62 protein-coding genes (2 of these 62 only partly in view) are annotated in these 53,468 nt (G+C 70.5%); 22 read left to right on the plus strand and 40 right to left on the minus strand.

From position 1 onward, the window contains the following. The 6 genes from MQC88_RS12465 to MQC88_RS12490 all read right to left on the minus strand — a co-directional run. Positions 1-24: the 5' end (the start) of an arginine deiminase-related protein gene (locus MQC88_RS12465; RefSeq protein ID WP_243322566.1), read on the minus strand. The gene continues 888 nt to the left of window position 1, outside the view; the window shows 24 of its 912 coding nt (coding positions 1-24); its start codon is at positions 22-24; its stop codon lies off the left edge, out of view. A gap of 16 nt (positions 25-40) precedes the next feature. Continuing rightward, on the minus strand, positions 41-1,069 hold the full coding sequence (dusA, locus tag MQC88_RS12470) for a tRNA dihydrouridine(20/20a) synthase DusA (RefSeq protein ID WP_243322568.1): 1,029 nt from the start codon (positions 1,067-1,069) through the stop codon (positions 41-43). A gap of 49 nt (positions 1,070-1,118) precedes the next feature. Continuing rightward, positions 1,119-1,628, minus strand: coding sequence for a GNAT family N-acetyltransferase (locus MQC88_RS12475; protein WP_243322571.1), 510 nt, complete (start codon positions 1,626-1,628; stop codon positions 1,119-1,121). 7 nt (positions 1,629-1,635) lie between these two features. Continuing rightward, positions 1,636-2,061 carry a GFA family protein gene (locus MQC88_RS12480; protein ID WP_243322574.1) on the minus strand — a complete coding sequence of 142 codons (426 nt, stop codon included), beginning with the start codon at positions 2,059-2,061 and terminating at the stop codon, positions 1,636-1,638. 13 nt (positions 2,062-2,074) lie between these two features. Beyond that, positions 2,075-2,812, minus strand: a complete 738-nt coding sequence (locus MQC88_RS12485; protein WP_243322577.1) for a hypothetical protein — start codon at positions 2,810-2,812, stop codon at positions 2,075-2,077. A gap of 138 nt (positions 2,813-2,950) precedes the next feature. Continuing rightward, complete coding sequence (locus MQC88_RS12490; protein WP_243322579.1) at positions 2,951-3,382, minus strand: copper resistance protein NlpE N-terminal domain-containing protein; 432 nt, start codon at positions 3,380-3,382, stop codon at positions 2,951-2,953. A gap of 63 nt (positions 3,383-3,445) precedes the next feature. Here MQC88_RS12490 and MQC88_RS12495 point away from each other — a divergent pair, with 63 nt between their 5' ends. Beyond that, entirely contained in the window at positions 3,446-3,670 is a 225-nt protein-coding gene (locus MQC88_RS12495) for a hypothetical protein (RefSeq protein WP_243322581.1), read from the plus strand. Positions 3,671-3,820: 150 nt separating this feature from the next. Here the strand turns inward: MQC88_RS12495 and MQC88_RS12500 are convergent, their stop codons facing one another. The 7 genes from MQC88_RS12500 to MQC88_RS12530 form a co-directional block, all read right to left on the minus strand. Further along, entirely contained in the window at positions 3,821-4,264 is a 444-nt protein-coding gene (locus MQC88_RS12500; protein WP_425491631.1) for a hypothetical protein, read from the minus strand. A 187-nt stretch (positions 4,265-4,451) separates the two neighbouring features. Further along, entirely contained in the window at positions 4,452-4,895 is a 444-nt protein-coding gene (locus MQC88_RS12505) for a hypothetical protein (protein ID WP_243322582.1), read from the minus strand. Between the two features lie 128 nt (positions 4,896-5,023). Next, positions 5,024-5,734, minus strand: a complete 711-nt coding sequence (locus MQC88_RS12510) for an HAD family hydrolase (protein ID WP_243322584.1) — start codon at positions 5,732-5,734, stop codon at positions 5,024-5,026. Between the two features lie 188 nt (positions 5,735-5,922). Continuing rightward, a complete protein-coding gene (locus MQC88_RS12515; RefSeq protein ID WP_243322586.1) occupies positions 5,923-6,327 on the minus strand; it encodes an EF-hand domain-containing protein in 405 nt (134 codons plus the stop codon). Positions 6,328-6,594: 267 nt separating this feature from the next. Then, on the minus strand, positions 6,595-6,780 hold the full coding sequence (locus tag MQC88_RS12520) for a CPXCG motif-containing cysteine-rich protein (protein WP_243322589.1): 186 nt from the start codon (positions 6,778-6,780) through the stop codon (positions 6,595-6,597). A gap of 134 nt (positions 6,781-6,914) precedes the next feature. Next, a complete protein-coding gene (locus MQC88_RS12525) occupies positions 6,915-7,652 on the minus strand; it encodes an EF-hand domain-containing protein (RefSeq protein WP_243322591.1) in 738 nt (245 codons plus the stop codon). Positions 7,653-7,835: 183 nt separating this feature from the next. After that, on the minus strand, positions 7,836-8,633 hold the full coding sequence (locus MQC88_RS12530; protein ID WP_243322593.1) for a lytic transglycosylase domain-containing protein: 798 nt from the start codon (positions 8,631-8,633) through the stop codon (positions 7,836-7,838). A 182-nt stretch (positions 8,634-8,815) separates the two neighbouring features. Here MQC88_RS12530 and MQC88_RS12535 point away from each other — a divergent pair, with 182 nt between their 5' ends. Beyond that, a complete protein-coding gene (locus MQC88_RS12535; RefSeq protein WP_243322595.1) occupies positions 8,816-9,334 on the plus strand; it encodes an adenine phosphoribosyltransferase in 519 nt (172 codons plus the stop codon). A gap of 157 nt (positions 9,335-9,491) precedes the next feature. Here the strand turns inward: MQC88_RS12535 and MQC88_RS12540 are convergent, their stop codons facing one another. Next, positions 9,492-9,893 carry an EF-hand domain-containing protein gene (locus MQC88_RS12540; protein WP_243322597.1) on the minus strand — a complete coding sequence of 134 codons (402 nt, stop codon included), beginning with the start codon at positions 9,891-9,893 and terminating at the stop codon, positions 9,492-9,494. A gap of 146 nt (positions 9,894-10,039) precedes the next feature. Further along, on the minus strand, positions 10,040-10,522 hold the full coding sequence (locus MQC88_RS12545; protein WP_243322598.1) for a hypothetical protein: 483 nt from the start codon (positions 10,520-10,522) through the stop codon (positions 10,040-10,042). A gap of 172 nt (positions 10,523-10,694) precedes the next feature. Here MQC88_RS12545 and MQC88_RS12550 point away from each other — a divergent pair, with 172 nt between their 5' ends. Further along, entirely contained in the window at positions 10,695-10,997 is a 303-nt protein-coding gene (locus MQC88_RS12550) for a hypothetical protein (protein ID WP_243322600.1), read from the plus strand. 71 nt (positions 10,998-11,068) lie between these two features. Here the strand turns inward: MQC88_RS12550 and MQC88_RS12555 are convergent, their stop codons facing one another. From MQC88_RS12555 to MQC88_RS12575, 5 genes are all read right to left on the minus strand, one after another. Continuing rightward, positions 11,069-11,440 (minus strand): hypothetical protein, encoded by a 372-nt coding sequence (locus tag MQC88_RS12555; RefSeq protein WP_243322602.1) that lies wholly within the window; start codon positions 11,438-11,440, stop codon positions 11,069-11,071. Positions 11,441-11,583: 143 nt separating this feature from the next. Further along, the gene (locus tag MQC88_RS12560) at positions 11,584-13,089 is read right to left on the minus strand and encodes an L-aspartate oxidase (RefSeq protein WP_243322604.1); all 1,506 of its coding nucleotides are present in this window, start codon (positions 13,087-13,089) and stop codon (positions 11,584-11,586) included. Beyond that, positions 13,089-14,117, minus strand: a complete 1,029-nt coding sequence (gene nadA / locus MQC88_RS12565) for a quinolinate synthase NadA (protein ID WP_243322605.1) — start codon at positions 14,115-14,117, stop codon at positions 13,089-13,091. Before nadA ends, MQC88_RS12560 begins: the two co-directional genes overlap by 1 nt. A gap of 61 nt (positions 14,118-14,178) precedes the next feature. Continuing rightward, a complete protein-coding gene (locus tag MQC88_RS12570; protein ID WP_315857113.1) occupies positions 14,179-14,565 on the minus strand; it encodes a putative zinc-binding protein in 387 nt (128 codons plus the stop codon). Then, positions 14,562-14,714: a hypothetical protein gene (locus tag MQC88_RS12575; RefSeq protein WP_243322608.1), complete on the minus strand. Its 153-nt coding sequence runs from the start codon at positions 14,712-14,714 to the stop codon at positions 14,562-14,564. Before MQC88_RS12575 ends, MQC88_RS12570 begins: the two co-directional genes overlap by 4 nt. A 231-nt stretch (positions 14,715-14,945) precedes the next feature. On the opposite strand from MQC88_RS12575, the gene MQC88_RS12580 reads away from it, so the two are divergent. The 4 genes from MQC88_RS12580 to MQC88_RS12595 all read left to right on the plus strand — a co-directional run bounded on the left by MQC88_RS12580 (position 14,946) and on the right by MQC88_RS12595 (position 18,041). Continuing rightward, on the plus strand, positions 14,946-15,782 hold the full coding sequence (locus MQC88_RS12580) for a universal stress protein (RefSeq protein WP_243322610.1): 837 nt from the start codon (positions 14,946-14,948) through the stop codon (positions 15,780-15,782). Positions 15,783-15,899: 117 nt separating this feature from the next. Then, positions 15,900-16,976: a diguanylate cyclase domain-containing protein gene (locus MQC88_RS12585; protein ID WP_243322613.1), complete on the plus strand. Its 1,077-nt coding sequence runs from the start codon at positions 15,900-15,902 to the stop codon at positions 16,974-16,976. Between the two features lie 159 nt (positions 16,977-17,135). Further along, positions 17,136-17,615, plus strand: coding sequence for a hypothetical protein (locus tag MQC88_RS12590; RefSeq protein WP_243322615.1), 480 nt, complete (start codon positions 17,136-17,138; stop codon positions 17,613-17,615). Between the two features lie 99 nt (positions 17,616-17,714). Beyond that, on the plus strand, positions 17,715-18,041 hold the full coding sequence (locus MQC88_RS12595; RefSeq protein WP_243322616.1) for a thioredoxin family protein: 327 nt from the start codon (positions 17,715-17,717) through the stop codon (positions 18,039-18,041). Positions 18,042-18,175: 134 nt separating this feature from the next. On the opposite strand, the gene MQC88_RS12600 is transcribed toward MQC88_RS12595, so the two are convergent. The 6 genes from MQC88_RS12600 to MQC88_RS12625 form a co-directional block, all read right to left on the minus strand. Further along, on the minus strand, positions 18,176-18,382 hold the full coding sequence (locus MQC88_RS12600) for a hypothetical protein (RefSeq protein ID WP_243322619.1): 207 nt from the start codon (positions 18,380-18,382) through the stop codon (positions 18,176-18,178). Between the two features lie 71 nt (positions 18,383-18,453). Further along, the gene (locus MQC88_RS12605) at positions 18,454-19,248 is read right to left on the minus strand and encodes a potassium channel family protein (RefSeq protein WP_243322621.1); all 795 of its coding nucleotides are present in this window, start codon (positions 19,246-19,248) and stop codon (positions 18,454-18,456) included. A 270-nt stretch (positions 19,249-19,518) separates the two neighbouring features. Beyond that, complete coding sequence (locus MQC88_RS12610) at positions 19,519-20,307, minus strand: TSCPD domain-containing protein (RefSeq protein WP_243322623.1); 789 nt, start codon at positions 20,305-20,307, stop codon at positions 19,519-19,521. 155 nt (positions 20,308-20,462) lie between these two features. Beyond that, entirely contained in the window at positions 20,463-21,056 is a 594-nt protein-coding gene (locus tag MQC88_RS13145) for a hypothetical protein (protein WP_425491632.1), read from the minus strand. A 284-nt stretch (positions 21,057-21,340) separates the two neighbouring features. Continuing rightward, a complete protein-coding gene (locus MQC88_RS12620) occupies positions 21,341-23,524 on the minus strand; it encodes an adenosylcobalamin-dependent ribonucleoside-diphosphate reductase (protein WP_243322625.1) in 2,184 nt (727 codons plus the stop codon). Between the two features lie 426 nt (positions 23,525-23,950). Next, positions 23,951-25,861, minus strand: a complete 1,911-nt coding sequence (locus tag MQC88_RS12625) for a winged helix-turn-helix domain-containing protein (RefSeq protein ID WP_243322626.1) — start codon at positions 25,859-25,861, stop codon at positions 23,951-23,953. Between the two features lie 119 nt (positions 25,862-25,980). Here MQC88_RS12625 and MQC88_RS12630 point away from each other — a divergent pair, with 119 nt between their 5' ends. From MQC88_RS12630 to MQC88_RS12665, 8 genes are all read left to right on the plus strand, one after another. Further along, positions 25,981-26,496, plus strand: a complete 516-nt coding sequence (locus MQC88_RS12630) for a hypothetical protein (RefSeq protein ID WP_243322628.1) — start codon at positions 25,981-25,983, stop codon at positions 26,494-26,496. Between the two features lie 292 nt (positions 26,497-26,788). Next, on the plus strand, positions 26,789-28,228 hold the full coding sequence (locus MQC88_RS12635; RefSeq protein ID WP_243322630.1) for a Do family serine endopeptidase: 1,440 nt from the start codon (positions 26,789-26,791) through the stop codon (positions 28,226-28,228). Positions 28,229-28,292: 64 nt separating this feature from the next. Continuing rightward, the gene (locus MQC88_RS12640; protein WP_243322632.1) at positions 28,293-28,655 is read left to right on the plus strand and encodes a hypothetical protein; all 363 of its coding nucleotides are present in this window, start codon (positions 28,293-28,295) and stop codon (positions 28,653-28,655) included. Positions 28,656-28,664: 9 nt separating this feature from the next. Then, positions 28,665-29,240, plus strand: coding sequence for a phage holin family protein (locus MQC88_RS12645; protein ID WP_243322633.1), 576 nt, complete (start codon positions 28,665-28,667; stop codon positions 29,238-29,240). Position 29,241: 1 nt separating this feature from the next. Continuing rightward, entirely contained in the window at positions 29,242-29,694 is a 453-nt protein-coding gene (locus MQC88_RS12650) for a hypothetical protein (protein ID WP_243322636.1), read from the plus strand. Positions 29,695-29,753: 59 nt separating this feature from the next. Then, positions 29,754-30,872, plus strand: a complete 1,119-nt coding sequence (locus MQC88_RS12655) for an AI-2E family transporter (RefSeq protein WP_243322755.1) — start codon at positions 29,754-29,756, stop codon at positions 30,870-30,872. A gap of 106 nt (positions 30,873-30,978) precedes the next feature. Continuing rightward, positions 30,979-31,710 carry an HAD family hydrolase gene (locus MQC88_RS12660; protein WP_243322638.1) on the plus strand — a complete coding sequence of 244 codons (732 nt, stop codon included), beginning with the start codon at positions 30,979-30,981 and terminating at the stop codon, positions 31,708-31,710. Then, complete coding sequence (locus MQC88_RS12665) at positions 31,707-33,119, plus strand: leucyl aminopeptidase family protein (protein WP_243322640.1); 1,413 nt, start codon at positions 31,707-31,709, stop codon at positions 33,117-33,119. Before MQC88_RS12660 ends, MQC88_RS12665 begins: the two co-directional genes overlap by 4 nt. A 116-nt stretch (positions 33,120-33,235) precedes the next feature. On the opposite strand, the gene MQC88_RS12670 is transcribed toward MQC88_RS12665, so the two are convergent. Together MQC88_RS12670 and MQC88_RS12675 are read right to left on the minus strand one after the other, a co-directional pair. Next, entirely contained in the window at positions 33,236-33,988 is a 753-nt protein-coding gene (locus MQC88_RS12670; protein ID WP_243322642.1) for an ABC transporter permease, read from the minus strand. 55 nt (positions 33,989-34,043) lie between these two features. Continuing rightward, positions 34,044-34,964: an ABC transporter ATP-binding protein gene (locus MQC88_RS12675; protein ID WP_243322644.1), complete on the minus strand. Its 921-nt coding sequence runs from the start codon at positions 34,962-34,964 to the stop codon at positions 34,044-34,046. A gap of 122 nt (positions 34,965-35,086) precedes the next feature. Here MQC88_RS12675 and MQC88_RS12680 point away from each other — a divergent pair, with 122 nt between their 5' ends. Both MQC88_RS12680 and MQC88_RS12685 read left to right on the plus strand, forming a co-directional pair. Further along, entirely contained in the window at positions 35,087-35,584 is a 498-nt protein-coding gene (locus MQC88_RS12680) for a DUF2975 domain-containing protein (RefSeq protein WP_243322646.1), read from the plus strand. Then, positions 35,584-35,820, plus strand: coding sequence for a helix-turn-helix domain-containing protein (locus MQC88_RS12685; RefSeq protein WP_243322648.1), 237 nt, complete (start codon positions 35,584-35,586; stop codon positions 35,818-35,820). The genes MQC88_RS12680 and MQC88_RS12685 overlap by 1 nt, the downstream gene beginning before the upstream one ends. A gap of 58 nt (positions 35,821-35,878) precedes the next feature. Here the strand turns inward: MQC88_RS12685 and MQC88_RS12690 are convergent, their stop codons facing one another. Genes MQC88_RS12690 through MQC88_RS12705 form a run of 4 tightly spaced genes read right to left on the minus strand, consistent with a single transcriptional unit; the run spans position 35,879 to position 39,416 of the window. Then, complete coding sequence (locus tag MQC88_RS12690) at positions 35,879-36,481, minus strand: response regulator transcription factor (protein WP_243322650.1); 603 nt, start codon at positions 36,479-36,481, stop codon at positions 35,879-35,881. Continuing rightward, a complete protein-coding gene (locus tag MQC88_RS12695) occupies positions 36,478-37,677 on the minus strand; it encodes a sensor histidine kinase (protein ID WP_243322652.1) in 1,200 nt (399 codons plus the stop codon). Before MQC88_RS12695 ends, MQC88_RS12690 begins: the two co-directional genes overlap by 4 nt. Before the next feature lie 36 nt (positions 37,678-37,713). Then, complete coding sequence (locus tag MQC88_RS12700) at positions 37,714-38,496, minus strand: ABC transporter permease (protein ID WP_243322654.1); 783 nt, start codon at positions 38,494-38,496, stop codon at positions 37,714-37,716. Then, entirely contained in the window at positions 38,496-39,416 is a 921-nt protein-coding gene (locus MQC88_RS12705) for an ABC transporter ATP-binding protein (RefSeq protein ID WP_243322656.1), read from the minus strand. Before MQC88_RS12705 ends, MQC88_RS12700 begins: the two co-directional genes overlap by 1 nt. A gap of 263 nt (positions 39,417-39,679) precedes the next feature. Here MQC88_RS12705 and MQC88_RS12710 point away from each other — a divergent pair, with 263 nt between their 5' ends. The 4 genes from MQC88_RS12710 to MQC88_RS12725 all read left to right on the plus strand — a co-directional run bounded on the left by MQC88_RS12710 (position 39,680) and on the right by MQC88_RS12725 (position 44,168). Beyond that, entirely contained in the window at positions 39,680-40,921 is a 1,242-nt protein-coding gene (locus MQC88_RS12710; RefSeq protein ID WP_243322658.1) for an efflux RND transporter periplasmic adaptor subunit, read from the plus strand. A gap of 30 nt (positions 40,922-40,951) precedes the next feature. Further along, positions 40,952-41,644: an ABC transporter ATP-binding protein gene (locus MQC88_RS12715; protein ID WP_243322660.1), complete on the plus strand. Its 693-nt coding sequence runs from the start codon at positions 40,952-40,954 to the stop codon at positions 41,642-41,644. A gap of 10 nt (positions 41,645-41,654) precedes the next feature. Next, the gene (locus MQC88_RS12720; protein ID WP_243322663.1) at positions 41,655-42,812 is read left to right on the plus strand and encodes an ABC transporter permease; all 1,158 of its coding nucleotides are present in this window, start codon (positions 41,655-41,657) and stop codon (positions 42,810-42,812) included. 114 nt (positions 42,813-42,926) lie between these two features. Further along, positions 42,927-44,168: an ABC transporter permease gene (locus MQC88_RS12725; RefSeq protein WP_425491635.1), complete on the plus strand. Its 1,242-nt coding sequence runs from the start codon at positions 42,927-42,929 to the stop codon at positions 44,166-44,168. 4 nt (positions 44,169-44,172) lie between these two features. Here the strand turns inward: MQC88_RS12725 and rarD are convergent, their stop codons facing one another. The 7 genes from rarD to MQC88_RS12760 all read right to left on the minus strand — a co-directional run bounded on the left by rarD (position 44,173) and on the right by MQC88_RS12760 (position 52,012). Beyond that, positions 44,173-45,102, minus strand: coding sequence for an EamA family transporter RarD (gene rarD / locus MQC88_RS12730; protein ID WP_243322667.1), 930 nt, complete (start codon positions 45,100-45,102; stop codon positions 44,173-44,175). A 2-nt stretch (positions 45,103-45,104) separates the two neighbouring features. After that, positions 45,105-46,058, minus strand: coding sequence for a drug/metabolite exporter YedA (yedA, locus tag MQC88_RS12735; RefSeq protein ID WP_243322668.1), 954 nt, complete (start codon positions 46,056-46,058; stop codon positions 45,105-45,107). 85 nt (positions 46,059-46,143) lie between these two features. Beyond that, positions 46,144-47,025, minus strand: coding sequence for a methylated-DNA--[protein]-cysteine S-methyltransferase (locus MQC88_RS12740; protein WP_243322670.1), 882 nt, complete (start codon positions 47,023-47,025; stop codon positions 46,144-46,146). 168 nt (positions 47,026-47,193) lie between these two features. Further along, positions 47,194-49,377: a carboxy terminal-processing peptidase gene (locus tag MQC88_RS12745; protein ID WP_243322672.1), complete on the minus strand. Its 2,184-nt coding sequence runs from the start codon at positions 49,375-49,377 to the stop codon at positions 47,194-47,196. A gap of 474 nt (positions 49,378-49,851) precedes the next feature. Further along, on the minus strand, positions 49,852-50,958 hold the full coding sequence (gene lipA, locus MQC88_RS12750) for a lipoyl synthase (RefSeq protein ID WP_243322673.1): 1,107 nt from the start codon (positions 50,956-50,958) through the stop codon (positions 49,852-49,854). Continuing rightward, positions 50,955-51,620 (minus strand): lipoyl(octanoyl) transferase LipB, encoded by a 666-nt coding sequence (lipB, locus tag MQC88_RS12755; protein WP_243322676.1) that lies wholly within the window; start codon positions 51,618-51,620, stop codon positions 50,955-50,957. The genes lipA and lipB overlap by 4 nt, the downstream gene beginning before the upstream one ends. Positions 51,621-51,733: 113 nt before the next feature. Next, complete coding sequence (locus MQC88_RS12760) at positions 51,734-52,012, minus strand: DUF493 family protein (protein ID WP_243322679.1); 279 nt, start codon at positions 52,010-52,012, stop codon at positions 51,734-51,736. A 225-nt stretch (positions 52,013-52,237) separates the two neighbouring features. On the opposite strand from MQC88_RS12760, the gene MQC88_RS12765 reads away from it, so the two are divergent. Continuing rightward, the gene (locus MQC88_RS12765; protein ID WP_243322681.1) at positions 52,238-52,435 is read left to right on the plus strand and encodes a hypothetical protein; all 198 of its coding nucleotides are present in this window, start codon (positions 52,238-52,240) and stop codon (positions 52,433-52,435) included. Positions 52,436-52,611: 176 nt separating this feature from the next. Here the strand turns inward: MQC88_RS12765 and MQC88_RS12770 are convergent, their stop codons facing one another. Then, positions 52,612-53,468, minus strand: partial view of a D-alanyl-D-alanine carboxypeptidase family protein gene (locus tag MQC88_RS12770; protein ID WP_243322682.1) — the 3' portion only. 364 nt of this gene lie beyond the right edge of the window; the window shows 857 of its 1,221 coding nt (coding positions 365-1,221); its start codon lies off the right edge, out of view — the gene reads right to left on this strand; the stop codon is at positions 52,612-52,614.

The following is a 53,468-nucleotide window of genomic DNA, read 5'->3' on the forward strand; positions in this document are numbered from 1 at the left end:
GGCGACGCAGTCGCGGGTGATCATCATTGGGCTCGACGGATCAGGCCGCGGACGCGGCCCCGACGGTGGCGAAGGCGCCGGTGGCGGCGAGTGCGCGCTCGACCAGCCCCCAGTCGGCACCGGGTTTGTGCGCGCCTTCGCTCAGTACCTGGCGGAACGCGCGGCCGCCGCGCTCGCCATTGAACAGGCCCAGCAGGTGGCGGGTGACATGCTTGAGCGCGACGCCCTGCGCCAGCCAGGCTTCGACCCGCGGGCGCAGCGCGCGCAAGAGCTCGGCGCGGGTCTGCAACGTGCCGCCGAACCACGCCACGTCGAGCCGGTGCAGCAGGTAGGGATCATGGTAGGCGGCGCGGCCCAGCATGGCGCCATCGACGTGCTGCAGGTGCGCGGTGGCTTCTTCGGCCGTCGCGATGCCGCCGTTGACCACCACCTGCAACCGCGGGCGCTCGCGCTTGAGGCGGTAGGCCCAGTCGTAGCGCAGCGGCGGCACCGTGCGGTTCTCCTTCGGCGACAGGCCCTTGAGCCAGGCGTTGCGCGCATGCACCACGAACGTGCGGCAGCCGGCCTCGGCGACGTGGTCGATGAAGGCGGCAAACACCTCGTAGCGTTCGTCGTCGTCGAGGCCCAGCCGGCACTTCACCGTGACCGGGACCGGCCGTGGCAGGTCCGCCAGCGCCGCGATCATCGCGCCGACCGCATCGGCCACCAGCGCCGGCTCGCGCATGAGGCAGGCGCCGAAGCGCCCGGCCTGGACCCGGTCGGAGGGGCAGCCGCAGTTGAGGTTGATCTCGTCGAAGCCGGCCAGCGCGCCGATCCTCGCCGCCTGCGCCAGCAACGCCGGTTCGCTGCCACCGAGTTGCAGCGCAACCGGATGCTCCACCGGATCCAGCGCCAGCAGCTTGGCGCGGTCCCCGTGCGTCACCGCGTTGGCATGCACCATCTCGGTGTACAGGCGCGCATGCGGCGCGAGGATGCGGTGGAACACCCGGCAATGGGTATCCGTCCAGTCCATCATCGGGGCGACGGACAGGCGCAGGTCATCCATGGCGATGGCGGCGGAAGCGGGCATGCGCCGCGCATTGTAAGCGGCCGCCCGGTGCGGGCCGTCAGCGTCGCGCTCAGGCCGGCGGCGGTTGCCAGATCATGTGCACGTCGGCGCGTGCGTAATGCGAGCCAGGCCGCGGCGCCGGGTGGTGGACGAACCCGGCGCTTTCGTACAGCGCGAGCGCGGGCGCCAGGAAGCTGCTGGATTCCAGGTACAGCTCACGGCCACCAAGCTCCACATGGGCCTGGATTGCCGCCAGCAGGAGGGCGCGACCGATGCCCGCGCCGCGCAGGTCCGGCTGCACCGCCATCTTGGTCAGTTCGTGGACGCCGTCGCCGTCGTTGCGCAGCGCCACCGTGCCCACGGCGCGTTGCGCATCGCCCTCGCCCAGCAGCGCGAACAGCACCTGCCCGCCGCCAGCCAGCAAATGTGTTTCCGGGTCGTGCAGCACCTGTTCGTCGATCGGCTCGACCACGAACCAGCGGCGCAGCCATTCCAGGTTGAGGCGGGCGAAATCCTCGCGCCAGCGGGATGAGAACTCGACGATGCGCACGCCCGGCGCGGCAGCGTGGTAGATCGTCATGGCATTGTCATCCGCGCGCCAGGTGGGCGATCGCAGCGGTCGCGGCCTCGCGGTCGCCGTCGTCGAAAGGCACGATCTCCAGCGACGCGACCGTGCCCGGATCCAGGCAGCGCGCGTTGACGTCGATGCCGTCGGGATGGCTGCGCGGCACGTAGAACGCCTTGATGCCGCAACGGCGGCAGAAGCGGTGCTTCGCCGCGCCGGTATTGAAGGTGTATTCGGCCAGGTCCTCGGCGCCGGACAGCAGCCGGAAGCGTGCCGTCGGCACGATCAGGTGCCAGAAGCCGGCCATGCGGCAGATCGAGCAGTTGCAATCCAGCACCTGCAAGGCTGCAGGCGCATCGACTTCGAAACGCACGCGCCGGCAATGGCATCCGCCCCGGTGCGTGACCAGGGCGGGAGCGGCGCTGTCGGGCTGGAGGGGGGCGTCCACCCGCCCAGTTTAATCAACCTTTGCCGTGGCCCTTGCCCTTGTCGGAGTTGCCCTTGCCCGGTTTGGATTTTCCGGAATTGCCCTTGCCGGAATTGCCATGGTCGGACTTTCCGGAGTTGCCCTTGCCGGAATTGCCGCGGACGCCGGAGTCGCCGCGATCGGACTTGCCCGAATTGCCCTTGCCGGAGTTGCCGTGCCCCCCCGACTTTCCGGCATTGCCGTTGCCCGGATGTTCGAACACGGCGATGCCGTCGGGGCCGCGGCCGCGATCCGGGAATTCGATCCGCAGGCTGTCGTCGATCCGGATCGGGCGCGCCCAGCGATCGTAGGTCGGCACGAAGCCCTTCTTCAGTCGATGGAACTCGGGCGAACCCGGCTTGATCCCCAGGCGCTGCGCGAGCACGCCCCACCCCTGGCCATGGTCCTGCTGCCATTGGTCGGCGACGTAGCGGCACGGTTGGCCGATCACCTGCGCGATTGCGCAGGCGTAATACACGTCGCCCGGCGCCCAGCGCTGGTTGACCAGCAGGTCGGTCACCAGGTCGCGCGGCGCGCCGTAATAGCGCGCCATCTCGTCGACGAACGGCTCGCGGTAGCGATAGCCGTACTGGTTGATGTCATTGAGGGTGTTGTCGACCCAGACATCGCCGGTACGCGGGTTCCAGCCGAACACGAAATCCTGCGCGGCGACGCCGCCGGCTGCGGTCGAAAGCGCTGCGGCCAGCGCCAGTGCCTTGAACGTGCGGTGCATGCGGGTGTCTCCGATCCGGGAAGGGGTGTCGCGGCAAGTTCGCGCGATGCTGCGTGCCGTTATCCGCAGGACGATTGCACATCTTCCAGCGCGCCGCTGAATCCTGCGCCAATGATGCCGAGCGGTCGCCACGGGGGTTCACGGTGCGGTCGTTGCCGTGACTGGTACGAGAAAATCCGCGGCACCCGACGCCAGCGACCGGCCGTGCCGGTCGCGCGGCTGCAGCCGCCCGTCGGGCAGCAGGCCATACGTGCGGCGGCTGCCGGTATCGGCGTGCAAGCGCAACAACGCACGCTCCTGGCGCCACTGCCCGGTCTCCACGAAACGCGCGCCGCCGTCAGCCGCCTGGAAGGCCTCGGTCAACGTGTAGCGCCGCGCCGCGCCATCGCGTCGCAACAACAGTTTGGTGTCGATGGCTTCGCAGTCGGCGCACGGCAGGCGACCCTGCCACTGGATGCTGCCGCCGCCGGCGTCGAGGGCCGGGGCGCGGGGGCCGGAAGGCGGCGGCGCATCGCAGCCCGCCAGCGCAATGCACAGCAGCAGGACGGGCGCTGGAAGGAGCCGTGGCATGCCTCGATTGTGCCGCAGCGCCCTGCACGTCGCCATGACGCCGGGCTGCCTACGCTGCGCGCCATGGCCCTGCACCCGCACGCACTCCAAGACCAGGCGCTCGGCGACGAGGCCGCCCGCAGCGCGAAGCAGCGCCGCTTCTGGTGGGCGGCACTGGTGGTCGCGATCGTGCTCGGTGCATATGCCGGCGCGCTCGCCTGGGTCACCAAGCGCGTCGAGGCTGGCGTCGAACGCAGCATCCAGCCCTTGCCAATGATGATGCAGGACCGCCCGCCCGACGGCGGCTAGCCGGCCGGCATTGCGCAAACCGGCGTCTCGCAGCCAGCTGCATTTCGACAATCCGCCTCCGCGGAACCTCCGTGCCCCATGCCGAACCGGAACCGAGCCTTCGCGCCGCGCGGCGGCTGCGGCTGTTTCGATCGTCCGTGTCCGCCGCGCCTAGCGGGCTTCGAGCACGAACTTGCCGAACGCCACCCCGATGTCCCAGCCCTGCCCGGTCCCGGCCAGCGCCAGCGAGACGTCGCCCTTGGTCATCGCCTGTGCCTTGCTCGACTTGACCGCGCCGGCATGCGCTTCGGCGGTGGCATAGGTACCCAGCACGTCGCGGATGTCGTGCACGCCCGAGAATTCGCCGGTGCCGTTTTCGATCCGCGACTTGCCGAAGCTGAGGCCGCCGCCCTTGGCGCTGATCCGCACCGCCATGCGCTGGCCGTTGTCGCAACTGACGGTGCCCTCGCCGGAGGCGGTCTTGTAGAACACCGACCAGCCGGCGAGGTCGAAAGTGAGCTTGCAGTCGACTTCACCGGCGGCGCGCGCGGGGGCGGCAGCCAGCAGCAAGGCGAACGCGGCAGGCAGCAGGAGCAGCGTGGCAGGCCTGGACATGGCAACCTCATGGAAGCGGACGGAGGCGCGAGCGTAGCGCGCCGGCGGTCCCGGCGGCGACAAGGGACAGCGGCCCGCGAGCGAAACGCAAGCGGCGCCGGTCATCGACCGGCGCCGCGGGGGTTGGGCAACCAGGCGTCTGGGGTCAGGCGTGGCCGGGATCCCGGCGATGCCGGACCCGCCATGCTCAGTCGTCGTCGTGCCAGCGGCGGTCGTAGCGATCGTACCTGTCGTAGCGGTCGCGGTCATAGCGCGCGTCGTAGTACTGCACCTTGCACTTGCCGTGCTTGTTGCACTTCATGTCGCGGCTGCCAGGACCGTTGCGGTAATAGCCATAGGCGTTGCCGTACGGAGGGCCGCTGCGATGGCCGCTGCGGTAGTCGTAGCCGCGCGGGACCATGCGGTAGTAGACCAGGCGGCCGTAGCGGTCGCGGCTGGCAACCAGGCGGTCGTTGTAACCGTAATCGCCGTAACGGTAATACGGTACGCCGCTGCGCAGCACGACATCGGCGACGTCGACCAGCACCCGTGTCAGGCTGTCCTGGGCCTGCACCGGCGCCGGCGCCATTGCGCCGAAGCCAAGCCCGGCGGCCAGGACGGCAGGGGCGAACCAGTGGGACAGCTTGTTCATGGCTTCCTCCTTGCGGGTCCGCGACGGTTTCGCGGACTCGGGGAACACCATGCGACGGCCACGGTGAACCGGTTTTTAACCGCGCCAGCGGCAGTCAGGCGGCATTGGGAAACGCGCGGCGCGCATGCTCAGGCGGCGATGGCGCGCACCGCGGCCGGCAAATCCGCGGGCGTGGCGGCATGGCGCACGCGTGCGGCCATGCCCGCGCCCAGCTCCGCCTCGGCCTCGTGCGCCCAGGTCACGTGGTAGGGCATGTGCACGCCCCACCCGCCCAGTTCGACCACCGGCACGATGTCCGAGCGCAGCGAGTTGCCGATCATCACGAACTGCGACGGCGCCAAGCCGAATTCGCCCAGTACCCGGGCATAGGTCGCGGCATCCTTCTCGCTGACGATCTCGATCCGCGGGAACAGGTCGGCCAGTCCCGATTCGCGCACCTTGGCCTCCTGGTGGAACAGGTCGCCCTTGGTGACCAGCACCACCTGGTGTTCGCCGGCGATCTGCGCGACCGCCTCGCGGATCCCCGGCAGCAGCTCGACCGGATGCCGCAGCAACGACTTTCCCAGTTCGACGATGCGCTGCAGGTCGACGGCGGCAATGCGCGCCGAAGTAATCTCGATCGCCGCCTCCAGCATCGACAGGGTCATGCCCTTGGCGCCGTAGCCGAACAGGGCCAGGTTGCGCTTTTCGACCGCGTACATGCGATGTTGCACGTCCCCCAGGTCGACGTAGGCGGCGACGATGCGTTCGAACTGCGCCTGCGCATCGCGGTAGTAGTCCTCGCTGCGCCACAGCGTGTCGTCGCCGTCGAAGCCCACGAGGCGGATGTCGTTCTGCATCGGCGCAGTGTAGGACGCGCGATGGCGCACGTCACCGCCAGCGCGCAAAAAGGGAGGGCGGTTCGCACCGCCCTCCCTGCCACAACCTTGTTGTCGTTATGCGGCTGCCCCTGCAGCGGCAAGCCGATCGGGGGGCGCCTCACGGCGTGCCGCGGCTGTCCTGCCGGCGGCCATCGCCGGCGTCTGCATCAGCTGCCGGAGTGGCCGCCGCCCTTGCCGTTGGCGGCGAGGTAGGCCTTGTACTCGTCGGTGGTCAACGCACCGTCCTTGTCGGCATCGGCGGCGTCGAACGACTGGCTCAGGGTGTCGATGGGCGCGGCTTCGGTCTTGGTGAGCTTGCCGTCCTTGTCGGCGTCCAGGTCCGACCAGGTCACCTTCCTGGCATCGGCTGCCGGCTGCGCAGGCGTCGCCGGCGTGGCCGCGGTGCCGGCCTGCGGATCGGCAGGTGTCGCGGGCGTTGCCGGAGTCGCCGGCTGTACCCGGGCATTCTCGTGGGCGGTGGTGCTGGCGTTGGCGTCCTGTGCAAAGGCCAGCGGCGCGGACGCGGCCGCGGCGATGGCGAGGCCCAGGGACAGGAGATGGCGGGAAGTCATGAAGGTGTCGCTCCGTGGAAAGGGGGATTGGAGGTGCGGTCTGCGCCGCGCCGACACGTTGCAACCGCGTCGATGAACCGCAACGCGCGCTGAATCGTTAACACAACGTTCGCTTAACCCCATCGCGGCGCCGATGCGCTAGCGCGGCCGGCGCCGCGCGGTCGCAACACGCCGCAGCCCCGCGCGGCAAGTCGATGCGCGCCGCGTGTCCCGGTGTTGGGGAGGGCGCTGTCAGCCTGAATACAACACAACCTTCACGCCGATGGCTCAGGCGTCGCCTTCCGAGCGCGCTTCCACTCGCCACTGGTCGTCGTCGACGGCCAACGTGATCGAGATCGGCCGGCAACAGACCTGGCAATCCTCGATGTAGTGCTGGTTGCCGGCGGACCCGTCGACCAGGATCTCGATCGACTCGCCGCAATACGGGCACTGGATGATGGCGCTGGGCAACATGGAGAGACTCCGGTCAATAGCGGCACGCTGGCCGCGGTGTCGTCGCCACTGCGCCAATCAACAGCCCCATCGAGCGACGCAAGAAAGTGGGCGCCCGAACGGCGCCCGCTTGGTTGCCGCGATTGCGTGCCGTGTTACGGCTGCGCCGGCACGTCGGCCTTGGCGTAGGTGCGGTATTCGGCGTCGGTGACGAAGCCGTCGCCGTCACCGTCCATGGCCGCGAACTCCAGGCTGGTGTCGGCTTCGGCCTCGGTGGCGCTGATCTTGCCGTCGCCATCGGCATCGAGGCGGCCGAATACATCGCGCGTGACCACCGCCGAATGCGCCTGGGCATGCGCGACGCCCTGCGAGGTGTCCATCGCGCCCTTGGCCGATGCGCGGTACTCGGCGTCGCTGACGAGGCCGTCTCCGTCGGCATCCATGGCCGCGAAATCGAAGTCGGCATCGGCTTCAGCTTCGGTTGCGCTGATGCTGCCGTCGCCGTCGACATCGAGCGTGGCGAAGACACCACGCGTGGCGACCGCCGAATGCGCCTGCGCGTGCGTCGCGCCCTGCGCCTTGGCCTCGCCCGCGACCTGCGCATCGACCGCGACCTGCGACGGCTGCGTGGTCTGCACATCACCGGCCGGCGGCGGAATCTCGTGCTGCATTGCGGCCGAGACCGCGGCCTCTGCACGCGGGCTGGCCTGCGTCGGCAGGGTCGGTGCCTGCGGCATGGCAGGTGCCGGCAGCGTCGCCGGGGCGGTCGGCAGCTGGGCCTGGGCATGGCCGGCGCCGTTCAGCGCCCCCTGTACGCTCTGCGCCAGCGCCAGCGGGGAAAAGACGGCGGCGGCCAGTGCCACCGCGAGCATGTTTCGGTTGCGTGCGTGCATGGTGTTCTCTCCTATCGGGGGGACTCGCGACGCCAGGCATCGCGGAGTGCGCACCTTCGTCCCTCGGCGATGTACGGGCGGTGAGCCATGGGCTGAATGCAGCGGCGTTTAACGCACTGCGAAGATCGCGTTAGCGCGGCAGCCGACAAGTTGAAGGGCGCGTGAGGATGCTGCGGCGAAGCGCTACCGGCTCGCGCCCGCGCGGCCGCCCAATGCGGCGCGATAGGCGGCATGCAATGCCTGCACGCGCGCGACGTAGGCCTGGGTTTCGGCATACGGCGGCACCCCGCCGTACCGCGCCACCGCACCGACCCCGGCGTTGTAGGCCGCGGCCACCAGCGACAGGTCGTCGTGGTAGCGGCGCTGGAGCTGCTGCAGGTGGCGTGCACCGGCACCGATCGACTGATGCGCCGAATACGGGTCGTGGACGCCGTATGCGCGCGCGACCGACGGCAACAGCTGCATCACCCCCTGCGCGCCCTTGGGCGACAGGGCATGCGCGTCGAAACCGCTCTCGGCGTGCGCGATCGCGCGCAGCCAGGCGTCATCGACACCGGTCGCCCTGGCCGCGGCGCGGAACTGCGCTGCGTAGACATCCGTGCGCGGCTTGCCGGGCGTGCCCATGCCCGCATGCGCGGGCGAACCTGGTGGCGTGCGCACCGTGATGCCGAGCACCCTCGTCGAACCCGGCAGCTTGCGCGTGCCGTACACCGTGCGGCCATCCTGCTGCCGCTCGTACAACGTGCCTTGCACCACGCCCAGCGCGCCCCACAGGTTGGGCACGACGGCGGCATCGTCGGCGATCGCATGCGCCTTGCAGCGGGATCCGGGTTCCGGCGCGGTGGCCAGGCTGACCGTGCCGTCGCGCACGCAGCGATACACGGTGCGCGCCTGCGCGACCGGCACGATCGCGGCCAAAAGCAGCACCGCCGGCAACAGCCAGCGGACGCCGGAGGCCATGCCTGGGCCGGTATCGTCCATGCACGCAGTCTGGGGGCGCGTTCGGGTCCGTCCAAGGGCGGATGGTTGGCTGACTTCCGGCCTGCTTGGGGAGTTGGCGACGCTGCGCTTCGCGCGACGGCATCCGGGTCGGCGCGCCACGCCGCTGCAGGCGCCGAGGGATCCGCGATAGCATCGCCTCCGGTTCCGGGGAGAAGAGCGCAATGGCCGGCTGGCAGGACCTGATCCGCGACGTTGTCGATTTCCCGAAGCCCGGCGTGGTGTTCAAGGACATCACCCCGCTGCTCGCCGACGCCGATGGCTTCAATGCCGCGATCGACGTGCTCGCCGCGCCGTGGCGCGGACTGGCGCTGGATGCGGTGTTCGCCATCGAGTCGCGCGGCTTCATCCTCGGCGCCGCGGTGTCGCGGGTGCTGGGCACGGGCTTCGTGCCGCTGCGCAAGGCCGGCCGGCTGCCGGCGCCCATCCACGCGCAGGAATACGCGCTGGAATACGGCAGCGACCGCCTGGAGGTCCATGCCGACGCCGTGGCGCCGGGCGCACGCGTGCTGATCGTCGATGACGTCCTGGCCACCGGCGGCACCCTGCAGGGGGCGCTGGCGCTGGCGCGGATGCAGGGCGCGCAGGTCGCCGGTGCGTCTGTGCTGATCGAACTGGCCGCCCTGCATGGCCGTGAGCGCTGGGACCGGCAATTGCCGCTGGAAGCGGCGATCGTCTGCTGATCGCGTCAGCGCGGTCGTCGCGGACGCGGCGAACCGACCTTCAGCACGCGCCGGCGGTCAACCGCAGCGACACACCCGCCATCGCGCCACCGCCCCACCGCAGTGCGAAGATCGCGCGACGCCGGACCGGCAGCGCGACGATCGTGCCGTTCGGCGGCTATTGGCCCGCCGCGGCCATGTTGGCGCGATGGGTGACGATTTCGTCGGCGGACAGCTGGCCATTGCCATCGGCATCGGCCGCGGCGAAGTGCTCGTAGAGCATTTCGGTCGCCGACAGTTCATCCGGCGTGATGCCGCCGTCGTGGTTCTTGTCCATCTGCTCGAAGGTCAGGCCGGCGCTGGTGTCGTTGCCGTCGGCGCTTGCAGCCGGGGCGGGGACGTCGGCGTTCGGCGCGGGCGTGGTCGCGTACGGATCCTGCGTGGGCGTGGTCGCCGCGGCCGGTGCGGTGTCCGCTGCCGGCTTGGCCGCGTCTTCGTCGGGCACGCTGCGGTTGCAGCCCGTCAGCACCGCGAACGCGGACAGCAGCAGGATCGGCAGGACGATGGGGGTAGGCTTCATGGGCAGGCTCCGGGTTGGCCGGACGCCAGGGCGACATGCCCGCGCGTCCTGTGCGGTGGCGGCAAGCTCGCAAGCAACGCGTTAAGGCGAAGCGACGATCGCATCAGGATGCCCCCGCGCACGCATTAACACCCGCCCGCACCGGGTCACTGCAATTGTGGCAGCGGCAGCTCCGGCGCGGCGGTCATCTCGATCATCACCGCGCCACCGGGGTTGTTGCTGCGGATGGTGAAGCGGTTGTCCTGCAGCAACACGATGTCCACCGGATAGGTGATGCTTTCCTCGGTCATCGTCAGCTGGCCATCGGCGTAGTGCCATTGACCGCTTGCCGGGGTGCCGCCGGGCGTTTCCATCAGCAACGTGCCATCGCCCAGGAACGCGTAGGTGCTTCCGGCTGCGACGGCGGAACTGCTGGTCACGCGCCACACGCGGTCGACGAACGCCGGCCTGCCTGCATCGGCCGGCGGCGGCCCGGCGGTGGCGCCAGTCGCCGACGGCACGGGCGTGGCCGGGGTCGGCGCGGCCGCGGTTTCCCGCGGTGTCGTCGCTTCCCCGGGTCCGGCCGGTGGCGGATTCGCGTTGCAGGCAGCCAACGCCACGAGGCTCGTGGCCAGTATCAGCTTGCGCATGGAAGGTCCTTTTGCTCGATCGAGGCAGGCAGCTTAGGCCGGCGGCATGCGAATGCCGCGTCAGCGATCCGGGACACGTTGGTCATTCCACGTTCACGCTCCCGATCCGCGCTCACGCCGCGTGCACCCGGCTTGCTCGACCGTGCGGGCACTGCCCGCCCAGGAATGCCACATGGATGGCACCGGTCCGCAACCTGCCAGCCCCGCCGAACTCGAGGCAATGCTGCAAGCGCTCGACGCCGATCTGCCGCGGCTGCAGCAGGGCAGCGGTGGCGTGTTCAGGCTCGCCAACGCCTGGGCCGAGCGCCACGACGCCATCCTGGCGCAGGCGCCACCGGCATTGCGCGACTCGATCGCGGCGCGACTGGAACGGATCGGCATCCGCTGGGGCCTGGTGCCGGGGGCGCGCGTCACCCGTGAGTTCCCGGCCCTGCAACCGCTGCCGCTGTTGCGGCGGCGCATCGCGCAGCGCTAGGGGCCACCGTCAGGCGTATTCGCGCCTACGGACGTTGCGCGCCGGCGCGCGCAAGCGCGCCGGATTCGCCGTCATTCCGCATCAGCCTCGATCTTCACGCCGCGCACGCTGTTCTCGACGATGGTAACGACGAAGTCGCGCTCGCCGTCATGCTTCTTCACCAGCACGTCCTCGCCATCGTCGACCTCGATGTCGTAGCGCGATCCCGCCTGTGCCTGCAGGGCATCGCGCACCGCGCGCGCCACCCCGTTCTCGGAGCGGCCGTTGGCGACGTCGACGGTGGCGCGGATCGGTTCGCCCACCGCTGGCGCCAGCTCCAGCACGATGCGGCCGGCCGATTCGGCGTTGCCGCTGAACTCCAGCCGCCACTTGTTCTCGACGCCGTCGGCGAGCGCGGCCGACGCCACCAGCCCCACGCACAGCCCGAAGATCCACTTGCGCATGACTTGCTCCTTTGCGGGATTGCGCGGGCAGCAATAGCCATGGCGTGGTTAACCGACGGTGAGAGATTCCGAAAATCGCCGCAAAGGCCTTCGGCTGCGCGGTAGCGGGTGACCTGCCCGCGGCCAGACGCCACGCATCCACATCATTGCGCGGAAATGCGACGTTGGCCGTCGGCGGCGACATGGGCATCGACGGATGCAACACCATCGTCGCGCCAATGCGCGCCCAGGTTGCCGGGACGGCGCCGCGCGGCGTCGAGTAGCGCCGCCGCCAGTCGTGCCTGCCAGCCTTCGGCGGCCAGCGCCTGCAGTTCGTCCTGCGCCTGCAGTTCGTCCTGCGCCTGCCGCATCGACTCGACGCTGCGCACGGGACCGGCGGCGCTCCACAGCAACCGGCGCAGGGCGGCGCGGTCGGCGGCGTCCAGGCCGGGCCCGCGCCGCAGCAGGCGGGTGCTTGCGCCAGGTCGCGTGGGCATGCACGTCCGTTGCGCGGCCACTTCCCCGGTGCGGCGACCGCACACCACGCCTTCCAGCAACGAATTGCTGGCCAGGCGGTTGCCGCCATGCACGCCACTGCAGGCGACCTCCCCGACCGCATACAGGCCCGGCAGCGAACTGGCCCCGTCCGCATCCACGGCGATTCCGCCCATGTGGAAATGCGCCGCCGGCGTGACCGGGATCGGCATGCAGCGCGGATCGATGCCCTGCGCCACGCACGCCGCCAGTACCGTCGGGAAGGCGGCCTCCCAGCCTTGAGGCAGCGATGTGGCATCCAGCGACACCGGACCCGCGCGCTGCGCCTGCCAGACCGTGCGCGCGACGATGTCGCGCGGCGCCAGGTCGGCCATCGGGTGGAAGTCCATCAGCAGGCGGCCGCGGTGGTCGCGCAGGCGCGCGCCCGCGCCGCGCAGCGCTTCGGTGACCAGCGGCAGCGTCGCGCCGCCGGTGGCCAGCGCAGTGGGATGGAACTGCACGAACTCCAGGTCGCGCATGCGCGCACCCGCGGCCTGCGCCAGCGCCAGTCCCGAGCCGGTGCAACCGGCTGGATTGGTGCTGTGCGCGTACAGCGCCCCGAGTCCGCCGGTGGCCAGCACCACCGCCGCGGCCTCCACCACCTCGCTGCAGCCTGCGGCGTCGCGCAGGCGCACGCCCACGACCGCACCATCGCGCAGCAGCAGGGCGTCGGCGTCGACCTGCTCGCGCCATTGGATGTGCGCCGCGGCGCGCGCGCGCGCCAGCAGCGCCGCCGTCACCCGCGCACCGGTGCGGTCGCCGCCGGCATGCACGATCCGCGCCACGCCGTGCCCGCCCTCGCGCCCGAGCGCGAGACCGGCCTGGTCGCGGTCGAACGCGACGCCCTGCGCCTGCAGCCAGGCGATCGCCGCCGGCGCCGCCGCGGTCAGCCGCAGCACCATGCGGATGTCGTTGTGCCAGGCGCCGGCGGCGGCGGTATCGCGTGCGTGCGCCCAGGCGCTGTCGCCGGGCGCCAGCGCCGCGGCGATCCCCCCTTGCGCCAGCAGGCTCGAACCGCCTTCGCCGCTGCGTGCGCGGTTGACCAGCAGCACCGGCGCCGGCGCCGCGGCCAGCGCGGCGCTGAGCCCGGCGATGCCGTGCCCGACCACCACCAAGGGCTGCCGCGGCGCGGCCACTACACCGTTTCCCTGCGTCCCACCGCCAGCATCCGCTCGAGCGCGGCGCGCGCACGCGCGGCGACGTCGGGCGCTATCACGATCTCGTTTTCGAGGTCGCGCAGGCAGTCGAAGATCTTCGGCAGCGTGATCTTCTGCATGTGCGGGCACAGGTTGCAGGGCTTGATGAATTCCGTCTCCGGGAAGCGCACTCGCAGGTTGTCGGCCATCGAACATTCGGTGACCAGCGCCACCCGCGCCGGGCGCTCGCGTTCCAGCCAGCGGGTCATGCCGCTGGTGGAGCCGACGAAGTCGGCCTCGGCCAGCACCCCCGGGCCGCATTCCGGGTGCGCCAGCACCACCGCGCCGAAGCGCTCGCGCGTATGCCGCGCCTGCTGCGCGGTGAACTGCTCGTGCACCTCGCAGGTGCCATGCCACAGCACCAGTTCAACGCGGGTGCGCCCGGCGACCCACTGCCCCAGGTAGTTGTCGGGCAGGAAGATCACCTTGTCGGCGCCCATCGATTCCACCACCTGCACGGCGTTGGCCGAGGTGCAGCAGGCGTCGGATTCGGCCTTCACCTCCGCCGAGGTGTTGACGTAGCTGACCACCGGCGCGCCGGGATGCCGCGCGCGCAGCGCGCGCACGTCCGCGGCGGTGATCGAGGATGCCAGCGAGCAGCCGGCCTCGCGGTCCGGGATCAGCACGGTGCGATGCGGCGCCAGGATCTTGGCGCTCTCGGCCATGAAGTGCACCCCGCACAGCACGATCAGGTCGCTGTCGCAGTCGGCCGCGGCCTGCGCCAGCGCCAGCGAGTCACCGGTGATGTCGGCCACGCCGTGGAAGATTTCCGGCGACTGGTAGGTGTGGGCCAGCACCAGCGCCCCGCGCTCGCGCTTGAGCGCGCGGATGGCGTCGATCCACGGCAGGTGCAGCGGCACTTCCAGGCAGGGCATCACCCGCTCCAGGGTGGCGCGCAGCTCCGCATGGTCGTCAAGCAGCGTGTCGCGCCATTGCGGTGCCGCCACGGCGGTGTCGGTGCCTGGCATGTCGGTCTCTCGGGGACGTGGGGGAATGGCGTTGATCGCCGGTGGCAGGCGGCGCCCGGGCTCAGGGATCATCGGCGGCGTTGCGGGGGCGCAGTGCCTGCGCCGCCGGCAGCACGACCTGCGCATACACGCCGGCGGCCTGCGCCGGGTCGAAGTCCGCGTGCTTGCGCTTGCGCACGCCGTGCTCGGACAGCAGCACGTGGTGGTCGGCGACCACGCCGGCATTGGCCAGGCAGGCCGACACGCACTTCAGCATGCAACCGTCCAGCGCCAGGATCGGACGCCCGGCCTGCGCGGTGCGCACCAGCCCGGTGACGCCGCCGCCGACGCCGGCGATGCACGACATCTCGGCCACGCCATCACGATCGAGCCGCAGCGCCAGGTGGTTGGCCATCTGCGCCGCGCTGGAACACCCCGAGCACGAGTACACCAGCGGCAACGCACTCACGGCGCGGGCGTTTGCGCAGCGTCGGCGCCGGCGCTGTCGTCGGCGTGCGTGTCGCGCGCCGGCAGCTGCCCGTCCAGGCCGGCGGCCTGCCGGAACTCGGCCACGCCGTTCCAGCACTGCAGCGCGTATTCGAAGGCAAGCTCGGGCATCGCGGCACCCCGCGGGATTGGGGTTGCCAGCTTGCCGCTGGCGCCCGCGCGCGGCCCTGACATGGGTCAAGCGCGGGCCGGGCCTGGTCGATCAGCCGGTCTGTTCGCGCGAGGCCCGCCCAATCCCGGGCCAGGGCTGCATTGAACTGCCCCGCCAGCCCCGTTGATCGGGGTCAAGCTGCAGCCGCGCCGCTTGCGGGATACTGGGCCATCGCACACGGGAGCGTCGCCATGGTGCCCAGGGACCTGGTCGTGTTTCTCGAAGAGCGCCAGCCATGGTCCGGACGGCTCGCGTTCGCGGCCAGCCTGGCGCGCCACTGGCAGGCGCACCTGATCGCCACCTACGTCGCCCATCCGCTGGCGCTGGATCCGCATGCCGGATTCGCCATCGGCCCGGCGCTGGCGCAAGTCATCGCCGACCGCGATGCCGCCTCCGCGGCGGCGCAGGAAGACGCACGCGCTGCCTTCGCCGGCCTCACCGAGCGCCGCAGCTTCAGCGCCGAATGGCGGGTGGCGCGCGACGACACCGGCGAAGCGTTGATGCTGCACGCGCGCCACGCCGCGCTGGCGATCATGGGGCCGCCGTATCGCCAGCGTCCTGAACCCTCGGCGCTGGGCATGGCCGAGCAGATGATCCTGGCCTGCGGCCGCCCTTGCCTGCTGCTGCCGGACGCCTGGCCCGGCGATCGCCTGCCGCGGCGCATCGTCGCCGGCTGGAACGGCAGCCGCGAAGCCACCCGTGCCATCGCCGATGCGATGCCGCTGCTGGCCGAAGCCGGGTCCGTGCACCTGGTGGTCGTGCCCGAAGCCGGAACCGTGGTGCCGCACGGCGCCGAACCCGGCGCCGACATGGCCACCCACCTGGCGCGCCACGGCGTGCCGGTCACGCTCGAGCAATGCCGCGGCGACGACGCCGGCGCGGCGCTGCTGGCGCGCTGCGCCGCGCTGGACGCCGACCTGCTGGTGATGGGCGCGAAGGGCCGCTCGCGGATCAGCGAAGTCGTGTTCGGCGGGGCCACCCGCACGGTGCTGGCGCAGGTGTCGCTGCCGGTGCTGCTGTCGAGCTGAGCGAGGCGGTCGCGCCAGCGCCGCGCCGCCCTGCAGGCCGGGCAGGCAGGAGGCACGACCGCACGCATCGTTGCGGATTCACCCCGGCTTGCCGCCCGGTCCGCGATCCTCGTGCCGATGACCAGCCCCGGCTCTTCCAGTTTCCGGGCTTCCGACGAAGCCACGATCGATGACCAGGCCGAGCTGGGGCTCCTGAAGGCGGAGCTTGCCGCGGTGCAGGCCGAGCTGCGCGCGTCCCGCGAGGCGCAGGAACGCAACCACAGTGCCTTGTGCGCGATCGCCGACGGCATCGCCATCGTGGATACCGCCGGATGCGTCACTTGCCTCAATCCGGTGGCGTCCCACCTCACCGGTTGGCGGGAAGAGGCCTGTCTGGGCCGGCCGCTGGGCAACGTGGTGCAGTTCACCGACCACCACGGCCGCTCGATCGACGTGTTGGCCGAGGGTTTCTCCAGCGACCTGGAGGCCAGCGTGTCCCTGGTCCGCCGCGACGGCCATTGCATCCTGGTCGACGGCGCGGTGTCGCCGGTGGAGGGCCGCGACAAGCGCCCGCTCGGGGCGGTGGTCACGTTCCGCAACGTGACCGCCTCCACCCGCATGGCGCGCGAACTGGCCTACCACGCCAACCACGACCCCCTGACCGGGTTGCAGAACCGGCGCGCCTTCCGCGCGCAGCTGCAGCGCGCGATCGGCAACGCCGGCAAGTTCCACAATGGCAATGCCCTGCTGTACCTGGACCTGGACCGGTTCAAGGCGGTCAACGATGGCGGCGGCCACCGCGCCGGCGACGAGTTGCTGCGGCGGCTGGCCGTGCTCGTGCGCAAGCAGCTGCGCGAGCACGACACCGTCGCCCGCCTGGGCGGCGACGAGTTCGCCGTCCTGCTTGAGAACTGCACCGCGAAGGGCGCCGCCCACGTGGCGGGGAAGATCCGCGACGCGGTGGCCGCGCTGGCCTTTTCCTGGGGCGGGCGCGAATTCCGCATCGGCGCCAGCATCGGCCTGGTCACGTTCGACGACGGCAACCGGACCGTCGAGCAACTCATGGCGACCGCCGACAGCTTGTGTTACGCCGCCAAGGATGCCGGACGCGACCGCGTGGCCATCCACGACCCGGCAGGCCCGCGTACCCTGCCGGGCGCGCACGCGGCGTCCAGCCGCCGCGACGGCCGCAGGCAGGACGTCGCGGGCGCCTGAGTGCGGCGACGGCGCGCGCGCCGGTGCCACCGGCGATGCTCGCGCTTGCGGCGGGCATCGTCGGCCACCGCCCGACGCGGTTCCACTTCCACATCCACCATCCGCGCGGGCGCATTGCGGTTGCATGCCCTTCACGCGCGATCGCATGGAATCGACTGCATGCGCAACGCCCTGCCGATCCTGATCGTGCTCGCGCTCGCCAGCTGCGCGCAGCCGGTGCGTACCCCGCCGCCCTCGGCGCAGGCGCCCGTCACCGACACCACGCCCTTGCGCTTCACCGTCCAGGCGAGCAGGAACGACGCCTGGAACGCCATCGGCCAGATCCTGGTGCGCACGCCCGGCGTCCGCTACGACGGCCGCGCGCAGATGCTCGGCCTCAACGCAGTCCGCTATCGCGGCGAAGCGCTGATGCTGCTGGCGCGGGCGCTGCCGTTGTCGCACACCATCAAGACGCTCACCACCGAGGTGAGCGTCACCACCACCCACGGCAAGCCGATGCACAGCGACAATGCGGCGGAGTTGCTGGCGTTGCTTGCACGGCAATTGCCGGCGGAGATCGAAAGTGTCAAGGCAGGCCTGGCCGCGCAGCAGAAGACGAAACAGAAGACCGGCACGGGAAAGAAGGAGCGCAAGATGTGACGCTGCCTGCGCTGGTCGTCCTAACGCTCGGCCCTGGCGTCCACGCGAAGGCAGCGCAACCTGCACGCTCGATCCCGCCCGCGACACCGAAGGAGCCCGATGAGCCAGCACGATGCGTCCTACCAGGCAGCAGCACCGGAGCCGGCGGCGGTGGCCGCGAGGCCCGGCTTGCTCCTGCTCGATTTCGGCACCGACTGGTGCGGCCACTGCATGGCCGCGCGCGCGGCGGTCGACGACTGGGTCCATGCCCATGCCGGCATCGACCACCTGCGCGTGGAGGATGGCCGCGGTCGCCCGCTCGGACGTGCCTACCGGGTCAAACTGTGGCCGACGCTGGTGCTGCTGCGCGACGGCGAAGAGATCGCGCGCGCGGTGCGGCCGCGCGCGGCGCCCGACTTCGAGCCGCTGGACGCGGCATTGCGCTAGCAGCACGGCCTCCGCCAGTGCGCAGGACTTCCGCCGCGTGAATGCGATTCCCGGCCACGGCAGCGTGCGGATTGCGATTGCGCGTTAGTTGCCGCCGCCGCCCTTGGCTTGGCCCGGCGATGGCTGCACCACGTTCAAGGCCTGGGTGCGTTCAACCAGGTCGGCGAGGAAGCGGCGTGCGCGCGCCATGCTGGCTGCGGCTCGTCTTCCACCAGGTAGGCATTGAGCATCAGCAGCTTGCCGTTGAGCAGCAGCGCGGCGCCGGCGCAATCCACCACAAGCTGCACCGGCGGGCCGTTGATGACGCCCGTGATCGGCAGGCGGACGGCGAAGCGGACCACGCCGCCATCCTGCGAATTCAAGGGTGGTGAACCTCACCCCGCTTTTTCCTGCATCCTTCAGGAATGCCTGCTTAGTTGGCGTCCGCGCCTGCTGCCGCCGCCCCGGCCCCCGCTTTCGCCTCCAGCGAGGTGCGCAATTGGGAGATTTCATCGGCAAGCCGCGCGACTTCATTCGCGCGCAGCTGACCGGTCTCGACGTCGCGCCCGACGAAAAAGCTCGCGAGAAGCGCGGTGACGTAGCCGAACACGGCAAAGGCATACAGGGAAAGCAGGATGCACAGCACGCGGCCTGCAGCGGTCTCCGGCCAGTAGGCGGACCCCATGGTGGTCATGATCATCCCCGTCCACCACAGCGCATCGGCAAACCCGTCGAAGCCCCGCTCGCCCGCGGGGTCGTTTTCGAATGCATACATGCCCGCCGCACCCGCCACCGTCACCAGCAGGGTCAGCACCACGACGTACGGCGCGCCGCGCCGGCCCAGCGTGTGTCCCAGCGCGCGCATCCCGCGATTCAAGGAACTGACGATCCGCACCACTCGAGCCCCGCGAGCCAGCCGCGCGGCGCGGGCCAGGCGCAGTACGCGCACCATGCGCAGCATGCGTAGCGCCGGTGCCAGCAGGGCGACAGCCTTCAACCAGTTCCTGCGGACATAGCTCCATTTGCGTGGTGCAAGCACGTAACCCACCACGAACTCGACGACGAAAGCCGCCCAGATCGCCGAGCCTGCAATCTCCATCCAGCGCCGGCCGCCCCAGACCGCTTCCACGATGAAAAGCGCCAGCCAGACAAAGGCCAGCACGATCATCGGCAATTCAAGGCGCGCCTGGAAACGCAGCAGGGTGGTATAGCGACCACGCGTGTTCACGCGGCGACTTCCTCAGGTGTCGGAGATGCGGCCGCCCGCGCCGTGGGCATGCGGACCGGGACGTCGGCGGTTGAAGTCCCGATGTCCGGATCCGCTCTTGCTCTTGGGGGCAAGACTACCCTACGACGTCGTGCGTCGATGGAGCGTCATCTTTCAAACGGAACTGCCTTCTGGTCCATTTCCTGGACCCGATGGGATTCGCCCGGGGATGCGCACGGGCGCACGGGGATGATCAGTTGCCGGTCGTGGAGCGTTCGCCGGGCAGCGATGTCACCCGCACTTCGAATACCCGCAATTCAAGCAGGTAGCGCACCCGTCCATGATCACCACCGCCTTGTTGCTGCACTTGTGGCACATGGTGGCGCTGGGCGGGAACGACGCGCCGTCGCCGGTGACCTCGATGTCTTCCTCGTGCGCGGGGGCGACCAGGGCGCCGCCCATCTCGCCGGCGACGCTTATTTCAGCGTTTTTTTTTGAGCGTTCCTCGAACGCGCGGCGCTTCTCGGCGATCAGCGCGCGGCGCTCCGGGCTCATCTCCGGGTCGTGGATCATGCCGATCGACTTGAGGTGGTCCTCGACGATCATGCCCAGCTCGGCCACCAGCGAGGGCATGTACACGCCGCCGGCCTTGAAGTAGCCGCCCTTGGGGTCGAACACGGCCTTCATCTCCTCCACCAGGAAGGTGACGTCGCCGCCCTTGCGGAACACCGCGGACATGATCCGGGTGAGCGCGACGATCCACTGGAAGTGGTCCATCGACTTGGAATTGATGAAGATCTCGAACGGGCGCCGCTGCTCGTGCTCGCTGCCGGCGTTGAGCACGATGTCGTTGATGGTCACGTACATGGCGTGCTCCACCAGCGGCGACTTGATCTTGTAGGTGCTGCCGATCAGCACTTCCGGGCGCTCGATGCGCTCGTGCATCTGGATCACGTCGGCGGTGGGCAGTTCGGCCTCCGCCACGGCACGCGGGACCGCGTCCGCCTGCACGGCTTTTGCCTTGTCTTCGGGGGTGACGACGGCGTAGCCCTTGATTTTCTTGTCGATCTTGACGGCCATGAGTGTTCCTGGAAACGGTTGTCGCGCAAGTGGTGCCAGTGGTTTCGGTGTTGCGGGCTTGCCGGTGGGCGCGGGGATGACGGCCTGCCCCGTACCCTGCTTCGCCGTGCGAAGCGGCCCCTCGCCCCGCGTCGGCGGGGCGAGGGGATAGCGCCTTACCTCTTCTTTGCGGCCTTGCGCGCGGTCTTCTTCGCCGGGCGCTTGGCTGCGGACTTCTTGGCGGCCTTGCGGGCCGGTGCCTTTTTGGCCGCCTTCCTGGCCGGCGCCTTCTTCGTGGCCTTGCGGGCCGGCGACTTCCGCGCCGTCGCCTTCTTCGCCGCGGTCTTCTTCGCCGGGCGCTTGGCGGTGGTCTTGCGGACGGCCTTCTTCGCCTTCGCCGCCGTCTTCCTGGTGGCCTTCCTGGCAGCGGCCTTCTTCGCGGTCGCCTTCCTGGCGGCCTTCTTCACCGCCTTCTTGGCGGACTTCTTCTTGCCGACGCCCTTGCGCTTGAGCGCGGCGGCTTCCTTCTTGGCGCTGGCGCTGGCCGAGGCGAGTTTCTTCTTCGCCGCGCCGACCGCCTTGCCTGCCGCCTTCTTCGCCTTGCTCACGGTCTTCTTGGCGGCCTTCTCAGCCTTCTGCGCGGACTTCTTCACCGACTTGACCGCGGCGCCTGCCTTCTTCGCGACCGCGCTGCCGATACCCGATGCCGTCTCGGCCACCGCTTCGGCTGCGTTGGAAAGGGTCGCCGTCACCCCGTTGCCGTTGCTCATTTGCCTTCCTCGTCAGTAATCGTGGGCTTGCTCGTGGACCACGCACGCGGGACGTCCGTGGAACACGCCGATCCTATACCTGCCACGTGCGTGAGTGGAACGTGTGCGCACGTGGCCGGGGCCGGCGAGGTTGGCGCCGCGGGTGTCGATGCAAGCCCGGCCCGGATCGCATCCGGAGGCGATGACGGCGCCTCCCGCCGTTGTCGTCCCGGGGCGCCGGCCGCGACCGCTTTCCATTCGCCATCGCGGCCGGAAAGCGGACGCCCCGTTGCGTCCGGGACCAGTCAGAACTTGCCGTAATAGCCCTCTTTGAGCGCGTCGAACAGGTTGGCGGCGGTGTGCATCTCGCCGTCGTACTCGATCTGCTCGTTGCCCTTGACCTCGACCACGCTGCCGTCGTCCAGCTCGAACCGGTACAGGGTGTTTTCCAGGTCCGCCTCCTTGACCAGCACGCCCTGGAAGGCGGCCGGGTTGAAGCGGAACGTGGTGCAGCCCTTCAGGCCCTGCTGGTGGGCGTAGCGGTAGATGTCCTTGAAGTCCTCGTACGGGTAGTCCGTCGGCACGTTGGCGGTCTTGGAGATCGAGGAGTCCACCCACTTCTGCGCGGCGGCCTGGACGTCGACGTGCTCGGTCGGGCTGATGTCGTCGGCGGAGATGAAGTAGTCCGGCAGCCTGGCTTCGGGTCCTTCCGCGAACGGCATCGCCTTCGGGTTGACCAGCTCGCGGTAGGCCAGCAGCTCGTAGGACCAGACGTCGACCTTTTCCTTGGTCTTCTTGCCTTCGCGGATGACGTTGCGGCTGTAGTGGTGGGCGAACGACGGCTCGATGCCGTTGCTGGCGTTGTTGGCCAGCGACAGCGAGATCGTGCCGGTGGGCGCGATCGAGCTGTGGTGGGTGAAGCGGGCGCCGACCTCGGCCAGCGCGTCGACCAGCTCCGGCGCGACCTCGGCCACGCGCTGCATGTAGCGGCTGTAGCGCGCGTGCAGCACCTTGCCCTCGATCTCCTGGCCGACCTTCCAGCCGTCGCGCGCCATTTCCGGGCGCTTGCGCAGCATCTCGGCGGTGACCGCGAAACGCTCCTCCATGATCGGCGCCGGGCCCTTCTCCTGCGCCAGCGCCAGGCCCGTTTCCCAGCCGGCCACGGCCATCTCGCGGGCGATGCGCTCGGTGAACTCGCACGATTCCTTCGAACCGTACTTCATCTTCAGCATGGTCACGGTGCTGCCCAGGCCCAGGAAGCCCATGCCGTGGCGGCGCTTGCGCATGATCTCGTCGCGCTGCTGCTGCAACGGCAGGCCGTTGACCTCGACCACGTTGTCGAGCATGCGGGTGAACACGCGCACGACTTCCTTGTATTCCTCCCAGTCGAAGCTGGCCTGGTCGGTGAAGGGCCGGTGCACGAACTTGGTGAGGTTGACCGAGCCCAGCAGGCAGGCGCCGTAGGGCGGCAGCGGCTGCTCGCCGCAGGGGTTGGTGGCGCGGATCGTCTCGCACCACCAGTTGTTGTTCATCTCGTTGACGCGGTCGATCAGGATGAAGCCCGGCTCGGCGTAGTCGTACGTCGAGACCATGATCATGTCCCACAGGTGGCGGGCGCGGATGTGGCCGTAGACCTTGCAGGCGACCATGCCGTCGTCGCGGGCGATGTAGTTCTTGTGCGTCGGCCAGTCGCGCCAGACCACGCTGGCGGCATCGTCCAGGTCGATGTCGCCGCGCTCCTTGGCGTTGATCGGGAACACCAGCGGCCAGTCGCCGTCGCTGGCGACCGCGTCCATGAAACCGTCGGTGATCAGCAGCGAGAGGTTGAACTGGCGCAGGCGCCCGTCCTCGCGCTTGGCGCGGATGAAGTCCTTCACGTCCGGGTGCGATACGTCGAAGGTACCCATCTGCGCGCCGCGGCGGCCACCGGCTGAGGACACGGTGAAGCACATCTTGTCGTAGATATCCATGAACGACATCGGGCCCGACGTGTAGGCGCCGGCGCCGGCGACGAACGCCCCGCGCGGGCGCAGGGTCGAGAACTCGTAGCCGATGCCGCAGCCGGCCTTGAGCGTCAGCCCGGCCTCGTGGACCTTGTCGAGGATGCCGTCCATCGAATCCTCGATGGTGCCGCTGACGGTGCAGTTGATGGTGCTGGTGGCCGGCTTGTGCTCCAGCGCGCCGGCGTTGCTGGTGATGCGGCCGGCGGGGATCGCGCCGCGGCGCAGCGCCCAGACGAAGCGCTCGTTCCAGTACTGGCGCAGCTCGGCGGTCGGCTCGGCGTCGGCCAGGGCGCGGGCGACGCGCTGGTAGGTGCCGTCGATGTCGGCGTCCACGGCCTCGCCGGCCTTGGTCTTGAGGCGGTACTTCTTGTCCCAGATGTCGGCCGACGCCGGCTGCATCGGGATCTCGCGGTCGGCCGCGGCCTGCTCCTCGCCCGTGTTCACTGCCATGCCGGTGTTCACCGCCTCCAGCCGCACTGTGCTCATCCGTCCCTTCTCCTCGTCCTTGCGCGCGGCTGCTGCCGCGTCGTTGTTGTTGTCTGCCGGGCCGCTCGGGCGGGCACGGCCGGGTATGTCTGACACCGGGACGGGGATGCGTCGGCGCCAGCATGCGCGCCGCCCCGTGTCTGCGTCGTGGTGTCGATCGGGCCGCACGTGGCCCTGGCATTTGCACGCATCCGCCCACCCCCGTCGCGTGTTGCCAAGCGCCCGGCAAGCGGTTCGGACGGCAAGGCTGCCTGCCCGGCGCCAACCCCAGTGCTTGGGCCCTGGCCGCCCCGCACACCCCAAGATGTTGTGGCGGGACAGGGAGCCAAGCTATCCGGGGCCCGGGCCGGTGTCAACCGGATCGAGCAGGTCCCACGGCGCGGCCACGATTGCGACGCGGCGCCCCCGGGGGAACACCGGCGGGGCTCAATAGCGTCCGCGGGCCGGGCCCTCCGGCAACCGCAAACGCCTGCTCAACGCGCGGAACCGGGGCTCGCTGCGCAGCGCGTTCCAGCGTGCGTCGACGCCGATGAAGCCGATGCGGATGTCGTGCTCGCGATAGCCGCGCTCCAGCTCGTCGAGCGCGGCATCGCGCTGCCCCAGTGCGAGGTGCACCGCTGCCAGGCTGGTGGGGGCGATGTAGCCGGTGCGGGCGCGGCCCCGCAATTCGTCCAGGATCGCCGCGGCGCCGGCGCGGTCGCCCGCGGCCACGTCGGCCAGCGCCAGCATCGCCAGCGCCTGGCTGGCCCGCCGCGAATTGGCGGCCGACTGCGCGTAATCAGCCACCGCGGCCGCGGCATCACCGCGATCCAGCGCCAGGCCGCCGCGCACCAGCAGGCCGATCCAGAACCCCGGCTCGATCTCCAGCGTGCGCGCCACCTGGCCCGCGGCGGCCTGCGGCTGGCCGGCGGCGGTGAAAAAGCCGGCGTCGAGCGCATTGATCAGCGGCGACAGCGGATCGAGCTCGCGCGCCTGGCGCGCCTCTGCCAGGCCTTCGTCGAACCGGCCGGTATTGACCAGCAGGTGCGCCAGGCCGAAATGGGCGTCGGCCAGGCTGGGGTTGATGGCGATGGCGCGACGCATCGCGGCTTCGGATTCGCCCCAGTTCCATTCGTGCAGTTGCAGGTAGCGGGCGCGGGCGAGCTGGGCCTCCGCAGATCGCGGGTCGATCTGCAACGCGCGGATGGCGGCGGCGTTGGCGCGTGCGAACACGTCGACGGGTGGCCGGTCGTTATGGGCCATGGAGATGTACGCCAGCGCCAGCCCGGCATGGCCTCGCGCGCAGGCGGGATCGAGTCGCAGCGCATCCTGGAACGCGGCGATGGTGTCGGGTGCGCGCCGCTGCAGCTGGAACTGCGCGCGCAGCAGGGCACGGTAGGCATCAGGATCGCCGCCCTCGCAGGCGGCGGGCGCAAGCGCCGGCCGCACCGGCTGTACCCGCAAAGCGGCGGTCAACGCGTCGCTGATGTCGTCCTGCAGGGTGAACACCTTGCCGATGCTGGCGTCGAAGGTGTTCGACCACACCGGCTGCCCGCGCGCCACCGACAGCAGGCGGGCGCTGACACGCACCTGGTCGCCGATGCGCTGGGTCGATCCTTCGACCACGTAGGTGGCGCCGAGCAGGCGGCCGATCGCCAGCGGGTCGGATTCGTGCCGCTGCAGCCGCTGCACCGACGCCAGCGAACGCACCCGCAGGGCATGCGAGCGCTCCAGCCGGGTCGACAGGGTCTCGGCCATCCCCAGTTCCAGCAGTTCATCGCGCGGCCCGGCCGTCAACGAGCGGAACGGCAGCACCGCCAGTGTCGCCTGCACCGCAGCCGAAGTCGGCGCGGGCGGCCATTCGCGCGCACGCCAGGCGGCCATCGCCAGTACCAGTCCAGCCAGCACGACGGCCAGTGCGAACGCGTGCCGCGCCAACCCGGGCGCGCCGATGCCGGCGGCCGCCCCGTGACCGTCATCGCCCGCCAACGCCGGCGCCGGCGCCAGTGACGACATCGCCCCCGCCGGTTCCTCGCGTGCTTCGGCCACGAAGCGGTAGCCGCGGCCGGGCACCGTCAGCAGGTAGCGGTGCTCGCCGGCGCTGGTGCCCAGCGCCCGGCGCACCGCCGACACCGCCTGGGTCAGGTTGTTTTCCTCAACCACCCGGCCGCTCCAGACCGCGGCCAGCAGTTCGTCCTTGCCGACCACCCGGTCGCGGTGCAGCAGCAGGTAGTGCAGGGTGTCGAAGGCCTTGGCGGTCAAGGCGACGCAGCGGCCGTCGGCATCGCGCAGTTCACGCGAGCGCGTGTCCAGTCGCCAGGACTCGAACAGGAAGATGCTGTAGTCGGATCCGTCCATGGCGTTCATGACTTTTCAGATTTATTCAGCGTTTTTTGCTCGATTTTTCGGCCAGCGCGGGCGGAGGCTGGCGTTGGAGGCGCATGGGATTCCCCCAACGCCAACAAAGGAGCACAGCCATGAAACCGCATCTTTCCCTGCTTGCCGCCGCCCTGGTCACCCTGGCCGCCGGCCCGGCCCCTGCCGGCAACCCGGCCACCGATGGTGCCCTGGCAACGCGTGCCAATCGCATCGTCGGCCTCTGGGACAACTATGCCTACGTGGGTCCCTGCGACGGTACGCCCGGGCCGGCGCAGCGGCAGTTGCTGATGTACATGACCGGCGGCACGTTCCTCGACAATTCCCGCTTCCCGCCGCAGGGCATGCCCAACCTCGCCGGCATTCCCGGCATCCACCAGCGCAGCATCGGCGTCGGTACCTGGAGCTACTCGCCGCAGGCCGGGAGCTACACCCTCGACCAGCGCTTCGACTGGTATGTCGACAACGTCTACAACGGCTACCAGGTCGTGCACCGCACGATCCTGCTCAGCAACGACGGCAACTCGGCGGAGGGTCCGGTCACGACCACCCGGTACGCGGCCGATGGCAGCGTGATCGTCGAGCTTTGCGGCAGCGCTTCGTCCACCCGGATCTGATCCGACCCTTGGTGCCGGTGCGCGCCCGGGCGGTTGCCCGGCCCAGGCGCCAACCAGCGGGCCGGCGAATCCGTTCGACATCGGCCACGACAGCGAGCCTCCGCCGTTGGCTGGGCACGCAAAGGACTGCAAACCGCGGCCCGCGGCGACCTCCGGTCCCGCGGGCCGCTTCATTTCGGGTTTAAGCTGGCGGGCCAACACTTCCCGATTGGACCAGGTGCGTTGACACAGCGCCGCGCCGGCTGAGCCCGGACCTCAAACGCCCTATCCCGGACCCGAAAGAATGAATGCGATGCGTTCCCTCCCCGCCCTGCTTGCCCTGGTTGCCGCCGCCGCTTTCGGCGGCTTCGCCGCGATCGCGATGCAGCAGTCGCTGCAGCAGCCGGCGCGGGCCGAGCCGCAGGCCGCGGCCGCGGTGCCGGCCGCCGCCGCGCTGCCCAGCGCGGTCGCCGGCACGCCGCTGCCGTCGCTGGCGCCGATGCTCAAGCGGGTGCTGCCGGCGGTGGTCAGCGTGCACAGCCAGCAGCGGGTGCGGATCAACAACCCGTTCGTCGACGATCCCTTCTTCCGGCGGATGTTCCCCAACGTGCCGCAGGAGCGGATCAACCAGTCGCTGGGATCGGGCGTGATCGTCAACGCGCAGCAGGGCCTGATCCTGACCAACCACCACGTGATCGAGGGCGCCGACCAGGTCTCGGTGACGCTGGCCGACGGCCGCACCATGCAGGCGCAGTTCGTCGGCAGCGACCCGGACACCGACATCGCGCTGATGCGGATCCCGGTGCCCAAGGATGCGCCGCTATCGGCGATCCCGCTGGCCGACAGCGCGCGCCTGCAGGTCGGCGACTTCGTGGTCGCGGTCGGCAATCCGTTCGGCATCGGCCAGACGGTGACCTCGGGCATCGTCTCGGCGGTCGGGCGCAGCGGCCTGCAGGGGCTGGGCTACCAGAACTTCATCCAGACCGACGCCTCGATCAATCCCGGAAACTCGGGCGGCGCACTGGTCAACCTCGACGGCCAGCTGGTCGGCATCAACACCGCCAGCTTCAACCCGCGCGGCTCGATGGCCGGCAATATCGGCCTGGGCTTCGCGATCCCCTCCAACCTGGCCGGCGATGTCATGCGCCAGCTGGTCGCCACCGGCGAGGTGCATCGGGGCAGCCTGGGCATCGACACCCAGGACGTGGATGCGCGGATCGCCGGTGGCCTCGGCCTGGCCGATGCGCGCGGCGCGGTGGTGACCCGGGTATACCCGGGGTCGGCCGCGGCCGCCGCCGGCCTTCAGGTCGGCGACGTGGTGCTGGCGGCCAACGGCCAGCGCATCGACGACCGCGACACGCTGCGCAATTTCGAGGGCCTGCAGGCCGTCGGCAGCAAGGTCGTGCTCGACCTGCGCCGCGACGGCAAGCCGCTGCAACTGACCGCCACCCTGCGCGAGCAGCCGCGCTCGCTGCCCGGGGCGACGCTCGACCCGCGCCTGGCCGGCGCCACCTTCGCCGAGCTCCCGGCCAGCCTGCGCCAGTCCGGCGTCGACGGCGTGCTGGTGGAATCGGTGGCCCGCGGCAGCCGCGCCGAGGGCAACGGACTGCGCCAGGGCGACGTCGTGGTCGCCGCCAACAGCGGCCGCTTCGACGACCTGCCCAGCTTCCGCCTGAGCTTCGGCCAGCGGCCGGCGCAGCTGGCGCTGCGGATCGTGCGCGGCAGCGAGCAGGGCGTGCTACCGATGCGTTGACGCCACCATCGCCGCCGGACACGCACGCTGGCGCCCGTGGATCCCACTTCAGCAGGAGAGTCCGATGACCCCGACCGCCACCGACAGCATGAAATCCAACCTCGGCGAAGCCGGCAGCCACCTCAAGCAGGCCGCCGGGCACGCCGGCGACGCGCTCAAGGGCGCGGCCGGCGCCGCCGGCGAAGAGATGCGCCTGGGCAAGGCGCAGATGAAGTCCGAACTGGCCGACGGCGCGCTCGCCGGGCTGGCCGCGGTCGAGCAGGCCGGTGCCGCCAGCCGCGAGCAGGTCGATGCACTGATGGACAAGGGCCGCGACCTGATCGAAAGCGCCTCGGACCTGATCCGCGAGCGCCCGCTGGCCTCGTTCGGCATGGCCTTCGCCGCCGGCTGGATCATCGCCAAGCTGGCGCGCAGCGGCGACAAGTAAGCCGTCACGATGAGCGCCAAGGGGGACGCGCGCAGCGACGACAACGACGGTCGCGGGGACACCCGCGACGCCGGTGTCGACGCCGCCTGCATCGACGAGGCGCTGCGCGCACTCGGCCAGACCGGGCGCGCGACCCTCGGCGCCGGCCGCGATGCCGGCAAGGCGTTCCGGATCCTGCTGGCCGCCGACATTTCGCTGGCGCGCAGCGCGTTCGGGCGCACGCTGGCGCTGACCGGGGTCGCGATCGCGTTCGGCGCGTCGGCGTGGCTGTTGCTGATGGCGACGCTGATCGTGTGGCTGAGCCGCGGCCTGGGCTGGGCGTGGTCGCTGTCGCTGCTGCTGACCGCTGGCCTGAGCATCGCCGTCACCGCCGCGGCGGCCTGGATGGCGATGCGCTACTTCGAGCACACGCGGCTGCAGGCCACGCGCCGGCAGCTGGCGCGGCTGGGCGTCGGCGAGCTGGCGGGGCTGATGCCCGACGCCGGTTCCGGTGCCTCGACCGAAGCGGCCGCCGAGCGCGTCGCCGACGCCAGCGGCGGCGAGCCGCTGAAGAAGGGCCTGGGCGTGGACATCACCCCGCCATGAAATGGACATCGGCAAGGAACACGGGCAGGACATGAGCTTTGACGCGCTGCTGCAGAAGGTGAAGCAGGCCGAGGCCGCGCTCGAGGCGAACGAGCGCCAGGCCGCGGCCGACTGGCGCCAGTTGAAAGCCTCCTGGCGGGAACTGTGGACGCCGGGGCGGATCGTGATCGTCGGGTTGCTGTCGGGCTTCCTGGTCGGCCGCGCGGAGCCGCTCAAGCGTGCAACCGGCGGCGGCACGCTGCAGCTGGTCAGCGCGCTGGCCGGGCTGTTCGCCGGTGGCAGCGCGCAGGCGGCGGCGGGTGCGGCCGACGAGGCCGCGGACACCGCGCAGCAGACCGCGGCGGCGGTGGCGCCGACCGCGGCCATGGCCCAGGCGGCCGCCGCGCCGCAAGCGCCGCCCGGGGTCTCGCCCGAGACCCGGCAACGCATCCTGCGACAAGCCGGATTGCCGTGACCCAGGTCCCGGCCCCTCCCGCCGACGGCCACGCGCCCGCGCCACCGCGCCCGCCGCCGATGCCCGTCGTGCCCGACCCCGACGAACCCGTTCGGGCCGGGCCGGCCGGCCCGGCCGTCGCACCACCGCCGCGGCGGCGGCCACGCGCCTCCACCGCGCTGGTGGTGCTGGCCGCGCTGGCCGTCGGCTACACGATGTGGGCGGCGCGCGGCCTGCTGCTGCCGGTGCTGCTGGCGATGTTCTTCGCCCTCGTGGGCAATCCGATCATCCGCGTGCTGCAGCGCATCTACGTGCCGCGCTTCGTCAGCGCGCTGCTGGTGCTGTCGCTCGGCATTGCCGGCACCGTCGCGCTGGGCCAGCAACTGGTGGTGCCGGCCGGCGAATGGGTGCGCCAGGTGCCGCGCGAGATGCGCGACCTCGCGCCGAAGCTGCGCAACCTGGTCAAGCCGGTGCAGGAAGCCAACAAGGCCGCCGAGAACATCGCCCGCGCCGCCGGCGGCGAGAACACCGCCAAGCCGGTGGCGGTGGTGAAGACCGAGGTCAACGATCCCTACAAGGCGTTGACCGCGACACCGCGCATGGTTGCTTCGGTGCTGGCGGTGGTGCTGCTGACGTTCTTCTTCATGGTCTACGGGCAAAGCCTGCAGCGCAACGCGATCGCGCTGCTGCCCGGGCGCCAGCAGAAGCGGCTGACGGTGGAGATCCTGCAATCGATCGAGCACGAGATCTCGCGCTACGTGCTGACCATCAGCATCATCAACGCACTGGTCGGGCTGGCGTTCGCCGGCGCGCTGTTCTGGCTGGGCGTGCCGATGGACGAGGCGCTGCTGTGGGGCACGATGGCGGCCCTGCTCAACTTCGCGCCCTACGTCGGTCCGCTGCTCGGCATGCTGATCATGCTGCTGATGGGATTCGTCGCCTACGACGACACCTGGCAATCGCTGCTGCCGGCGCTGATCTACCTCGGCCTGCATACGCTGGAAGGCCAGATCGTGACCCCGATCGTGCTCGGCGCGCGGATGGCGTTGTCACCGCTGGTGCTGATCCTGGCGCTGATGCTGTTCGGCTGGCTGTGGGGGATCGTCGGCCTGCTGCTGGCGGTGCCGCTGCTGGTCTGCACCAAGATCGTGCTGTCCAAGATCGAAGGACTGGAAGGCTGGGCGAAGCTGCTGGAGTGACCGCCACCGGCGTTTTTCCTGCCCCGCGGTTCGGGGGCGCACATCGACAGGCCCGCGGCAGGCTCCCTCCGGCAAGCGGAGGCAGGGAAAGCCCTAGAATGGCGTGGTGAGCTTCCCAGTCCGCGCCATCACCCTGGACCTCGACGACACCATCTGGCCGATCGCGCCGGTGATCGTGCGCGCCGAGAGCGCGCTGGGCGCCTGGCTGCGCGAGCACGCGCCACGCACCGCAGCGCGCTGGCCGCTGGCGGCGATGCGCGCGCTGCGCGACGAGGTCGCCGCCAGCCACCCGCAACTGGCGCACGACTTCACCCGCCAGCGCCTGATCACGCTGGAACGGATGCTGCGCGAGGCCGGCGACGACGTCGCGCTGGTGCAGCCGGCGTTCGATGCGTTCTTCGCCGCGCGCTGCGAGGTCGAACATTACGACGACAGCCTCGATGCGCTCGACCGCCTCGCCGCCAGGGTGCCGCTGGCGGCGCTGTCCAATGGCAATGCCGACCTGCAGCGGATCGGGCTGATGCACGTGTTCGCGTTCCAGCTGGGCGCGCGCGAGCATGGCGCCGCCAAGCCGGCGGCCAGCATCTTCCATGCCGCATGCGCGCAGCTGGACTGCGACCCGGCGCAGGTGCTGCACGTCGGCGACGACATCGAGATGGACGTGGTCGGCGCGCATCGCGCGGGCCTGCGCAGCTGCTGGATCAACCGTCCCGATGCCGAAGGCCGCGTCCGCGAATGGCCGCACGCCGACCTGCGGCCCGACCTCGAAGTCCCCACCCTCGCCGCCCTCGCCGACTGGCTGGACGCGGCATCGTTGCCCTCGCAGAGCGTCGCATGAGCCTACCGAACGGTTTCACCACCACCACGACGACCGATGCCGCGCGCCCGCTGCACCTGGTCGGTCGCGACAGCCTCGATGGCTGGCGGCAACGGCAGCCGCCGGCACGGGTGCAGTGGCTGCAGGCGCACGGCTTCGACGCCGCACCCGGCAGCGTGCTGGTCTTGCCTGGCGACGACGGCACCCTCGCCGGGGCGGTGCTGGGCATCGGCGATCCACTGGATCCAGGCAGCTACGCGCACGCGCCGCAGGCGTTGCCGCCGGGCGACTGGAAGCTGGCGGGCGAACTCGACGGCCCCACCCGCAATGCGCTGCAGCTGGGTTGGGGACTGGGCAGCTATCGCTACGCGCGCTATCGCTCTCCACCGCGCGCGCCGGCGCGCCTGTGCCTGGGCACGCCGGGCAACGACGCCCTCGACGCGGAAACCGGCGACGTGCTCGCCGCCTGCCTGCGCGTGCGCGACCTGGTCAACACGCCGACCCAGGACATGGGCCCGGAGCAGCTGCAGGACGTCGTGCACGGCATCGCGCAGGCGCATGGCGCGCGCTTCGAGGCGATCGTCGGCGACGACCTGCTGGCGCGCAACTTCCCCGCGATCCATGCCGTCGGCCGCGCCTCGCACCGCGCGCCGCGGCTGCTGCAGCTGCAGTGGGGCGGCGATACCGCGGAAAGCCGGGCGCACCCCCACGTGGCCATCGTCGGCAAGGGCGTGTGCTTCGACACCGGCGGGCTCAACATCAAGGCCGGCGACGGCATGCGCAACATGAAGAAGGACATGGGCGGCGCGGCGCACGCGATCGCGCTGGCCGAACTGGTCATGGCGCGCAAGTTGCCGCTGCGGATCACGCTGCTGGTGCCGGCGGTGGAAAACGCGATCGGGCCCGAGGCCTATCGCCCCGGCGAAGTGGTCGCCACCCGCACGGGCATCCACGTCGAGATCGACAATACCGACGCCGAAGGCCGCATGGTGCTGTGCGACGCGCTGGCCTATGCCGGCGAACAGGCGCCGCACCTGCTGCTGGACTTCGCCACGCTCACGGGCGCCGCGCGGGTGGCGCTCGGCCCCGACCTGCCGGCGCTGTACGCCAACGACGATGCCGTCGCGCAGGAGTGGCTGGAGGCCGGCATGCAGGTGCGCGACCCGCTGTGGCGGATGCCGCTGTGGCGGCCGTACCTGCGCTACCTGGTGAGCAATGTCGCCGACATCGCCAATTCCGGGCCGTCGAAGATGGCCGGCAGCATCGCCGCGGCGTTGTACCTGGAACGCTTCGTGCCCGCCCAGCAGAAGTGGGCGCACCTGGACGTCTACGCGTGGAACGACAGCGACCGCCCGGGCAAGCCCGCCGGCGGCGAGGCGCAGGGCCTGCGCGCGGCGTATGCGATGTTGAAGGCGCGCCCGCCGGCCTGATCCGGGCAGGCGACACGGGCGACGCATGCCACGCCGGCAGCAGCTCGGCGGGATCCGCCACTCGATCCGTTTGCGCGAGGCCCCGCGCCGGCGCAGCGATCCGTCGTGGCGCCGCGTTACGCCAGCACCTCGCGGCGCCCAAGACACCACAGCATCAACGCGAACGCGGCAGCGCCACCGACCGCACCCAGCGCGAGCGTGAAGTCCGCGCGCGCAGGGTCGGCGGCAAGCTGGTTCACCGGCAGTTGCCACGGCAATCCCATGCCGGCCTTCGCCGACGTGGCGACGACCGCGAAGAACGTGCCGCCGATGCCGGTCGCCAGCGCGGGCACGAAGCTCGCCAAGCGCAACGCGAGCCAGAGCTGCACGGCCACCAGCAGCCACGCCGCCATGAAGATCCGCGCCAGCACCAGCGCGTAAGCCGGCAGGTCGGGCGTGCCGGTGGCGGCGACCGCGGGCTTCCACCAGCCGGCCAGTTGCGCCGCCAGCACCGACAGCAGCGCCAGCAACACGGTCATCACCGCGACCAGCCCCAGCACGCACAACGCCTTGGCCGCGTACAGGTGCCAGCGTGGCAGTGGCAGCGCGCGCAGGTGGTCCCAGGCACGCGGGCCGTGTTCGGTGTGCGCGACCAGCGCGGTGAGCGCGGTCACGCTCATCGGCAGCATGAAGAACGCCCAGATCGCGGCCGGGGTCTGCAGCGCCATCTCCCACGGCATCGGCTGCTTCATCCGCAGCAGGTTGAAGAACATGAAGAAGGCGATCAGCAGCGGCGCGACCACGGCCAGCACCAGCGCGAGCGAGCGGCGCAGCTTGTAGGCCTCGACGGCGAAGGTGGTGGCGAAGCGCGGGGCGGGGATCTGCGACATGGCGAAGGTTCCGGAATGCGTGCGATGCGATGCGATGCGGCTCGGACACCCCGGCTCAGGCGGGCGCGGCGGGTGCGGACTGGCGATACAGGGTTTCGAGCGTGCGCTGGCGCGGCGCGAGCGCATGCACGCGCACGCCGGCGGTGCACAGCACGCGGTTGAGCGCCGCGGCGGCGCCTTGCGCGTCTTCCTGCGGCGCGAAGCGCGCCACCAGTTCTCCGTCGCGCTGGGCGATGTCGAAGCCGTGCTCGCGGGCGAGCAAGGCCGCGCGTTCCGGCGCGTCGGTGCCGATCGCCACTTCGCTCGACAGGCCGGCCTTGAGTTCCGCGAGCGTACCTTCCAGCACCATCCTGCCCTGGCTGAGGATGCCGATGTGGGTGGCGGTGCGTTCGATCTCGTCGAGCAGGTGGCTGGACAGCAGCACCGTCGCGCCGGTGCGCGCCGGCAGCTCGCGCAGGAACCGGCGCATGTCCACGATGCCTTCGGGATCCAGGCCGTTGGTCGGCTCGTCCAGCACCAGCACCGGTGGCGAGCCAAGCATCGCGCGTGCCAGCCCGAGGCGCTGGCGCATGCCGAGCGAGTAATCCGCGACGCGGCGGCGACCGTGGGCCGACATCTCCGCGACCTCGAGCACGCGTTCGATCTCGGTCGCGGGCAGCCCGAGCAGGCGCCGGGTGAGATCGAGGTTTTCGCGCCCGCTGAGGTGCGGATAGAAGCCCTGCGCCTCGAGCAACGCGCCGACCTTGCGCGCGGCGCGGATCCGGTCGGTGGCCACGTCGATGCCGGCGACGCAGGCGCGGCCGCCGTCGGCGCGCAGCAGCCCCAGCAGCAGTTTGATGGTGGTGGTCTTGCCGGCGCCGTTGCGGCCGAGGAAGCCGTAGATGCTGCGCTCGGGCACGGTCATCGAGATCCGGTCGACGGCGAGGCGGTCGCCGAAACGGCGGGTGAGGTCCTGGGTTTCGATCGCGGCGGGCATGGCCGGGCTTTCCAGAGTTTTAAGTCTGGGATAAAGTTATAGGGTGGATAAAAATTTAAGTCAAGCTTAAAGTCCATGACTGGGCCATCCGTCATGGCCGCGGCCAACCCGAGGATCCGCCGATGCCGGCTTCCAACCGTTTCCATCGCCAGTGCCGCCTGCTGCGCGTTGCCACGCTGTTCGTGTTCGCCTGCCTGTGCCTGCTGCTGGGCGTGACCTGCCTGGCCGCGCTGGTCGGTCCGTGGCGACAGGCAGCCCAGGGCACCGTCGATGCCACGCAGGCGCTGCTGCTGGCGGTGCGCCTGGCGCCGGCCTTGGGCTACCTGTCGGCGTTGTGGGCGGTGCAACGCGCGCTCGGCGACCTTGCCGCCGGCCGCGTGTTCCACCCGACCGTGGCGCGCGCGATGCGGCACATCGGCTTCGGCGTGCTCGCCGGCGCGCTGTTCAGCGTGTTCGCGGTCACCAACCTGTCGCGCTGGATCGGCGGCGGACAGGGCGGCTACGCCTACTTCGACCTTTCCGGCATCGTGCTGGGCGTGGTCGGCGCTGCCCTGGTGCTGATGGCGCGGCTGGTGGACCAGGCACGGGCGCTGCAGGCCGAGCTGGACGAGATCCCCTGATGCCGATCCGGGTCACGCTCGACGCAATGCTTTCACGCCGCGGCATGACGGCGCGCGACCTGGCCGCGCAGGTGGGCATCAGCGAGACCCAGATGTCGCTGTTCCGCGGCGGCAAGGTCAAGGGCATCCGCTTCCGCACCCTGGCGAAGCTGTGCGCCGTGCTCGAGTGCGCGCCCGGCGAGCTGCTGGATTACGACCCTGACCCGCGCGACCTGCAGGCCGAGGACGAGGTCTGACGCCATCGCCTGCGCGCGATCGAAATGCGTGCTGCCGCTCGCCGGGCCCGGGCCCGTCCTACAACCAGCCCTTCTGCCGCGCCAGGCGGAAGGCTTCGACGCGGTTGCCGGCGCCAAGCTTGCCGATCGCCTCGGACAGGTAGTTGCGCACGGTGCCGGCTGACAGGTTGAGCAGCGTGGCGATGTCGCCCGCGGAGAGGCCATCGCCGGCCAGGCGCAACACCTGGCGCTCGCGGTCGTTGAGCGGATCCGAATCCGACCACGCATCGAGCGCGAGTTGCGGATCGATCGCGCGGCCGCCGTGGCGCACGCGGCGGATGGCGTCGGCGAGTTGTTCGGCGGGCGCGTCCTTGAGCAGGTAGCCGCAGACGCCGGCATCCAGCGCGCGGCGCAGGAAGCCGGGGCGCGCGAACGTCGTCAGGATCACCACCCGGACCGGCAACTCATGGCGCTGCACGCGCTGCGCCAGTTCCAGGCCGGTCATGCCCGGCATCTCGATGTCGGTGACCAGCACGTCGGGCTTGATCCGCTGCAGTTCGCGCCACGCCGCTTCGCCATCCGGCGCGGAACCCAGCACCTCGATGTCGGACTCCAGCGACAGCAGTGCCGACAGCGCTCCTCGCACCATCGCCTGGTCCTCGGCCAGCAGCACGCGGATCATGCGCCGCGCCCCATCGGTTCCCGGGATGGCGGCGCCGCCGCCACGAGCAGCGAGGCGACCGGCAATGGCAGCGCGACTTCGACGGTGGTGCCGCCGCGCGCGGAGGCGAAGGCGAGGCTGCCGCCGAGCTCGCGCACGCGCGCCCGCATGCCCGCGAGGCCGTTGCCCTCGGCAGCCGACGAGCCGCGGCCGTTGTCGACGATGCGCATGCGCAGCTGCCCCCCTTCGCGCGCGAACCGCACCTCGGCGCGCGAAGCGCGCGCGTGCCGCGCGATATTGGTCACCGCCTCGCGCAGCACCAGCGCCAGCGGCCGCTCGGTCTCGGGCGACAGCGCCGGCGGCGCGTCGTACTCGAGCGCCACCGTCGAGGACTCGAGCAGCAGCCGTGCCGAGGCCAGTTCCGCGGCCAGGTCGGCGGCGCGGAACCCGGTGACGGCCGAGCGCACTTCGGCGAGCGCGTGGCGCGCGACTTTCTCCGCCTCGGCGATCTCCGTGCGGGCGGCCCCCGGATCGCGGTCGATCAGCTTGCGCGAAAGCTCCAGCTTCAGCGTGATCAGCGACAGCGTGTGCCCGAGCAGGTCGTGCAGGTCGCGGCCGATGCGCTCGCGCTCGGCGGTCGCGGCCAGCCGCCGCACTTCGTCGTGCGAGAGCTGCAACGCCGCGTCCTTCTCGTGCGCCATCGCCTCGACGTTGACGATGACCCCGATGATCAGCGTCATCGGCAGCATCCACACCAGCGCCTGCCACGGATAGCCGGCCAGCCACGCGGCGGCCCCGAGCAGCGCGTTCAACACCAGCACGTGCAGCAGGTAGCGCGGCAGCGAACTGCGCTGGCCGGTATGCAGCATCACGCAACCGAACACGAAGTAGCTCAGGCCCGACGGGTACCACGGCAACAGCACCAGGCACAACGCGACCATCGCCAGCGCATAGCGCCACGCGGTGCGCCGCGACGACAACAGCACCTTGGCGTAGAACAGCAGGAACAGCGGATACGAGGCCAGCGTGATCGCGGCCCAGCGCCAGCCGTAATGGCCGCCGCCGAACAGGGGCGTGATGAAGATCCAGGCCGACCACAGCAGGTGCACGCCGTCGGTCCACGGCGACTTGCCGCGGCGCAGGTTGCCCGCGACCGCGGAGTCCGGGGCTGCCGCCAGCCACCGGGCCGCCCATTGCCTGAGCCGTTCGCGCAGCACGCCTGGTTTCCTGCCCTGTCGTATGCCGATGCTACTTCAACCGTTGCGGCGCAGGCGCCGGGCGGCCAGCAGCAGCAAGCCGAGGGTGAAGCCCGCGAGCACCAGCGCATGCGGCAGCCGTGGCGCGTCCGACAGGCCCACCGCCGCCATCGACAGGGCATTGAGGTGGTAGCTGGGCCACAGCGGGGCGATCTGCTGCAGCAGCCGCGGCATGATCTGCAGCGGGAACCAGAGCCCGGACAGGAACGCCATCGGCAGGTAGATCATGTTGAGCAGGCCGGGCGCGCCCTGGCCCTTGAGCAAGGTGCCGACCAGCAGGCCCAACGCGCAGAACGGCAGCACGCCGAGCACGTCGGTGGCCAGCAGCGAGGCCGCCTGCGCGCCGGACAGCGGCACCCGTGCGATGAACACCGCCATCGCCAGCAGCAGCGCACCGACCATCGCGGCCACGCACATCGCCATCAGCATCTTCCCCAACAGGTACGCGCCCGCGGGCATCGGCAGCGCGCGCTTGAGCGTGAGCAGGCCGTTGTCGCGCTCCGTTGCCAGCGACACGCCGAACCCGAACAACCCGGGCGCCATCACCCCGAAGCTGCTGTAGCTGGCGAGCAGGTAGGTGGATGCGTGCGCGGCCACGTCGTGGCCGCCCAGCAGGATCCCGAACATCAGGTAGAACACGGTGGGGAACAGGATGATCGGCAGCAGGAAGCCGGGGTTGCGCAGGTAGCGCAGCACCTCGCAGCGCGCCTCCTGTGCATAGGCGGCGATCAAGCGCGCACGCGGCATGCGGCCGTCGGTGGCGACGGTGGTGGCGTCCATCAGGCGGCCTCGGGCTGGCTGGCGGCGGCATCGGCCGCTTCGGTGAGTTCGGTGAAGGCTTCGGCCAGGCCCGCGGCCTGGACTTCGAGCGCGTCGAGCTGGTCGTCCGCGGCGAGCAGGCGGCGCAGCAGGCGTTCGGCATGGGGCGTGGACATCCACAGGCGGTCGCCTTCCGTGCGCGCCTCGGCCACTTCCCCCCACGCGGCGACGGTGGCGAGGTCCAGCCGCGACCGGCACAGCACCCGCTTGAGCGCGACCCGCGCGCGCAGCGCATCAACGCTGCCCTCGCTGATGATGCGGCCGTGCGCCATCACGCAGACGCGGCTGGCCAGCGCCTCGGCTTCTTCCAGGTAATGGGTGGTGAGCACCACCGCGCAGCCGTCGGCGACCAGCGCGCGGATCGCGCCCCATAGCCGCTGGCGCGCCTGGATGTCCATGCCGACGGTGGGCTCGTCGAGGAACAGCAACCGCGGCCGCCCGCACAGGGCCAGGGCGAACTGAACGCGACGCTGCTGGCCGCCCGAGAGCTTCGCGTACGGACGCCGCAGCAGGTCGGCGACGCCCGCCAGCTCCGCGCTCTGGACGACGCCACGCGGCGATGGGTAGTAGCTCGCGGTCAGCCGCAGCAGTTCGCCGACCGTGAGCGTCGGCGGCAGCGCGGCATCCTGCAGCATCACGCCGATGCCGCGGCGCGCGGCGAGGTCCTGCGGGTCGCGGCCGAACAACTCGACGCTGCCGGCGTCGGCGCGCAACAACCCGAGCAGCAGTCCGATCGCGGTGCTCTTGCCGGCGCCGTTGGGCCCGAGCAGCGCCAGCAGTTCACCGCCATGCAGCTGCAGGTCGACGCCCGCCAGCGCCTGCACGTTGCCGTAGCGCTTGTGCACGCCGCGCAGGCGGGCCAGGGGAATGTCGTCGCTCATCGCGGTGCCTTGGCGGGAAGATGCGCCGCACCATGCGCCGGCATCGCTCGCGGCGACAGTCGCGATGCTCACGCAAACGGCATGACAAACGTCAGGTGACGTGGCTGCCGCGGCGCCGTAGGCTGCTGCCCTGTTGGCCCCGCCTGCACGCCGCGGTGCGCGCCGATCCCCGGCCGGGATGCTCCGCATGCAGCCGGTGGCATCGCCCGGTTCCTGTAGTCACACTAGGCGCCTCCCGCAACCGATCCGGCGAACACAAGCCCATGAACACTTCCGCCGAGCTGCTCAAGGAACTCCGCATCGACCGCAGCCCGCCGCCGCCGTCGCGCCGCGGCGTCTGGATCGGGCTGGGAATCGGCGCGGCGGTGCTGGTGGTTGTGGCATTGGCGGCGTGGGCGCTGGTTGGGCGCGATCGCGGCATCGAGGTGCGCACCGCGCCGGTGCTGGCGCTGGGCAGCGGCGGCGCCAATGCTTCGGTGCTCGACGCCACCGGCTACGTCACCGCGCGGCGCATGGCGACGGTGTCGGCCAAGATCACCGGCAAGGTGCGCGAGATCCGGATCGAGGAAGGCCAGCGCGTGGAGGCCGGCGAGATCATGGCCACGCTCGACCCGGTCGATGCCGATGCGCAACGCGACCTGGCCACGGCGCAACTCGGCGCGGCGCGCAGCCAGGCCACCGGGGTGCAGGCGCAACTGCGCGAGGCCGAAGCCAATGCGGCGCGCCTGGCCTCGCTGGTGAAGCAGCAACTGGTGTCGAAGGCGCAGTACGACCAGGCGGTCGCGCAGCGCGACTCCCTGCGCGCGCAACTGGTCACCGCGCAACGCAATGCCAAGGTCGCCAGCGACCAGCTGCAGATCGCCGAGAACGGCGTCGACAACACCATCGTGCGCGCGCCGTTCGCCGGCGTGGTGATCGCCAAGGCGGCGCAGCCGGGCGAGATCGTGTCGCCGCTGTCGGCTGGCGGAGGCTTCACCCGCACCGGCATCGGCACCATCGTCGACATGGATTCGCTGGAGGTCGAGGTCGACGTCGGCGAGTCCTACATCGGCCGGGTGCAGCCGAAGATGCCGGTGGTGGCTACGCTCAACGCCTATCCGGACTGGAAGATCCCCGGCGAGGTGATCGCGATCATCCCCACCGCCGACCGCAGCAAGGCCACGGTCAAGGTACGGATCGCGCTGGGCGTGCGCGACCCGCGCATCGTCCCGGACATGGGCGTCAAGGTCAGTTTCCTGGAGTCCGCGAAACCCGAGTCCAGCCAGCGCCAGGGCGTGCGCGTGCCGGCGGCGGCGCTGGTGCAGCGCGACGGCAAGCAGGTGGCCTTCGCGCTGGGCGACGACGACGTGGCGCGGATGCGCGAAGTGAAGACCGGCCGCGCCCTGGGCGACGATCGCCAGGTGCTGTCGGGCCTGGCGGCCGGCGACCTCGTGGTGCTCGATCCGCCGGCTGCGCTGGTCGACGGCGGCAAGGTGCGCGTCGTCGCCGACGCCGCCGACCGATAACCCATTTCCACGCGACATACGGAGCCAGGCATGTCCACCCTCGTCAGCATCCGCAACCTCAGCAAGACCTACCAGCGCGGGCCGGAGCGGATCGAGGTGCTGCACGACATCGACCTCGACATCGCGCGCGGCGACTTCGTGGCGTTGATGGGGCCGTCGGGGTCGGGCAAGACCACGCTGCTCAACCTGATCGGGGGCCTGGACTCGCCCAGTGCCGGCGAGATCGAGGTCGACGGCCAGCGCATCGATGCGATGGGTGCCGGGCAGTTGTCCGACTGGCGCAGCCGCAACGTCGGCTTCGTGTTCCAGTTCTACAACCTGATGCCGATGCTCAGCGCGCAGAAGAACGTCGAACTGCCGCTGCTACTGACCCCGCTGTCGGCGGCGCAACGCAGGCGCAATGCCACGATCGCGCTGCAACTGGTCGGGCTCGAGGACCGCGCCCGGCATCGCCCGGCGGAACTGTCCGGTGGCCAGCAGCAGCGCGTGGCGATCGCGCGCGCGATCGTGTCCGACCCGACCTTCCTGATCTGCGACGAGCCCACCGGCGACCTGGACCGGCACTCGGCGGAGGAAATCCTCGGGCTGTTGCAGCAGCTCAATCGCGAGCACGGCAAGACCATCGTGATGGTGACCCACGATCCGAAAGCCGCCGACTACGCGACCCATACTATCCACCTCGACAAGGGCGAGCTGACCGACGCGCCCGTCGGCGTCCATTGAGGAGCGCGGGATGAAATACCTGTCGCTGGTCTGGGCGTCGCTGTTCCGCAGCCGCACCCGCACGCTGCTGACGCTGCTGTCGGTGGTGGCGGCGTTCCTGTTGTTCGGGATGCTGGATTCGGTGCGGGTGGCGTTCAATTCCGGCGGCAGCGTGGCCGGCGCCAACCGGCTGGTGGTGGCCTCGCGGCTGTCGATCACGCAGATGCTGCCCTTCAGCCTCGGCACCCAGGTCGAGCAGGTGCCGGGGGTGCGCAAGGTCGCCTACGCGGCGTGGTTCGGCGGCATCTACCGCGACCCGAAGAACTTCTTCCCGAACTTCTCGGTCGGCCCGAACTATTTCGAGATGTATCCCGAGTACCGGATCCCGGCCGCGCAGAAGGCGGCGTTCGAGGCCGACCGGACCGGCGCGATCGTCGGCGAAGCGCTGGCCAGGCGCTTCGGCTGGAAGGTCGGCGACACCATCCCGCTGCAGGCGACGATCTTCCCGCAACAGGGCAGCAACGCCTGGCCGCTGAAGCTCGACGGCATCTTCACCATCGACGATTCCAAGCGCAAGGGCGAGGAAAGCCAGTTGCTGTTCCACTGGAAGTATTTCGACGAGGCCAACGACTACGTCAAGGGCCGGGTCGGCTGGTACATGGTGCAGGTCGACGATCCCGCGCATTCCGACCGCATCGCCCAGGCGATCGACGCCCTCAGCGAGAACTCCGACCACGAGACCAAGACCCAGACCGAGCAGGCGTTCAACCAGTCCTTCGCCAAGCAGTTCGCCGACATCGGCCTGATCGTCACCGCGATCATGGGCGCGGTGTTCTTCACCCTGCTGCTGCTGACCGGCAACACCATGGCGCAGGCGGTGCGCGAACGGATCCCGGAGCTGGCCGTGCTCAAGACCATCGGCTTCAGCAACCGCGGGGTGCTGTGGCTGGTGCTGGGCGAATCGGTGTTCCTGGTGGTGCTGGGCGGCGTGGCCGGGCTGGCGATCGCCGCGGCGCTGATGCCTGCGGTGAGCGCGGCCAGCGGCGGCATGATCGCGTTGCCGACGGTGATGCCGCAGACCTGGGCGATGGGCATCGGGCTGATGCTGGCGATCGGCGTGGTGGTCGGGCTGCTGCCGGCGCTGCGCGCGATGCGCCTGAAGATCGCCGATGCGCTGGCCGGACGCTGACGGGGACATGCCATGAAGAACACCGACAAGCAGAAGCCGCAAGGCCGCACCCGCCGCTGGCTCGGCAACCTGGGGGTGCTGCTGGCGCTGGCGGCGGGCCTGGCGGCCTGGGTGATGCTGCCGTGGCCCGGGGTGCTCGCGATCGTGCTGCTGCTGGGGCTGTGGCTGCCGCTCACGCGTGCCGGCAGGCTGGCGCTGGCGGCGGCGCGCATCGGCCTGGCCAGCCTGCCGCAGCGATGGGGGGCTTCCAGCGTGATCGTGGTCGGCATCGCCGGCGTGGTCGGGGTGCTGGTGGCGATGCTGGCGATGGGCGAAGGCTTCAAGGCCACGCTCGACAGCACCGGCAGCGACGACACCGCCATCATCCTGCGTGGCGGGTCGCAGGCCGAGACCAACTCGGTGATCTCGCGCGAGCAGATCCCGCTGATCTCCAGCCTGCCCGGGATCGCGCGCGGCGACGACGGCCAGGCCGCGATCTCGCCGGAGCTGTCGCAGGTGATCAACCTGCCAACCAAGGCCGACGGCACCGATGCCAACGTCCAGTTCCGCGGCGTCGGCCCGCAGGCGTGGGCCATCCGCCCGCAGGTGAAGATCATCGCGGGCCGCAGGTTCGGCAACGGCCTGCGCGAGCTCGTCGTCGGCCAGGGGGCGCAGCGCCAGTTCCGCGGGCTCGAGGTCGGCCGCACCCTGGAACTGGCGAACCAGGACTGGACCATCGTCGGCATCTTCGCTTCCGGCGACTCGCATGATTCGGAATTGTGGGGCGACGCGCAGACGGTGGCCTCGACCTATGATCGCAGCGCCTACCAGTCGGTGACGGTGAAGCTTGCCGGCAACAACGGCTTTGCCCAGGCCAAGGCCGCGTTGGCCGACGATCCCCGGCTCAAGCTCGACGTCCTGACCACCCACGACTATTACGCGAAGCAGTCGGAAGGCCTCAACAAGCTGATCAGCATCCTCGGCACGGTGATCGGCACGATCATGGCGATCGGCGCGGTGTTCGGCGCGCTCAACACCATGTACGCCGCGGTCGCCGCGCGCGCGCGGGAGATCGCGACGATGCGCGCGCTCGGCTTCAGCGGCTTGCCGGTGGTGATGGCGGTGATGCTGGAAACGATGCTGCTGGCGCTGGCCGGCGGCGTGCTGGGCGCGGCGGTGGCCTGGCTGGTGTTCAACGGCTACACGGTATCGACCCTGGGCAGCAATTTCAGCCAGGTGGTGTTCCAGTTCAAGGTCTCGCCGCAGTTGTTGTGGACGGGCCTGAAATGGGCACTGGGCATCGGCCTGGTCGGCGGCTTGTTCCCGGCGTTGCGCGCCGCCAGGATGCCGGTGACGGTCGCGCTGCGCGGGGCGTGATCGCTCAGGTATCGACGGCCGCGGCGCTCGCTGCCGTGCGCCCGCGCAGCAAGCCGTCGCCGGCGTAGAGCGCCAGCGCGAGCCAGATGAAGCCGAAACCGATCGCACGATCGCGGTCGAAGGCTTCGCCCAGCACCAGCACACCGCACAGCAGTTGCAGGGTCGGGGCGATGTACTGCAGCACGCCCACCATCGAGTACGGGATCCGCTTCACCGCGTCGGCGAAGCCGATCAGCGGCAGCGCGGTCAGCACGCCGCCGAACACCAGCAGCGCGCCCGCGATCCAGCCCCAGGCTGCGACGCCGCCATGGGCGACGAAGCCACCCTCGCCATGGGTTTCGCCCCACAGCAGCAAGGCCAGCGCCGGCAGTACCAGGTACAGGCTCTCGACACCGAGGCCGCGCACTGGCGGCACCCCGACCAGCTTGCGGATCAGGCCGTAGGCGCCGAACGAGGCCGCCAGCGACAACGCGATCCACGGGAAGCTGCCGTAGTTGGCGGTGAGCCAGAGCACGCCCCCCGTCGCGATCGCGACCGAGGTCCACTGCACGCGGTTGAGGCGTTCCTTCAGCACCACCACGCCCAGCACCACGTTGAGCAGCGGATTGATGAAGTAGCCCAGGCTGGTTTCGACCACGTGGCCGGCGTTGACCGCCCAGATGTACAGCCCCCAGTTGAACGCGATCAGGCCGCCGCTGAGCGCCAGCATCCACGCCGCGCGCGGATGCGCGAGGGTTTCGCGCAGCCAGCCGCGGCCGTATTTCCAGAACAGCCAGCCCGCCACCAGCAGCGTGCTCCAGACGATGCGGTGGGCGATGATCTGCAGCGACGGCACCGCCTTGAGCAGGTGCCAGTACAGCGGCATGACGCCCCACAGCACGAATGCACCCACGGCCATCCACAGGCCGCGACGGTCGAGGCGCTCCATCTCCATGCTCAGGCGTCCCCGGCCTGGCGCAGGTCCGCTTGCGCGCGGACAACCTGCGGCGGCTTCGCCGTCGCCGCCTTCGCCAGCGTGATCGCGACCACGCCGAGCAGGATCACGCCCATCGCCGCCAGTTCGTGCAGGCCGAAGCGTTCACGCGCCAGCCACGCGCCCAGCGCAACCGCGATCGCCGGGTTGATGTAGGCATAGCTGCCGGCCAGCACCGGCCGCACGTGGTGCAGCAGCCAGATGTAGGCGCTGAAGCCGACGATGGAGCCGGCCACGACCAGGTAGCCGAACGCGGCGAGCCCGGCCGCGGTCGGCAGCGCATGGAAACGCTCGCCGGCGATTGCGCCGACGATGCACATCGCCGCGCCGCCGCACAGCATCTGCGCCGCGGCGGTCATGAACGGCGTCGGCAGGTCGCGGCCACGGCTCCAGATCGAGCCGAACGACCACGCCAGGGTCGCGACCAGCAACGCGACCATGCCGGCCTTGGATGCGGTCAGGCTGCTGTCGATGTTGAGCCACAGCACGCCAAGGAAGCCGATGCCCAGGCCGACCCACTCGATGCGGTTGGGATGCGCGCCACGCAACGCCGAGAACACGCCCATCCACAACGGCGCGGACGCCACCGCCACCGCAGCCATGCCCGAAGACACGGATTGCTCGGCGAAGTTGACCATGCCATTGCCCAGCAGGAGCAGCAGCACGCCGATGACAACCGCGTTGCCCCATTGCCTGCGGGTCGGGGCGGCCACGCCGCGTCCGCGCAACACGGCGTACATCAGTCCGCCGGCGACCAGGAAGCGGATCCCGCCCAGCAGGAACGGCGGAAACCCGCCTTCGAGCGCAAAGCGGATGGCGAGATAGGTCGAGCCCCAGATCAGGTAGACGGCGGCCAGGGCGAATGCGATGGCGACGCCGCCGGGGGCAGCGGTGGGAGATCCGGGCAAACGGGGCATGGGGGCTGCAATCGACTGGGGCGCGCGGGCCACGCGCCAGGCGCGCAGCGTACGCGATCGCGGTAGTGGTGGTCAGCGCCGTTGGTCACGCATCGCCGGCACGCGACGGGTCGGCGCTCGCCTGCGCCGCCTCGCGCCGGAGCAGCCGCTGCTTCAGTGGCAGGCCCCAGCGATAGCCGCCGGGCGAGCCGTCGCCGCGGATCACGCGATGGCAGGGCACCACCACCGCGACCCGGTTGCGGGCGCAGGCGCTGGCGACCGCGCGCGCGGCATTGGGCTGCCCGAGTTCGGTGGCGATCTGCGCGTAACTGCGGGTCTGCCCCGGCGGGATCTTCATCAGGGCATCCCAGACCTTCTTCTGGAAGGCGCTGCCGAGCAGGTCCACGGCGACTTCGCCCTGCCGCCCCGCCAGGCGCGCGGCCACGGCGCGCAGCCGCGGCGCGAGGAATTGGTCGCGGCCGGCATCGACCCGCTGCAGCTGCGCCCGCGGGAACTCGCCACGCAGCTTCGCTTCCAGTGCCGCCGCGTCATCCCCCAGCTCGACCATGCAGATCCCGCGCTGCGTGGTCGCCACCAGCGCGGTGCCGAGCGCGGTTTCGACCAGGCTCCAGCGGATCGCCTCGCCGGCGCCCCCCGCACGGAAACTCGCCGGCGTCATCCCGAGCTTCGCGGCGCCATCCTGGTACACCCGCGACGGCGAACCGTAGCCGGCGTCGTACAACGCGGCGCTGACATCGCGGCCGTCGCGCAACGCCGACTTCAGGGCACCGAGCTTGCGCTGGGCCAGGTATTGCGCCGGGCTGAGCCCGAAGCGCGCGCTGAAGCGGCGTTGCAGGTGGCCGGCGCTGATGCCGACCGCGGCAGCCAGTTCGGCCAGCGTCGGTTCGCCGCCGTCGAGCAGCGCGCGGGCGCGCTCCAGGCGCGGGTCCGCGCGCTGGGGCTGTTTGTCGTCGCTGCGCTTGTCCATGGCGGCAACGATAACGGGCGCACCAGGCGCCCGCTATCCGAATCTTGTGAACCCCGGGGCCCTTGTGGGAGCGCTTTCAGCCGCGAGCCCGGGGCGAGCACGCGCCGATCCGGGCAAAGCTCGCGGCTGAAGCCGCTCCGACATGGCATTGCTGCAGGCAGAAGCGGCCTACTCCGCCCAGTGGGTCGCCTTCCCGGTTTCCGGCAACACCTGCGCCGACAGCTGCTTGCTGTCGGACAGCAGCGCGGTGGCGTCGGCGAGGATCGCCGCCGATTCCCGCAGCAGCGGGTCGGGCCGGTCTTCGGCCGCCTTCTCGCGCGCCGCGTCGGCGACCACGTCGCGCTCGCCCGCCTGCAGGCCGTCGTCGCTGCTGTCCACGGCCAGCGGATCGAGCTTCAGGCCCAGCGCCTTGCGCTCGGCCTGGCGCTGCTTGCGCTTGGCCTCGTCCTTGTCGCGCTCGGCGCGGCGCTCGACCTCGCTGAGCGAAACGTATTTCCTGGCCCGCTCGGCGCGGAACTCGGCCACGTCCTGCGACCACCACTGGAATTCCTTGTTGGCGGCGATGCGGCTGTCGTGCAACGCGTCGAGCCTGGCCAGCAGCGGGGTGAAGTTGCCATAGCGGGTGTGCGGCACGGCCGCGATCCGGGTCCACGGCAACGCGTTGTCGTAGGTGCTCTCCCCGAATTCGCTGGCGTCGACCGACACCGGGAAGCGGATGTCCGGCACCACGCCCTTGTTCTGCGTGCTGCTGCCGCCGGGCAGGAAGAACTGGGCGATGGTCAGCTTGACCTGGCCGAAGCGCGGCTTCTCGTTGGCCGGCCAGCGATCCAGGTCGACCAGGTTCTGCACCGTGCCCTTGCCGAAGGTGGTCTCGCCGATGATCAGCCCGCGGCCGTAGTCCTGGATCGCGCCGGCGAAGATCTCCGACGCTGAGGCGGAGCCGCGGTTGACCAGCACCGCGAGCGGGCCGTCCCACGCCACGCCGGGCGCGCGGTCGTTCTCGACGCTGACGCGGCCGCCGGATTCACGCACCTGCACCACCGGGCCCTTGTCGATGAACAGCCCGGTGAGCTCGACCGCCTCGGCCAGCGAGCCGCCGCCGTTGTTGCGCAGGTCCATCACCACGCCGTCGACCTTCTGCGCGCGGAACTGCGCCAGCAACCGCGCCACGTCGCGGGTAGCCGAGGCGTAGTCGTCGTTGTTGCTGCGGCGGCCCTCGAAATCTTGGTAGAAGCCGGGCAGCTCGACCACGCCGATGCGCTTGGCCGGCAGTTCGCCGCGCGCCGGAATGGTGATGGTCTTGGCCTTGGCTGCCTGCTCGGTGAGGTGGATCTTGTCGCGCACCAGCACCACGCGCCGCGGCTTGCTGTCCATGCCGGCTTCCGGCGGGATCACGTCGAGCCGCACCTTGGTGCCCTTGGGGCCCTTGATCTTCTCGACCACGTCGTCGATGCGCCAGCCGACCACGTCGTCCATGGTGCCGCTGGCGCCCTGGCCGACGCCGACGATGCGGTCGCCGGCCTCGAGTTGCCCGCTCTTGATCGCCGGGCCGCCGGGCAGCACTTCGCGGATCACGACCACGTCGTCCTGCTTCTGCAGTTGCGCGCCGATGCCTTCCAGCGACAGCGACATCGACTGGTTGAAGCGTTCGGCGCTGCGCGGATCGAAGTAGTCGGTGTGCGGGTCGATCGAACCGGTGTAGGCGTTGAGGAAGCTCTGGAAGGCATCGGTGCCGTCGAGTTCGGCGACCGCCTGCGCGAGGTTGGCGTAGCGCTTGTCCAGCGTCTTGCGGATTTCCTCGGGCTGCTTGCCGGCGAGCTTGAGCCGCAGCCAGTCGTTGCGCACCGACTGCTGCCACAGTTTGTCGAGCTCGGCGCTGCTGGCCGCCCACGGCGCGTCCTCGCGGTCGTAATACCAGCGGTCGTTGCCGCTGAAGTCGAAGATGTCCTGCTTCAGCAGCTTGCGCGCATAGGTCGAGCGCTCGTCCACGCGCTGCTTGTAGAGCGCGAACATCGCGTACGCCGGATCGAGCTGGCCGCTCTTGAGCGCTTCGTCGAGCGTGGTCCGGTAGGGCGCGAACCTGGCCACGTCCTTGGCGGTGAAGAACAGCTTGCCGCCGTCCAGCGCCTCGAGGTAGCGCTTGAAGATGTCCTGCGACAATGCATCGTCCAGCGCCCGCGGCCGGTAGGCATAGCGGCTGTCCGACAGCAGGCCATGCACCAGCTTGGCGGTGGTGGCCTGGTCGGCGCTGGGGCCGGCCGGGATCGCGTTGTCGTCGGTACCCGGGGTCCGGGCCAGCAGCGCCAGCGGTGCGACCAGGGCAAGGAGCAGCAGGGTGTGGTGCGCTTTCATCGAGGCTCTCACGGCCGCGGGCGGCCGCAGTGGGGATGGGCTCAGGGTGCAGATCGTGGAGACCGCCGCACAGTGCCGGAAGTTGCGCCAGCACCGGGATCCACTCTAGCGGGATCGCTTCCGGGTGAGGTGAACGGTGGCTGCGGGTGGCGCGCGTACAGCCTGCAAGCGGGTTCAGCCGGCGCGTGGCGACGCGTTGGGGAGGACGGTGTCCGGATTCAGTCCCTGCGCGGTTCAGCCGGCGCGTGGCGACGCGTTGGGGAGGACGGTGTCCGGATTCAGTCCCTGCGCGGTTCAGCCGGCGCGTGGCGACGCGTTGGGGAGGACGGTGTCCGGATTCAGTCCCTGCGCGGTTCAGCCGGCGCGTGGCGACGCGTTGGGGAGGACGGTGTCCGGATTCAGTCCCTGCGCGGTTCAGCCGGCGCGTGGCGACGCGATCGACAGAATGGTTGCCGAGTCCAGTCCCTTCCCCGTTCAGCTGGCGTGCGTCGCGTTCGACTCGAGGGCAGCCGGCTGCAGTCCCTGCGCGGCAGCGGCGACACCGGCTTCCTGGGCCTGCCGGTCGGCGTGATAGGACGAGCGCACCAGCGGGCCCGAGGCGACGTGGCTGAAGCCCAGCGCCATGCCGAACTGCTCCAGCGCCTTGAACTCGTCCGGGGTCCAGTAGCGCAGCACCGGGTGGTGGTGCGGCGAGGGCTGCAGGTACTGGCCGATCGTCACCATCTCGACGTCGTGCGCGCGCAGGTCGCGGAGGGTGTCCTGGACCTGGGCCATCGTCTCGCCAAGGCCGAGCATGATCCCGGACTTGGTCGGGATCGCCGGGTGCTGGCGCTTGAACTGCTGCAGCAGGGTCAGCGACCACTGGTAATCCGCGCCGGGGCGGACGTTGCGGTACAGGTCCGGCACGGTTTCGATGTTGTGGTTGAACACGTCCGGCGGGTTGGCGGCCAGGATGTCCAGCGCGCGCTCCATCCGGCCCTTGCCACGGAAGTCCGGCGTCAGGATCTCGATCCGGGTGCCGGGGCTGAACTCGCGGATCGCGGTGATGCAGTCGACGAAGTGCGCCGCGCCACCGTCACGCAGGTCGTCGCGGTCGACGCTGGTGACGACCACGTATTTCAGGCCCATGTCCTTGACCGTCTGCGCCAGGTGCAGCGGTTCAACCGCGTCCGGCGGCTTGGGCCGGCCGTGGGCGACGTCGCAGAAGCTGCAGCGGCGGGTGCAGACTTCGCCGAGGATCATGAAGGTCGCGGTGCCGTGGCCGAAGCACTCGTGGATGTTCGGGCAGCTGGCTTCCTCGCACACGGTGACCAGGCGGTTGGCGCGCAGCTTTTCCTTCAGCCTGGCGACGGAATTGCCCGACGGGATCCGCACCCGGATCCAAGACGGCTTGCGCAGTACCGGCGCGTCGGCGAACTGCACCGGCGAGCGTGCGATCTTGTCGCCGGCGACCTGGCGCACGCCCGGCTGCAGCGAGGGCGCCGTCGCCGCGGCATTGGCCGGCGCGGGATCGACCACGGCCAGCGGGATGGCGCGGGTGCCGGTGGCGGGCGCGTCCGCGGGGAAGTCTGGCGTATTCATGCCGCCATTGTCGCATCGGCCGCGGACAGGCGCAGGCCGAACTGCGCCGCCAGCGCACGCAGCAGCACCGGCTTGACCGCGTCCAGGTGGCCGGGACCGCCGAGGTCGGCCATCGACACGACTTCAAGCCCGGCATAACCGCAGGGGTTGATCCGGCGGAACGGTTCCAGGTCCATGGCGATGTTGAAGGCCAGGCCATGGAAGGTGCAGCCGCGGCGCACGCGGATGCCGAGCGCGGCGATCTTGGCGTCGCCCACGTAGACGCCGGGGGCGCCGTCGCGGCGACGGCCCGGGATGTTCCACTCGGCCAGGGTGTCGATCACCGCCTGTTCGATCCGGTGCACGTAGTCGCGCACCCCGATCCTCAGCCGCCTCAGGTCGAGCAGCGGATAGGCGACGATCTGGCCGGGGCCGTGGTAGGTCACCTGGCCGCCGCGATCGACATGGACCACGGGGATGTCGCCGGGCACGAGCACGTGTTCGCGCTTGCCGGCCTGACCGAGGGTGAACACGGGATCGTGTTCGACCAGCCACAACTCGTCGGCGGTGGCGGCGGCGCGCGCATCGGTGAAGCGCTGCATCGCCCGCCACACCGGTTCATAGGCCTGGCGGCCGAGGTCTCGGACCAGGCAGGGGGAAAATCCCGCTTCCGCCTCCGGCAACTCGCTCCGCGCCCCGGCCCTCGCGCTGGCGCGAGGGCGTTCAGGCGCATGCGCGCCGGTGGCGCGCGAGCATGCGCCTTCACCCCCGGCCGCGGGGAGAAGGCCATCGCCGGTCACAGGGTCCACTTCACTTCCGGATGCTCGCGCAGCACCGCGTGGGCGACGTCGTACTGTTCGCGCGACTCGGCGCGGAAGCTCAGCTTCACCGAGACGTACTTGCCACCGCTGGACTCGCGGGTGGACACGGTCTCGCGCAGCACCACCAGGCCGGCGGCCTCCAGCAACGACGGGATCTGCTGCTCCAGGCCGCTGCCGGCCGGGCCCATCGCGCTGATCTCGAATTCGCCCGGGAACTGGAAGCCGTGCTCGGGATTGTCGGAATGGATTTCCATGCGGCAATTATGCGGCCGCCTTGGATCGAACCCAACTGCGGCGGGCGCTGTCCCGTGGGAAGCCAGGTCCGGCCGCCGTGCTCCCGGCGCGGGGGCTCCCGATCGCTTCCTGGCCGAAGGCAGGCCGCTTGCTCGCGGCAACGGCAACGTGGCGATCCGGATCGGGCCAGCGGCGTAGGATGGCCGTGTCGCCGCCTGCCGGCGCCCCCGGGACTGCGCATGGACATGGCGACGATGTTGTGGGGCGTGGTGTTCGGTTCGATCGGGCTGGGCTATTTCGTCTACGGCAAGCGCCAGTCGGCGCCGGTGCCGCTGGTGTGCGGGATCGGGCTGATGGTCTTTCCGTATTTCGTGGCGAGCACCTGGGCAACGGTGCTGGTGGGTGGGGTGCTGATGGCGGTGCCGTACTTCCTCCGGTTCTGAGCCACCACCACGCCGCTGCGCTTCCCTGGCGACGTGCTGGCATTGCGTCGGCATCCGTCATTTTCGGGGGTTGCGGAAACCGGCTTCGGCCGGAGTCATTCCCGAGGCAGCTCGCGTGGCGTGCAACGAAAAGGCCGGCTTGCGCCGGCCTTTTGCATGCAAGGGCGGTGTGGCGCCTACACCGACTCCCACCACATCCAGAACTCGTCCCACAGGCGCTTGAAGAAACCGCCCTGCTCGACCGCGTCCAGCGCCACCAGCGGCCGTTGCGCGATCACCTTGCCGTCCAGCGACACCTTCACCATGCCGATCTTCTGGCCCTTGCCGATCGGCGCCACCAGGGATTTCGGCACGTCCATCATCGGCTTGAGCTGCGAGTACTTGCCGCGCGGCAGGCTGACCAACAGCGGCTCGGCGACACCCAGCCTGACCTGCTCGGTCGCGCCCTTCCACACCTTCTGCTGCGCGACCACCTTGCCGGCGTCGTAAAGCTTGTGGGTTTCGTAAAAGCGGAAGCCCCAGTTGAGCAACGCCTGCGAATCCACCGCGCGCTGGCTTTCGCTGCTGTCGCCCAGCACCACCGAGATCAGGCGCTGGTCGCCGCGCTTGGCCGAGGCCATCAGGCAGTAGCCGGCATTGGCCGTGTGCCCGGTCTTGATGCCGTCCACCGAGGGATCGCGCCACAACAGCACGTTGCGGTTGGGCTGCGTGATCGGGCCGACCGTGTATTCCTTGATCTTGTTGTACGAGTACGCCACCGGGAAATCGTGAATCAGCGCGCGGCCGAGCAGCGCCAGGTCGTGCGCCGTCGAGTAATGGCCCTCGGACGACAGCCCATGCGGGTTGACGAAGTGCGAGTTCTTCATGCCGATGCGCTGCGCGTAGGCATTCATCAGCGCGGCGAAGGCCTGCTCGCTGCCGGCGACGTGCTCGGCCAGCGCGATCGCGGCATCGTTGCCCGACTGCACCACCATGCCCTTTTCCATGTCCACCAGCTTCGCCGTCTGGTTGACCGGGAACCCGCTGTAGCTGC

Source organism: Cognatiluteimonas sedimenti (assembly GCF_022808325.1).
Lineage (GTDB): Bacteria > Pseudomonadota > Gammaproteobacteria > Xanthomonadales > Xanthomonadaceae > Cognatiluteimonas > Cognatiluteimonas sedimenti.

What these genes read in the sequence shown, in the direction of transcription:
- yedA (WP_243322668.1), bottom strand. Translation starts at nt 46,058, where the DNA reads ATGCCCCGTTTGCCCGGATCTCCCACCGCTGCCCCCGGCGGCGTCGCC.
- MQC88_RS12690 (WP_243322650.1), bottom strand. Translation starts at nt 36,481, where the DNA reads ATGATCCGCGTGCTGCTGGCCGAGGACCAGGCGATGGTGCGAGGAGCG.
- MQC88_RS12740 (WP_243322670.1), bottom strand. Translation starts at nt 47,025, where the DNA reads ATGGACAAGCGCAGCGACGACAAACAGCCCCAGCGCGCGGACCCGCGC.
- MQC88_RS12525 (WP_243322591.1), bottom strand. Translation starts at nt 7,652, where the DNA reads ATGCACGCACGCAACCGAAACATGCTCGCGGTGGCACTGGCCGCCGCC.
- MQC88_RS12595 (WP_243322616.1), top strand. Translation starts at nt 17,715, where the DNA reads ATGAGCCAGCACGATGCGTCCTACCAGGCAGCAGCACCGGAGCCGGCG.
- MQC88_RS12620 (WP_243322625.1), bottom strand. Translation starts at nt 23,524, where the DNA reads ATGAGCACAGTGCGGCTGGAGGCGGTGAACACCGGCATGGCAGTGAAC.
- MQC88_RS12710 (WP_243322658.1), top strand. Translation starts at nt 39,680, where the DNA reads ATGAACACTTCCGCCGAGCTGCTCAAGGAACTCCGCATCGACCGCAGC.
- MQC88_RS12725 (WP_425491635.1), top strand. Translation starts at nt 42,927, where the DNA reads ATGCTGCCGTGGCCCGGGGTGCTCGCGATCGTGCTGCTGCTGGGGCTG.
- MQC88_RS12545 (WP_243322598.1), bottom strand. Translation starts at nt 10,522, where the DNA reads ATGCGCAAGCTGATACTGGCCACGAGCCTCGTGGCGTTGGCTGCCTGC.
- MQC88_RS12575 (WP_243322608.1), bottom strand. Translation starts at nt 14,714, where the DNA reads ATGCCCGAGCTTGCCTTCGAATACGCGCTGCAGTGCTGGAACGGCGTG.
- MQC88_RS12535 (WP_243322595.1), top strand. Translation starts at nt 8,816, where the DNA reads ATGGCCGGCTGGCAGGACCTGATCCGCGACGTTGTCGATTTCCCGAAG.
- MQC88_RS12505 (WP_243322582.1), bottom strand. Translation starts at nt 4,895, where the DNA reads ATGAACAAGCTGTCCCACTGGTTCGCCCCTGCCGTCCTGGCCGCCGGG.
- MQC88_RS12700 (WP_243322654.1), bottom strand. Translation starts at nt 38,496, where the DNA reads ATGGACGCCACCACCGTCGCCACCGACGGCCGCATGCCGCGTGCGCGC.
- MQC88_RS12610 (WP_243322623.1), bottom strand. Translation starts at nt 20,307, where the DNA reads ATGGCCGTCAAGATCGACAAGAAAATCAAGGGCTACGCCGTCGTCACC.
- MQC88_RS12550 (WP_243322600.1), top strand. Translation starts at nt 10,695, where the DNA reads ATGGATGGCACCGGTCCGCAACCTGCCAGCCCCGCCGAACTCGAGGCA.
- MQC88_RS12530 (WP_243322593.1), bottom strand. Translation starts at nt 8,633, where the DNA reads ATGGACGATACCGGCCCAGGCATGGCCTCCGGCGTCCGCTGGCTGTTG.
- MQC88_RS12495 (WP_243322581.1), top strand. Translation starts at nt 3,446, where the DNA reads ATGGCCCTGCACCCGCACGCACTCCAAGACCAGGCGCTCGGCGACGAG.
- MQC88_RS12675 (WP_243322644.1), bottom strand. Translation starts at nt 34,964, where the DNA reads ATGCCCGCCGCGATCGAAACCCAGGACCTCACCCGCCGTTTCGGCGAC.
- MQC88_RS12745 (WP_243322672.1), bottom strand. Translation starts at nt 49,377, where the DNA reads ATGAAAGCGCACCACACCCTGCTGCTCCTTGCCCTGGTCGCACCGCTG.
- MQC88_RS12670 (WP_243322642.1), bottom strand. Translation starts at nt 33,988, where the DNA reads ATGTCGCAGATCCCCGCCCCGCGCTTCGCCACCACCTTCGCCGTCGAG.
- MQC88_RS12680 (WP_243322646.1), top strand. Translation starts at nt 35,087, where the DNA reads ATGCCGGCTTCCAACCGTTTCCATCGCCAGTGCCGCCTGCTGCGCGTT.
- MQC88_RS12765 (WP_243322681.1), top strand. Translation starts at nt 52,238, where the DNA reads ATGGCGACGATGTTGTGGGGCGTGGTGTTCGGTTCGATCGGGCTGGGC.
- MQC88_RS12585 (WP_243322613.1), top strand. Translation starts at nt 15,900, where the DNA reads ATGACCAGCCCCGGCTCTTCCAGTTTCCGGGCTTCCGACGAAGCCACG.
- MQC88_RS12630 (WP_243322628.1), top strand. Translation starts at nt 25,981, where the DNA reads ATGAAACCGCATCTTTCCCTGCTTGCCGCCGCCCTGGTCACCCTGGCC.
- MQC88_RS12715 (WP_243322660.1), top strand. Translation starts at nt 40,952, where the DNA reads ATGTCCACCCTCGTCAGCATCCGCAACCTCAGCAAGACCTACCAGCGC.
- MQC88_RS12760 (WP_243322679.1), bottom strand. Translation starts at nt 52,012, where the DNA reads ATGGAAATCCATTCCGACAATCCCGAGCACGGCTTCCAGTTCCCGGGC.
- MQC88_RS12665 (WP_243322640.1), top strand. Translation starts at nt 31,707, where the DNA reads ATGAGCCTACCGAACGGTTTCACCACCACCACGACGACCGATGCCGCG.
- dusA (WP_243322568.1), bottom strand. Translation starts at nt 1,069, where the DNA reads ATGCCCGCTTCCGCCGCCATCGCCATGGATGACCTGCGCCTGTCCGTC.
- MQC88_RS12515 (WP_243322586.1), bottom strand. Translation starts at nt 6,327, where the DNA reads ATGACTTCCCGCCATCTCCTGTCCCTGGGCCTCGCCATCGCCGCGGCC.
- MQC88_RS12645 (WP_243322633.1), top strand. Translation starts at nt 28,665, where the DNA reads ATGAGCGCCAAGGGGGACGCGCGCAGCGACGACAACGACGGTCGCGGG.
- MQC88_RS12685 (WP_243322648.1), top strand. Translation starts at nt 35,584, where the DNA reads ATGCCGATCCGGGTCACGCTCGACGCAATGCTTTCACGCCGCGGCATG.
- MQC88_RS12510 (WP_243322584.1), bottom strand. Translation starts at nt 5,734, where the DNA reads ATGCAGAACGACATCCGCCTCGTGGGCTTCGACGGCGACGACACGCTG.
- MQC88_RS12555 (WP_243322602.1), bottom strand. Translation starts at nt 11,440, where the DNA reads ATGCGCAAGTGGATCTTCGGGCTGTGCGTGGGGCTGGTGGCGTCGGCC.
- MQC88_RS12705 (WP_243322656.1), bottom strand. Translation starts at nt 39,416, where the DNA reads ATGAGCGACGACATTCCCCTGGCCCGCCTGCGCGGCGTGCACAAGCGC.
- MQC88_RS12485 (WP_243322577.1), bottom strand. Translation starts at nt 2,812, where the DNA reads ATGCACCGCACGTTCAAGGCACTGGCGCTGGCCGCAGCGCTTTCGACC.
- MQC88_RS12625 (WP_243322626.1), bottom strand. Translation starts at nt 25,861, where the DNA reads ATGGACGGATCCGACTACAGCATCTTCCTGTTCGAGTCCTGGCGACTG.
- MQC88_RS12580 (WP_243322610.1), top strand. Translation starts at nt 14,946, where the DNA reads ATGGTGCCCAGGGACCTGGTCGTGTTTCTCGAAGAGCGCCAGCCATGG.
- nadA (WP_243322605.1), bottom strand. Translation starts at nt 14,117, where the DNA reads ATGCCAGGCACCGACACCGCCGTGGCGGCACCGCAATGGCGCGACACG.
- MQC88_RS12490 (WP_243322579.1), bottom strand. Translation starts at nt 3,382, where the DNA reads ATGCCACGGCTCCTTCCAGCGCCCGTCCTGCTGCTGTGCATTGCGCTG.
- rarD (WP_243322667.1), bottom strand. Translation starts at nt 45,102, where the DNA reads ATGGAGATGGAGCGCCTCGACCGTCGCGGCCTGTGGATGGCCGTGGGT.
- MQC88_RS12635 (WP_243322630.1), top strand. Translation starts at nt 26,789, where the DNA reads ATGCGTTCCCTCCCCGCCCTGCTTGCCCTGGTTGCCGCCGCCGCTTTC.
- MQC88_RS12720 (WP_243322663.1), top strand. Translation starts at nt 41,655, where the DNA reads ATGAAATACCTGTCGCTGGTCTGGGCGTCGCTGTTCCGCAGCCGCACC.
- MQC88_RS12590 (WP_243322615.1), top strand. Translation starts at nt 17,136, where the DNA reads ATGCGCAACGCCCTGCCGATCCTGATCGTGCTCGCGCTCGCCAGCTGC.
- MQC88_RS13145 (WP_425491632.1), bottom strand. Translation starts at nt 21,056, where the DNA reads ATGAGCAACGGCAACGGGGTGACGGCGACCCTTTCCAACGCAGCCGAA.
- MQC88_RS12520 (WP_243322589.1), bottom strand. Translation starts at nt 6,780, where the DNA reads ATGTTGCCCAGCGCCATCATCCAGTGCCCGTATTGCGGCGAGTCGATC.
- MQC88_RS12640 (WP_243322632.1), top strand. Translation starts at nt 28,293, where the DNA reads ATGACCCCGACCGCCACCGACAGCATGAAATCCAACCTCGGCGAAGCC.
- MQC88_RS12655 (WP_243322755.1), top strand. Translation starts at nt 29,754, where the DNA reads ATGCCCGTCGTGCCCGACCCCGACGAACCCGTTCGGGCCGGGCCGGCC.
- MQC88_RS12500 (WP_425491631.1), bottom strand. Translation starts at nt 4,264, where the DNA reads ATGTCCAGGCCTGCCACGCTGCTCCTGCTGCCTGCCGCGTTCGCCTTG.
- MQC88_RS12475 (WP_243322571.1), bottom strand. Translation starts at nt 1,628, where the DNA reads ATGACGATCTACCACGCTGCCGCGCCGGGCGTGCGCATCGTCGAGTTC.
- lipA (WP_243322673.1), bottom strand. Translation starts at nt 50,958, where the DNA reads ATGAATACGCCAGACTTCCCCGCGGACGCGCCCGCCACCGGCACCCGC.
- MQC88_RS12650 (WP_243322636.1), top strand. Translation starts at nt 29,242, where the DNA reads ATGGACATCGGCAAGGAACACGGGCAGGACATGAGCTTTGACGCGCTG.
- MQC88_RS12540 (WP_243322597.1), bottom strand. Translation starts at nt 9,893, where the DNA reads ATGAAGCCTACCCCCATCGTCCTGCCGATCCTGCTGCTGTCCGCGTTC.